Genomic DNA, 56,918 nt, shown 5'->3' on the forward strand with positions numbered 1-56,918 from the left:
ATCCTCGACCAGTACGAGCGGCACATGCAGTTCCTGCATCTGGTCCGCTAATACCTGTACCGGCCTCTTCGCGGGCTTGCCCGCTCCCACAAGTCCTGCACAGCTTTCAGAAACTGTGCTGAACCTGTGGGAGCGGGCAAGCCCGCGAAGAGGCCGGTACAGGTATTAGCGGACCAGATGCAGGAACTGCATGTGCCGCTCGTACTGGTCGAGGATGTCGTTGATGATCTGCTCCTTGCTGTAGCCCACCAGGTCATAGTTCTGGCTGCCTTCGCTCAGGTGCACCTCGGCCCGGTAGTAGCGGCGGTTCTTCAACTCCTGCGTGCCCAGCCCGCCCAGCCCGCCCAGCGCGAACGACGGCGTGAAGTAGCCACGCATCTGCACCTGGTAGATGAACGGCTGCTCCTCGCCATGGCCAACCTTGAGGCTGACGTTGTCATGGCTCGGGTCGTCCTGGGTCACCAGCACCAGGCCCTTCTGCTCGAACACCTCACGCACTTCGGCAATTGCCGGGCGCACCACGTCGTCCATGAAGCGGTACACCTCGTCCCGCGACGGGAAGTGCACGGCCTGGCTCAGACGTTGACGCCAGCCACCACGGCCACGGCGTGACTGGGCGAACGGTGCCAGCGAGTGCATCTGCGCGATCTGCCGCTGGCTCTCCAGGTAGAAGGCCTTGTGCAGCCCCCACATCATGCACAGCAGGATCAGCGAGAACGGAAGCGAGGTCAGCACCACCGCCGACTTCAACGAGTCGATGCTGCCCGCGAACAGCAAGCCGCTGGTAATCAACGCCGTCATCGCACCCCAGAAGATCCGCAACCAGTTCGGCCCGTCTTCGTCGGCACCACCGCCCTTGGCGGACAGGGTCGACAGCACCACGGTGCCAGAGTCGGCCGAGGTGACGAAGAACACGAAACTGATGAACACCGTCACGGCGATCACCGTCTTGCTCCACGGGTAGGTTTCCAGCAGCAGGTACAGGCTCATCGACGGGTTGTCCAATGCGGACTGGCCGAGCGCGGTCATGCCGTGGTTGATCACCTGGTCCAGCGCGCTGTTGCCGAAGATCGACATCCACGCCAGGGTGAAGCCCAGCGGAATCAGCAGCACGCCGAAGACGAACTCACGGATGGTGCGGCCACGCGAGATGCGCGCGATGAACAGGCCCACGAACGGCGCCCAGGCAATCCACCAGGCCCAGTAGAACACCGTCCAGCCACCCAGCCAGTCACGTTGCTCGCCATAGGCGTACACGTCGAAGCTCTTGCGCGGCAAGGCGCCGAGGTAATCGCCGAGGTTCTGGATCAGGGTATTGAACAGGTGCTGGGTGGGCCCGGCGAACAGCACGAACAGCAGCAACGCGCAGGCCAGGAACAGGTTGATGTCGCTCATCACCCGTACGCCCTTTTCCACCCCCGCCACGGCTACCGCCACCGCCGCGCCCATCATCAGCGCGATGAGGATCACCTGCACCCACTGGCTGTGGCTGATGCCGAACAGGTAGTCGAGGCCGGCGTTCAGGTGCAGCACACCAAAGCCCATGTCGGCGCCCAGGCCGAACACCGTGGCGATGATGCCGAAGCCGTCCACGGCATAGCCGATAGGGCCATTGATGCGCTTGCCGATCAGCGGATACAACGCCGAACGCAAGGCCAGCGGCAGGTTGTGCCGGTAGGCGAAGTAGGCCAGCGCCATGCCGACGAAGGCGAACACGCCCCAGCCATGCAGGCCCCAGTGCAGGAACAGGATCTCCATCGCCTGGCGCCCGGCCTCGGCCGTGCCTCCTTCGCCCTGGGGCGGGGTGAGCATGTGGGTCAGCGGCTCGGAGACACAGAAGAAGAACAGCGTGATGCTGATACCGGCGGCGAACAGCATGCCGGCCCAGGACAAGTAGCTGAACTCGGGCTCGTCGTGGTCGGCACCGAGCTTGATCTTGCCGTAGCCGGACAAGGCGGTGACCACCACGAACACCAGGTACAGCGTCATGGCCAGCATGTAGTACCAGCCGACCGTGTTGGCCGCCCAGTTCTGCGCCGCCAGCAGCCACTCACCGGCAGCTTGCGGGAAGGCGATGACCACCAGGCCGAAAAGAAGAATGAAACTTGCCGCGAAGTAGAACACTGGCGGGTTCATGCGGATCTTGCCATTGGCAAGGGAGGGGGACGGTGCACTCATGAAACAGGCACCTCGTCGATCGACGTGAGGTTCGGAATGAACGGGTTCAGCAAAGGAATCCTCCTGTTGAACACCGGCAGCGGACCAGCGTTTTTCATTGAACAAGCGTTCAAGTTAAACATGGATCGGCTTTCAATGCGAACCGGGGCGCCGATTGGCGCCCTCCTGTCATGGCCCTTTCGCGGCTAAAGCCGCTCCCACAGCGACCCCACAGCATTCTGAAAATGTGCAATCCCTGTGGGAGCGGCTTTAGCCGCGAAAGGGCCGGTACAGCCATGAATCTCCCGGATCAGTTCTTGTCCTGGCAATCCAGCTGCAGGTTGGCCTGGGTGATGTTGCTTTCGGCCGGCACGCTGCGGGTCAGCCAGACATTGCCGCCAATGGTCGAGCCCTTGCCGATGGTAATCCGCCCCAGGATCGTCGCCCCGGCATAGATCACCACATCGTCCTCGACGATCGGGTGGCGTGGCAGCCCCTTGTGCAGCGTTCCCGACTCATCGCTGGGGAAGCGCTTGGCGCCCAGGGTAACCGCCTGGTAGATGCGCACCCGCTCACCGATGATCGCGGTCTCGCCAATTACCACGCCGGTACCGTGGTCGATGAAGAAGCTCTGGCCGATCTGCGCGCCAGGGTGAATGTCGATACCGGTGGCCGAATGCGCCAGCTCCGAACTGATCCGCGCCAGCAGCGGCAGGCCTGCCTTATAAAGGTGGTGAGCCAGACGGTGGTGGATGATCGCCAGGATCCCCGGATAACACAGCAATACCTCGTCGACGCTGCGCGCCGCCGGGTCGCCGTGATAGGCCGCGAGCACATCGGTATCGAGCAGCACGCGCAGGCCCGGCAAGGCCGCCGCGAAGTCCTGGATCAGGCGCAGGGCCTGGGCGTCGATGCCCTGCAGTTCCGTCTTGCTCTGGCGGGCGGCGTAGCGCAGTTCCAGCCGCGCCTGCGCCAGCAGGGCCGTCAGCGCCGCGTCGAGGGTATGGCCGACGTAGAAGTCCTCGCTCTCCTCACGCAGGTCGACCGGGCCCAGGCGCATCGGGAACAGCGCCCCGCAGAGCTGCTCGAGAATCTGGCGCATGGCCTCGCGCGAAGGCAGCTCGCGCCCGCCTTGCTCGCCACTGCTACGACCATTGCGGCTGCGCCATTGCTCGCGGGCACCGCGCAGGCCACTGACGATGCTGTGCAGTTGCCAGTGCCCAGTTGAAGGTTGTTCGCTCACGGTGTTCTCCTGCCGAAGGTGGCCAATCTGTCGTTATGCGATCCACTCTACGGCAAATCCGCCCCTTGGAAAAAACAACGCTTTATTCCATCCTGCGCTAAGTCGGGCATAAGCCGCGATGACGGCGGCACTATCCTGGCCTACCCTCAAAGCAGCCAAAACCTGGCACAGATCAAAACGGGAATAAGAAAATAAGTTTTTATTATTTCCTGGCCTATCAAGCCAACTCTATAGTCGCCACCCACTACTTCAACAACAAGCGCGGGGTCTGACATGTCGAAATTCGCCAAACCGCTTCTCAACGCCAGCCTGGCCATCCTGCTGGGTGCCGGCCTGCTCGGCCAGGCCTTCGCCGGCGAGCAACTGAAGACCATCGAGGAAAAAGGCGTGATCAACGTCGGCCTCGAGGGGACTTACCCGCCATTCAGCTTCCAGGATGAAAACGGCAAACTGACCGGCTTCGAAGTCGAGCTGTCCGAATTGCTGGCCAAGGAACTGGGGGTCAAAGCCAAGATCCAGCCGACCAAATGGGACGGCATCCTCGCCGCGCTGGAATCCAAGCGCCTGGACGTGGTGGTCAACCAGGTGACCATCTCCGAGGAGCGCAAGAAGAAGTACGACTTCTCCGAGCCCTACACCATCTCCGGCATCCAGGCGCTGGTCCTGAAGAAGAAGGCCGAGCAGCTGAACATCAAGAGCGCGCAGGACCTGGCCGGCAAGAAGGTTGGCGTGGGCCTGGGCACCAACTACGAGCAATGGGTGAAGCAGGACGTGCCGAAGGCTGACGTGCGCACCTATGAAGACGACCCGAGCAAATTCGCCGACCTGCGCAACGGCCGCATCGACGCCATCCTGATCGACCGCCTGGCTGCGCTGGAATACGCCCAGAAGGCCAAGGACACCGAACTGGCTGGCGACGCCTTCTCGCGCCTGGAAAGCGGCGTGGCCCTGCGCAAGGGTGAGCCTGAGCTGCTGGCCGCGATCAACAAGGCCATCGACAAGCTCAAGGCTGACGGCACGCTGGCCAAGCTGTCGGAGAAATACTTCGGTGCCGATGTCACCAAATGATCGCTGAAAGCCTGCAACTCGTTGCCGACTCCACGCCCTTCCTGCTGAAGGGCGCGGGTTATACGGTGCTGCTCAGCGTTGGCGGCATGTTCTTCGGCCTGGTGCTGGGCTTTGCCCTGGCACTGATGCGGCTGTCGAAGATCCTGCCGCTGAACTGGCTGGCCCGGGTCTATGTGTCGTTCTTCCGTGGCACGCCGCTGCTGGTGCAGCTGTTCGTGATCTACTTCGGCATGCCGCAGATCGGTATCGAGCTCGACCCGATTCCGGCTTCGCTGATCGGTCTGTCACTGAACATGGCGGCCTACATCTGCGAAATCCTGCGTGCGGCGATCTCCTCGATCGACCGCGGCCAGTGGGAAGCCGCGGCCAGCATCGGCATGACCCGCACCCAGGCCATGCGCCGGGCGATCCTGCCCCAGGCCCTGCGCACCGCGCTGCCTCCACTGGGCAACAGCTTCATCTCGCTGGTCAAGGACACCGCCCTGGCGGCGACCATCCAGGTGCCCGAGCTGTTCCGACAGGCCCAGCTGATTACCGCGCGCACCTTCGAAGTGTTCACCATGTACCTGGCCGTTGCCGTGATCTACTGGATCCTCTGCAGCATCCTCGCGCACTTCCAGAACCGCATGGAAGCGCGGGTCAACCAGCACGACCAGGAGCAATGAGATGATCGTCGCCAAAGGCCTGACCAAGCAGTTCAAGGGCCAGACCGTGCTCAACGGTATCGACCTGACCGTGCAACCCGGTGAAGTGGTGGCCATCATCGGCCCCAGCGGCTCGGGCAAGACCACTTTCCTGCGTTGCCTCAACCTGCTGGAAACCCCGGATGCCGGGCAGATCCAGATCGGCGACATCAGCATTGATGCCAACCGCCCGCTCGGCGGCCAGCAGAGTGCGATCCGCCGCCTGCGCCAGCAGGCTGGCTTCGTGTTCCAGAACTTCAACCTGTTCCCCCACCGCACCGCGCTGGAAAACGTCATCGAAGGCCCGGTGATCGTCAAGAAGACGCCTCGCGAACAGGCCATCGACCTGGGTCGGCGGCTGCTGGCCAAGGTCGGCCTGGCGGGCAAGGAAGACGCCTACCCGCGGCGCCTTTCCGGCGGCCAGCAGCAGCGCGTGGCCATTGCCCGCGCGCTGGCCATGGAACCTGAAGTGATCCTGTTCGACGAACCCACCTCGGCCCTCGACCCGGAGCTGGTCGGCGAGGTGCTGGCGACCATCCGCGGCCTGGCCGAGGAGAAGCGCACCATGATCATCGTGACCCATGAGATGAGTTTTGCCCGGGATGTCGCGAACCGGGTGATCTTCTTCGACAAGGGTGTGATCGTGGAACAGGGCGAGGCCAAGGCGCTGTTCGCCAATCCGAAGGAAGAGCGTACCCGGCAGTTCCTGCGCAAGTTCCTCGGTACCGCCGCTGCGCAAGACTGAAAATCTCGGCTGGATTCTTCGCGGGCACGCCCGCTCCCACATTGATCGGTGTGGGAGCGGGCGTGCCCGCGAAGAGGCCGGCACATCCAATGCAAATCCATCTTCTATAAATATTCCAAAAAGTTAGTTCATAAACTTTTAATAAGCCATTATGGTATATGAACCGGACCACCGGACCAGCAAATGTCTGTCGCCATCAGCTGAAGCGACGCATCCACTTTGTGAGGTTCGGTTCTGATGACCACCCAGCCAAATACCGTATTCCATAGCGACCTCGACAGCTCGCCCCTGCTGCTGCCGGCCAAGGTCCTGCGCAACGACGCCGAAGCCCTGCAAGCCGCCCGCGAACTGGCCGAGAGCGCCCGCGAGCAAGCCGCCCGCCGTGACCAGCAACGCAAGCTGCCCTGGGCAGAAATCGAACAGTTCACCCGCAGTGGCCTGGGCAGCATCAGCGTGCCCAAGGCCTACGGCGGCCCGGACGTCTCGTTCGCAACCGTCGCCGAGGTGTTCCGCCTGATCAGCGCCGCCGACCCGGCCCTGGGGCAGATCCCACAGAACCAGTTCGGCATGCTGCAGCTGCTGCGCCTGACCGCTACCGAAGCTCAACAGGCGCTGATCTTTCGCAGCGTGCTGGACGGCTGGCGTATCGGCAACGCCGGCCCCGAGCGCGGCACCAAGGACACCCTGACGCTCAAGGCCAGGATCACCCGCAGCGCTGACGGCTATCGCATCAGCGGTGAGAAGTTCTATTCCACTGGCGCGCTGTTCGCCCACTGGGTGGCGGTCAAGGCGCTGGACGATGAAGGCCGCCAGCGTCTGGCCTTCGTCCGCCGCGGCAGCCCGGGGCTGCGCATCGTCGACGACTGGTCCGGCTTCGGCCAGCGCACCACCGCCAGCGGTACCGTGCTGCTCGACCAGGTACCGGTCGATGCGGAGCTGGTCATCGACAACTGGCGCCAGCGCGATACCCCCAATATCCAGGGCGCGGCCTCGCAGCTGATTCAGGCGGCCATCGATGCCGGCATCGCCGAGGCCGCCATCGACGACGCCATCACCTTCGTCCGCGAAAAATCCCGGCCATGGATCGAGGCCAAGGTCGAGCGCGCCAGCGATGACCCTTACGTGGTTGCCGACATCGGCCGCCTGAAGCTTGACCTGCATGCCGCCGAGGCGCTGCTGCGCAAGGCCGCGCGCGTGCTCGACGAGGTCAATGCCGGGCCGATCGATGCCGCCGCCGCAGCGCGGGCGTCAATTGCCGTGGCCGAGGCCAAGGTGCTGACCACCGAGATCTCGCTGCAGGCCAGCGAAAAGCTGTTCGAACTGGCGGGCAGCCGCGCAAGCCTGGCCGAGTTCAACCTCGACCGGCACTGGCGCAATGCCCGGGTGCACACCCTGCACGACCCGGTGCGCTGGAAGTACCACGCGATTGGTGCCTATCACCTCAACGGCACCCTGCCCGCCCGGCATTCCTGGATCTGAATTTGTGGCCATTGGGGCCGCACAGCGGCCCCCGGAGATCACCATGACAACATCAGTAATCACCAGCGACAGCCAAGCCCTGGCTGCCGCCGAACATATCGCCCAGCAACTCAAACGCGACAGCGCCCTGCGCGACCGCGAACGCCGCCTGCCCCACGCCGAACTGGAGCTGTTCACCCGCTCCGGCCTGTGGGCCATCAGCGTCCCCAAAACCTTTGGCGGCGCGGGCGTGTCCAACGTCACCCTGGCCCAGGTCATCGCCCGTATCGCCCAGGCCGATGGCTCCCTTGGCCAGATTCCGCAGAACCACTTCTACGCCCTCGAAGTGCTGCGGGTTAACGGCAGCCCCGAACAGCAGCGGCGCCTCTACGGCGAAGTGTTGGCCGGCCGCCGCTTCGGTAACGCCCTGGCCGAACTGGGCACGAAAACCGCACACGACCGCACCACCCGCCTGACTCGCGATGGCGCCGGCTACCGCATCAACGGGCGCAAGTTCTACGCCACCGGCGCGCTGTACGCCCAGCGCATCCCGACCTCGGTGATCGACGACCAGGGCCGCCAGCAGTTGGCCTTCGTCCCCGCCGACAGCCAGGGCCTGCAGGTAATCGACGACTGGAGCGGCTTCGGCCAGCGCACCACCGGCAGCGGCTCGGTGACCTTCGACAACGTCTGGGTCGATGCCGACGACGTGGTGCCGTTCCAGACGGCCTTCGAACGCCCGACACCGGTCGGCCCGCTGGCGCAGATTCTCCATGCGGCCATCGACACCGGTATCGCTCGCGCAGCGCTGGATGATGCCCTGCACTTCGTGCGCACGCGCAGCCGGCCATGGGTCGACTCCGGCCTGGACAAAGCCAGCGACGATCCGCTGACCCTGAAAAGCTTCGGCCAGCTGGTGAGCCGCCTGCATGCTGCTGAAGCGTTGCTCGAACGCGCCGGCGAGTTCCTGGACCGCGCCCAGGCCAACAGCAATGCCGACACCGTTGCCGCTGCCTCCATCGCCGTTGCCGAAGCACGGGCCATCAGCACGGAAATCTCCCTCGCCGCCGGCACCACGCTGTTCGAACTCGCCGGCAGCCAGGCCACCCTCGCCGAGCACAACCTCGACCGCCATTGGCGCAACGCCCGCGTGCACACCCTGCATGACCCGGTGCGCTGGAAGTACCACGCCATCGGCAACTACTACCTGAACCACGAAAACCCACCACGCCGGGGGACCATCTGATGGCCAGGCAGATCCTGCTCAATGCCTTCAACATGAACTGCATCGGGCACATCAACCATGGCCTGTGGGCCCACCCACGGGACACCTCGACCCAGTACAAGACCCTGGAATACTGGACCGACCTGGCACGCCTGCTCGAGCGCGGGCTGTTCGACGGCCTGTTCATCGCCGACATCGTCGGCACCTATGACATCTACGGCAACTCCGTCGACGTGACCCTCAAGGAGTCGATCCAGTTGCCGGTCAACGACCCGCTGCTGCTGGTTTCGGCCATGGCCGCCGTTACCCGCCACCTGGGTTTCGGCCTCACCGCCAACCTCACCTACGAAGCGCCTTATCTGTTCGCCCGGCGCCTCTCCACCCTCGACCACCTGAGCAACGGCCGGGTCGGCTGGAACATCGTCACCGGCTACCTCGACAGCGCCGCCCGCGCCATGGGCCTGGAGCAGCAGCCCGAGCACGACCGCCGCTACGACCAGGCCGACGAATACCTGCAGGTGCTGTACAAGCTGCTGGAGGGCAGTTGGGCCGATGACGCCGTGGTCAACGACCGCCAACGCCGGGTGTACGCCGAGCCAGGCAAGGTGCGCAAGATCCGCCACCAGGGCGAGTTCTACAAGGTCGAGGGCTACCACCTGTGCGAACCCTCGCCACAGCGCACGCCGGTCCTGTTCCAGGCGGGCAGCTCGCCGCGCGGCCTGGCGTTCGCCGGCAACCATGCCGAGTGCGTGTTCATCAGCGGCCAGGACAAGGCCGCCACCCGCACCCAGGTCGCCAAGGTCCGCGCGGCTGCCCAGGCCGCTGGCCGCGATCCGCAGGCGGTGAAGGTGTTCATGGGCATCACCGTGATCGTCGCCCCCACCGAGCAACAGGCCCAGGCCAAGCATGCCGAGTACCTGCAGCATGCCAGCGCGGAAGCCGGCGTGGCGCACTTCGCCGCCTCTACCGGTATCGACTTCGCCGCCTACGGGCTGGACGAGCCGATCGGCGCCAGCAAGGGCAACGCCATCCAGTCGGCCACCCGCCAGCTGCAGGAGAACGCCTGGACTCGCCGCCGCCTGCTGGAGCAGCACGCCCTCGGGGGGCGCTATGTAACCCTGGTCGGCGCGCCCGATCAGGTAGCCGAACAGCTGATCGCCTGGGTCGACGAAACCGGCCTGGACGGCTTCAACCTGACCCGCACCGTCACCCCGGAAAGCTATGAGGACTTCATCGAGCTGGTGATCCCGCAACTGCAGCAACGTGGCCGCTACAAGACCGCCTACGCCGACGGCACCCTGCGCGAAAAGCTGTTCGCCAGCGACCACCCGTACCTGCCTGCCGGCCACCCAGGTTCCACCTACCGCAACACCCCGACCCCTGCCCCGACTGGAGCCCTGCACCATGCTTGAGAAACTGTTCCGGCCCGTCGCGGCCATTGCCCTCACCTTCGGCCTGTCCGCCAGCACCTTCGCTGCCGAGCCGCTGAAGATCGGCACTACCGCGGCCTTCGCCATCCCCCTGGAAGCGGCGGTTGAAGAAGCCCACAAGCAAGGCCTGGAGGTGAAGCTGATCGAGTTCAGCGACTGGATCGCGCCGAATGTCAGCCTCAACAGCGGCGACATCGACGTGAACTACTTCCAGCACATTCCCTTCCTGGAGAACGCCAAGGCTGCGGCCGGTTTCAACCTGGTGCCCTATGCCCCGGGCATCATCAACAACGTCGGCCTGTACTCGAAAAAGTACAAAAGTTTCGCCGACCTGCCCGAAGGCGCCAGCGTGGCCATCGCCAATGACCCGATCAACAGCGGCCGCGGCCTGCAGTTGCTGGCCAAGGCTGGCTTGATCACCCTCAAGCCCGGGGTCGGCTACAAGGCCACCGAAGACGACATCGTCGCCAACCCGAAGCGACTGAAGATCCTGCAGGTCGAAGCCGTGCAACTGGTGCGCGCCTATGACGACGCCGACCTGGTCCAGGGCTACCCGGCCTACATCCGCCTGGCCAACAGCTTCGATGCCACGTCGGCGTTGCTGTTCGATGGCCTGGAAAACAAGGAGTACGTGATCCAGTTCGTCATCCGCCCGCAAAGCAAGGACGACCCTCGCCTGGCCAGGTTCGTCGATATCTACCAACACTCGCCTGCCGTGCGTTCGGCCTTGAACAAGGCCCATGGCAGCCTGTACCAGGCCGGTTGGGAGGGCTGACATGAGCCAGGCCAGCGCGCTCCGAGCGCCCACCGCACAACCATCGCCGTCTACGGCCAGGGAGCAGGCCCTGCGCCCGGAGGTCAACGAAGCCCACGTGCGCTTCATCGGCCTTGGCAAGACTTACCCTGGCCAGCAACAGCCGGCGCTGCACGGCATTGACCTGAATATCCGCCGTGGCGAGATCTTCGGCATCATCGGCCGCAGTGGTGCCGGCAAGTCGTCGCTGCTGCGCACCATCAACCGCCTCGAGCAGCCGAGCCAGGGCCGTGTACTGATCGACCAGGTGGACATCGCGCCCTTCGACGAGGACCGCCTGGTAGCCCTGCGCCGACGCATCGGCATGATCTTCCAGCATTTCAACCTGATGTCGGCCAAGACCGTGTGGCAGAACGTCGAGCTGCCGCTGAAGGTGGCCGGCGTGGCCAAGGCCGAGCGCCAGCGCAAGGTCCGCGAGCTGCTGGAACTGGTGGGTTTGCAGGAGAAGCATCACGTCTACCCGGCGCAGCTGTCCGGCGGGCAGAAGCAGCGGGTCGGCATCGCCCGGGCGCTGGTGCATGACCCGGAAATCCTGCTGTGCGACGAGGCCACCTCGGCACTGGACCCCGAGACCACGGCGTCGATCCTCGAACTGCTGCGCAACATCAACCAACGCCTGGGGCTGACCGTGGTGCTGATCACCCACGAGATGGCGGTGATCCGCGACATCTGTCACCGCGTGGTGGTGCTGGAGCGTGGCGCGATCGTCGAGCAGGGCGAAGTCTGGCGCGTGTTCGGCAGCCCATGCCATGAGGTTACCCGCACCCTGCTGGCACCGTTGCAGGCCAAGCTGCCTGCGGCTTTGCAGGCAAACCTGCGCGCCAGCCCGGTGGGCCGTGACAGCGCAGTGGTGCTCAAACTCACCCTCCTCGGCGAGCCGGCGCTGTCCGACCTGTTCGCCGAACTGGGCGGGCGTGTGCGCCTGCTTCAGGGTGGCGTGGAAACCATCGGCGAGCATGCGCTCGGGCAGTTGATCCTGTCGATCCAGGGCTCACCGCACGACACGCATCAATTGCTCGAACGCGCCCGCCGCTGGGCCGAAGACGTGGAGGTACTGGGCCATGTGGTTTGATCGCTTGCTCGATGGCCTGCTCGACACCCTGCTGATGGTGGGCGTGTCCTCGCTGGTCGCGTTGCTGGTGGGGGTGCCGATGGCGGTGCTGCTGGTCACCAGCGACAAGGGCGGCATCTTCGAGGCACCGTTGCTGAACCGGGTGCTGGGCGCTTTCGTCAACCTGTTCCGTTCGATCCCGTTCCTGATCCTGATGGTCGCGCTGATCCCCTTCACCCGGCTGGTGGTGGGTACCACCTACGGTGTGTGGGCTGCGGTAGTGCCACTGACCATCGCCGCGACGCCGTTCTTTGCGCGGATTGCCGAGGTGAGCCTGCGCGAGATCGACCATGGCCTGGTAGAGGCGGCGCAGGCCATGGGCTGCCGGCGTTGGCACATCGTCTGGCATGTGCTGTTGCCAGAAGCGCTGCCGGGGATCGTGGGCGGGTTCACCATTACCCTGGTGACGCTGATCAACTCTTCGGCGATGGCCGGGGCAATTGGAGCGGGTGGGCTGGGGGATATTGCCTATCGGTACGGGTATCAGCGCTTCGACAGCCAGATCATGTTGACCGTGATTGCCATGCTGGTGGCCTTGGTGGCGCTGATCCAGCTGGGTGGCGACCGGTTGGCGAAAGGCTTGAACAAGCGTTGAATTCTTCGCGGGCACGCCCGCTCCCACAGGATTATCACGGCTCTCAGGAGCGGTGCGGTACCTGTGGGAGCGGGCGAGCCCGCGAAGAGGCCATCAGCCCCAATGCAGATCCGCAGCCGGCACCGGCCGCCCGAACCAGTAGCCCTGCCCCAGCTGACACTGCTGCTCCAGCAGGAAGCGCGCCTGCTCCGCCTGTTCGATGCCCTCAGCATGCACCTGCATGCCCATGCTCCGCGCCAGCGCGACGATCACCCGGACGATGGCAATGTCATCGTCATCCAGCGGCAGGCCGGCCACGAAGCCTTGGTCGATCTTCAGTTTCTGCACCGGCAAGCGCTTGAGCCGCAGCAGCGACGAGTACCCCGTGCCAAAGTCATCGATGGCCAGGCTCAGCCCCAGCTCGCGCAGGCGGTGCAGCTGCTCCAGCGCAACCTCCGGGTCTTCCATGACCGCACTCTCGGTCACTTCCAGTTCCAGCAATGTCGGGGCCAACCCTGTCTGATGCAGCACATCGGCCACCTGCCGGTACAAATCGCGCTGGCCGAACAAGCGGCTGGAAATATTCACGGCAACGAACGCCAGCGTGCGCCCATCCTCCCGCCAGCGAACCATCTGCCGGCAGGCTTCACGCAACACCCAGGCATCGATCTCGGCAATCAGACCGGTGCGCTCGGCGATGGGGATGAAATCGCTCGGCGGCACCAACCCTCGCTGCGGGTGCTGCCAGCGGACCAATGCCTCGACCCCGACCATCTTCGCCGTGGACAGGTCATGCACCGGCTGGAAGAACACCCGCAGCTCATCCTTGGCCAGCGCCCGGCGCAGCTCGCTCGCGGTTTCCACCCGGTGCTGGGCGTGGGCGGTCAGCTCCTCGGTGTACAGCGCATAGCAGGCACGGCCATTACCCTTGGCCTTGAACAGCGCCGAATCGGCATTGCGCAACAGTTGCCCGGCGCTCAGGGCGTCATTGGGGAACAGGCTGATACCCACGCTGGCACTGATGAACAGCCGGTGGCCATCGAACTCGAAGGGCTCGCGCATGCGCTCGATGATGCCCTGCGCCAGCTTGCCGGCCTGGCCAACCTGCTGGCAATTCTCGGCCAGCACGCCGAACTCGTCCCCGCCCAGGCGCGCCAGGGTCACGTTGCTGCCCACGGTCTCACGCAGGCGTTCGCCAACCAGCTTGAGCAACTGGTCGCCGATGGTATGGCCAAGGCCGTCGTTGATGCTCTGAAAGTGATCCAGGTCGAGCAACAACAAAGCGCAGCCGCGCTTGTTGGCCTGCGCCGACGCCAGCGCCTGCTCGGCGCGGTCGTTGAACAGCAGGCGGTTGGGCAGGCCGGTGAGCGGGTCATGGTGAGCCAGGTAGGCAAGTTCCTGCTCGGAATGCTTGATCGCACTGATATCGCTGAACACCGCCACGTAATGGCTCAGCTCGCCGCTGTCGTCGCGGATGGCACAGATCGTCTGCCATTGTGGATAGATTTCACCGCTTTTACGGCGGTTCCAGATCTCGCCGCTCCACTCGCCCTTTTCGGCCAAGGCCGCAAAGATCTGCTGGTAGAACGGCACACCGTGGTGGCCCGACTTGAACTTGCTGGGGCGATGGCCCAGCACTTCTTCCTGCTGGTAGCCGGTGATGCGCATGAAGGCGCGATTGACATGCACGATCAGGCCCTGGCGGTCTGTGACCAACACACCCTCCAGGGTGCTGTCGAACACCGCCGCGGCCATGCGCAGGCGCTCGCGGTCCTCGCTGCGCAAGCGCGCGCCGATACCGATGAAGTTGAGCAGGCGGGCGCGGGACACGAAGATCAGCAAGGCACTGACCAGTACCCACACCACCACGTTGATCTGCCGGCCCACGGTCAATGCCAGGGGGTCGTCAGACATACTGCGCAGGACCACCTCGGCCAGCACCAGCCAGAGGAACGAGAGCACCACATACAGCGCGGCCATGCGCAAGGCGTCGCGAACGGAAACAGACATGTCGGGGGGGAAAGCCCATGAAAAAGAATGGGGCATTATAAAGGCTGAAACATGCCGTGACTTCCTATCTGAAAGGGTGACTGGTTTTATTTCCCCGCCAAGGGATAATCACCCTTTTCTCCCTGCATTCCCGAGGGCTTCTACACCTATGTGGTACAACGGTCTGCTCGACTTGTCGGCCTGGCAACTGGTTGGCGTCACCCTGCTGATGACCCACGTGACCATCGTCAGCGTCACCATCTACCTGCATCGCTACTCCGCCCATCGCGCCCTGGAACTCAATGGTGCGCTTAAGCACTTCTTCCGTTTCTGGCTGTGGCTGACCACGGCACAGAACACCCGCGAATGGACGGCCGTGCACCGCAAGCACCACGCCAAGTGCGAAACCCCGGACGACCCGCACAGCCCGGTGTACAAGGGCCTGGGCACGGTGCTGCGCAAAGGCGCGGAGCTCTACCGCGAAGAGGCACGCAACCCCGAAACCCTGCGCATCTACGGCAAGAACTGCCCGGAAGACTGGATCGAGCGCAACCTCTACTCACGCTACAAGCTCGGCGGCATCGTGCTGATGGCGGTCATCGACCTGCTGCTGTTCGGCACCATTGGCATCACCATCTGGGCGGTGCAGATGATGTGGATTCCATTCTGGGCCGCTGGCGTGGTCAACGGCCTGGGCCATGCGGTTGGCTACCGCAATTTCGAATGCCGCGACGCCGCCACCAACCTGGTGCCGTGGGGGATCGTCATCGGTGGTGAAGAGCTGCACAACAACCACCACACCTACCCCAATTCGGCCAAGCTGTCGGTCAAGCGCTGGGAGTTCGACATGGGCTGGGCGTGGATCCGCCTGTTCTGCCTGCTGCGCCTGGCCAAGGTGCAGCGTGTGGCGCCCATCGCCCACCGCGTCGAGGGCAAGGCCAGCCTGGACATGGACACGGCCATGGCCATCCTCAACAACCGCTTCCAGATCATGGCCCAGTACCGCAAGCTGGTGATCGGCCCCTTGGTCAAGCAGGAGCTGGCCAAGGTCGATGCGTCGGTACGCCACCGCTTCCGCCGTGCCAAGCGCCTGCTGTCGCGTGAAACCAGCCTGCTGGAAGACCGCCACCACGTGCGTATCGAGAGCATGCTTGCCCACAGCCAGGCACTGAAGACCATCTACGAGAAGCGCCTGGCCCTGCAACAGATCTGGGCCCGCACCAGCGCCAACGGCCACGATATGCTGGCGGCCATGAAGGACTGGGTTCACGAGGCCGAGGCCAGCGGCATCCATGCCCTGCACGACTTTGCAGCACAGCTGAAAACCTACTCCCTGCGCCCCACCGCCTGATAGCCGCTGATCGGCACGCCCTGCAACGGGGCGTGCCTGCCGGAACTTCCCCCCTGAAAATCCACTCAAACCCGGCACATCGCCCGCGTGGCGGGCCGGTTCGTGGCCGCGCGCCTCATCAGTGAGAACTGCTCCCGTGCTCATGGCCAAGAACCTTCCTCCGTTGTTGTCAGGTACGCCGCCCCCCGAAGCTGCACAAACCTTGCTGGCCTTGCTCCACGCCCAGGGCGAAGTCGCCCGCCTGAGTGAACGCGAGCAGCTCTACAGCTCGCTGCTCGACAGCGTCAACGCCGTGCTCTGGGCCTTCGACTGGGAAACCCGCCAGGTGCTCTACGTCAGCCCCGCCTACGAGCGCATCTTCGGTCGGCCGGCCAGCCTGGTGCTGGCCGACTACAACGAATGGCGCGACAGCATCTACCCCGACGACCTGGAATTCGCCGAACGCAGCCTGGCCCAGGTGCTGCTCAAGGGCGCAGTGGAAGACCGCGAATACCGCATTCTCAACGCCAGCGGCCAGGTGCGCTGGCTCAGCGACAAGTGCTACATCAACCAGCAGAGCGACGGCGACCGAGTGATCATCGTCGGCATCGCCGAAGACATCACCGAAAAGAAGCAGCTCGAAGGCGAACTGCAGCGCCTGGCCACCACCGACGTGCTGACCCAGAGCAGCAACCGCCGGCACTTCTTCGAGTGCGCCCAGCAGGCCTTCGAAAGTGCCCGTGAAGACGGCACGCCATTGGCTTTCCTGCTGCTGGACATCGACGACTTCAAACGCATCAACGACAGCTACGGGCACCAGGAAGGCGACCAGGTGCTGCAGCGCATCGCCGACAGCGGCAAGGCCGTGCTACGCCGCGGCGACCTGTTCGGGCGTATCGGCGGGGAGGAATTCGCGGCGGTATTCCCGGGTTGCAATGCACAGGTGGCCGAGCAGATTGCCGAGCGGTTGCAGCGGGAAATTCAGCGGCAGGGCTTCAGCCATGGCGATGAGGTGTACAGCGTTACGGTGAGCCAGGGGCTGACCGGGCTGACGGACGAAGACGAGTCGCTGGACAGCTTGTTCGCCCGTGCCGATGCTGCGATGTACCGGGCCAAGCGGCAGGGCAAGAACCAGATAGTCCGAGGCTGACTGGGGCCGCTGCGCAGCCCTTCGCGGGCATGCCCGCTCCCACAAGTACGGCGCTGCCCTTCAAGGCTCTACGATTCCTGTGGGAGCGGGCATGCCCGCGAAGGGCTGCGAAGCGGCCCCAATATCTCAAGTCGGCGCTCGTTCTTCAGGAATAGGTGGTTCCTCACCCTTAGCTTCCACCACAGGCTCCTTCATTTCCTCCTGCGGCTTCACCTCAGGATTCTCCAACTTGCGCAACCGGCTCAGCTCCGGCAGCCCCACCTTCAGCAAACGTGCCGTCTTGCTATTGGCGATCTTCTCCAGCCCCTGATCCGCCGGCAGGCGCGCCACTTGCCCGGCCAGGTTCAAGGCCAGGATCTCCCGCGAATACACCCCGCCACCCAGCTGGTAGATCGCCGCGATCAGCTCGCGCAGGCTCAGCGGCAAGCGCCAACGTGTACGCAACGCCGAGCCGAACGCCGCGCCAAACTCATTGAGCGACAGCTGCACCCGGTCCTCGTCCAGTTCGCCACCGGCCAGGCGCCATTCCTGCAGGCAGCGCAGCACCGCCAGGTCACCCAGGCAATGCAGCAGGCCGGCGCAATAGCAGCGCTCCTGATCCAGTTCGAGCATGCGCGCCAGCGTGCGGGCGTATTCGGCCGTGTGCAACGACAGGTTCCAGTAATGCGTGGCATGTTGCGTCAGCAACGGGTCGCTCAGCCGTGCACTGCGCTTGAGGGTGAGGCCGAGAATCAGATTCATGCTCTGGGTGCTGCCGAGCTTGTTCAGCGCCTGCATCAGCGTTTGCACAGGCGCGTCACGGTGCAGGCTGGCACTGTTGGCAGCGGCGATGAGCACCGCCGTGATCTGTGGGTCGTCACGCACTTCCTCTTCGAGCACCTTGAGGTTCAGGCCCTGCGGGTTGAGCGCGCGCTTGATCGCCACCTGCACATCGGCGAACAGCGGCCCGCCATCGGCGGTGGCGCGCCGTTGTTCGAGGTAGGCCGGCAGGTTGGCGCCAGGCTGCAGCGGCGGCACCGGGCAGGCAATCTGTTCGCCCACGGCCAGCAGCAGTTCTTCCAGGCTCTTGCGCAGCTTGTCCAGGTTCAGCGGTTTGCTCAGGTAAGCCGTGGGGTGCAGCGGCAATGCTTCGCGCACGCTGGCGCTATCGCTGCGGTTGCTCATGAGAATGAACGGTAGTGCCGGGCCCTTGGCGCGCACCTTGCGCAGCAGGTCGAGGCCATCGAAGCCTGCCAGCTCACGAGCGGCGATGATCAGGTCGGGCTTGCTGGCCAGCGCCGTGAGCGCTTGCGAGCCGTCGGCGCAGACTTGCAAGCGGGCATCGCAACGCACGCTGAGCAGCATTTCGCTCAGCATTTCGCGTACCCAAGGGTCGCCTTCGGCGATCAATACGCAAGGTGGGGTGGGGTCTGCAGCACTCATGGCCAACTCCTGAATATCCCTGACACACAGTCCTTCGCAGCTTCCAAGGCGAATCCTTTCACCACCATAGCCGCACACAGCTTTTCTGGGCACAAAAAAAACCCGCCGAAGCGGGTTTTTTTTAGAAGCGCGTCACATCAGGCGAGTTCAGCGAAGCACTCTTCGATGATGGCCAGGCCCTTGTCCAGCAGCGCGTCTTCGGCGGTCAGCGGAACCAGGATACGCAGGACGTTGCCGTAGGTGCCGCAGGACAGCAGGATCAGACCCTTGTCGCGTGCCTTGGCCACAACCTGGGCAACGGCAGCAGCGTTCGGGGTGTGGGTGCCTTTTTCGAAGACTTCCACAGCGATCATCGAGCCCAGACCACGGACGTCGCCGATGATCGGGTGCTTTTCCTGGATCTTGCGCAGGCCAGTGGTCAGGTGCTCACCGACAGCCTTGCTGCGGTCCAGCAGTTTCTCTTCCTCGAACACCTGGATAACGGCCAGGGCCGCGGCGCAGGCGATCGGCGAACCAGCGTAGGTGCCGCCCAGGCCGCCCGGAGCGATGGCGTCCATGATCTCGGCCTTGCCGCACACACCGGCCAGCGGGAAGCCGCCAGCGATGGATTTGGCGAAGGTGGTCAGGTCAGGCGCGACGCCCATCTGTTCCATGGCGAAGAAGGTGCCGGTACGGCCAGCGCCGGTCTGCACTTCGTCGGCGATCAGCAAGATGCCGTGCTTGTCGCACAGCTCGCGCAGACGCTTCATCAGCTCTTTCGGCGCTGGCAGGAAGCCGCCTTCGCCTTGTACTGGCTCGAGGATGATCGCGGCGATGTCGCGCGGCTCGGCGTCGTTCTTGAAGATGCGCTCGACCGAAGCGATGGCGTCGTCAACGCTGACACCGTGCAGCTCGCTCGGGAACAGGGCGCGGAAGATGCCGCCTGGCATCAGGCCCATGCCAGCGGAGTACGGCACGACCTTGCCGGTCAGGCCCAGGGTCATCATGGTACGGCCGTGGTAGCCGCCGGTGAAGGCGATCACGCCAGCGCGGCCAGTGGCGGCACGAGCGATCTTGACGGCGTTCTCAACGGCTTCGGAGCCGGTGGAGACCAGCAGGGTCTTCTTGTCGAAGTCACCTGGGACCAGCTTGTTGATTTTTTCGCACAGCTCGACGTAAGGCTCGTAGGCCAGCACCTGGAAGCAGGTGTGGCTGACCTTGGTCAGCTGCTCTTGCACAGCTGCTACCACTTTCGGGTGCAGGTGGCCGGTGTTCAGTACTGCGATGCCGCCGGCGAAGTCGATCAGTTCGCGGCCTTCAACGTCGATCACCGTCGAGTTCTTCGCGGATTCGACGAAGATCGGGTGGATCTGGCCAACGCCACGTGGGACGGCGGCGACACGACGTTGCATCAAGGATTCGTTGGTCTTGCTCATAATGCCCTCATTTGCGCCGATCAGCGGCGCTTTTATTCGGGGGTGGCTGGGTGTGCTCGCGAACAGTATTCGTTGATCGACTGCCGTAAACGCCCTGGCCACCAGGTACTGCGATGTCAAAAAGGCCAGCGAGACGTCGCTCTCGCGCCCCGCTGGCAGAGGTAAAACCGTTTACCCGGCGATCAGACGCTGATGCACAGGTATTTGATTTCGAGGTAGTCCTCGATACCGTATTTGGAACCTTCGCGGCCCAGGCCCGAAGCCTTGATGCCACCGAACGGCGCGACTTCGTTGGAGATCAGGCCGGTGTTGATACCCACCATGCCGTATTCCAGGGCCTCGGCGACACGGAACACACGGCTCATGTCACGGGCGTAGAAGTACGAGGCCAGGCCGAACTCGGTGTCGTTGGACATGGCGATGACTTCGGCTTCGTCTTTGAAGCGGAACAGCGGCGCCAGTGGGCCGAAGGTCTCTTCCTTGGCGACAGCAGCGGTGTTCGGCACGTCGACCAGGATGGTCGGCTCGAAGAAGTTGCCTTCGATCAGCTTGCCACCGGACAGCACCTTGGCGCCTTTGCCAACGGCGTCGTCGATGTGTTCCTGGACCTTGGCGACAGCCTTGCCGTCGATCAGCGGGCCAGTGGTGGTGCCTTCTTCCAGGCCGTTACCGATCTTCAGCTTGGCGACAGCAGCGGCCAGCTTCTGGGCGAACGCGTCGTAGACGCCGTCCTGCACGTAGATACGGTTGGCGCAGACGCAGGTCTGGCCGTTGTTGCGGTACTTGGAGATGATCGCGCCCTCGACCGCCTTGTCCAGGTCGGCGTCGTCGAACACGATGAACGGAGCGTTGCCGCCCAGCTCCAGGGAAACCTTCTTGATGTCCTTGGCGCATTCTTCCATCAGCTGGCGACCGATTTCGGTCGAGCCGGTGAAGGACAGCTTGCGTACCAGGGAGTTGCCGGTCAGCTCGCCGCCGACTTCGCCAGCGCTGCCGGTAACGACGCTCAGCACGCCAGCCGGGATGCCGGCACGGTTGGCCAGCTCGACCAGGGCCAGGGCGGAGTACGGAGTCTGCGATGCAGGCTTGAGCACCATGGTGCAGCCAGCGGCCAGGGCCGGGCCGGCTTTACGGGTGATCATGGCGGCCGGGAAGTTCCACGGGGTGATGGCCGCAGTAACGCCGATCGGCTGCTTGATGACGATCAGGCGCTTGTCTGGCTGGTGGCCCGGGATGGTGTCGCCGTAGACGCGCTTGGCTTCTTCGGCGAACCACTCGATGAACGAGGCGGCGTAGGCGATTTCGCCCTTGGCTTCAGCCAGTGGCTTGCCTTGTTCGGTGGTCATCAGGCGAGCCAGGTCGTCCTGGTTCTCGATCATCAGTTCGAACCAGCGACGCAGCTTGGCCGAACGCTCCTTGGCGGTCAGTGCACGCCAGGCCGGCAGGGCCTTGTCGGCGGCTTCGATGGCGCGGCGGGTTTCCGCGGTGCCCATCTTCGGCACGGTACCGATGACTTCACCAGTGGCCGGGTTGGTCACTTTGATGGTCTGGCCGCTGTCCGCATCCAGCCACTCACCGTTGATGAAGGCTTGCTGGCGGAACAACTGAGCGTCTTTGAGCTGCATGTCGGCTTCCCGAATTGTTGATTGTTTGAAAAGCGCCCAAGGCAGGGCATCGAGCGTTTGAAATCTCAAACGAATGCTAAGCGGCTGCTGGGGTGTTGGACAATAGGCTGTTCGAAAAAAAGAACGAATGGTTGAACACCCTGGCGGAAATTTCACAATTTTGTGCTGTGGCAGCCGGCCCTTTCGTGGGCACGCCCGCTCCCACAGGTACCCCACCGGTCTCAAGTTCGGTGCAATACCTGTGGGAGCGGGCGTGCCCGCGAAAGGGCCAGTACAGGTTAGACGAACGAGCTGAAGGAAATGTGATGGGAGGACCGACGGCCCTCCCGGAAGGGATGAATCAGAACGCCTTGGCCAGGTCGATCACCAGCGCACGATAGCCAACGGAACCTGGCTGGCGGCTATGCACCTTGAGCTCCACCAGTACCTCCTGGGTCCCTCGACGTACCTCATTGAGCACCGTGGTGGTCAGCTTCTCGGGCGTGAGGAAATTCACCGAAGCCGAATAGATGAACTGGGTATCGGTCTCTGGCCGGTAGGCCACCACCGAGGTCACCGGGCTGTACCATTCGTCGCCCCGCTCTTTGCCGTATTCCCACACCTGCTCGACCGTGCCCTTGGCTTCGTCGATCTTGTATTCCACCGCCCGGCTGTAGTTGCCACTGAGCTTGGTCGGTGCAAAGTCGCGCCCCCAGCCGTTGTCGAACACGGTCAGTGTGCCTTTGCCGGTCAGCCAGGCGGTGTGCTGGGTCCAGGACCAGTCGAAGCCTTCGCTTGCGACCGGTGTCAGCACCTTCTCACGCAAGTGCTGCGGCCAGCCTTGCGGTGAAGCGAGAATCCACTTCACCTGCTTGTCACGACCGATCTTCGCCACCCCCTGATGGCGAGCTGAAACGATAATGCTGTCATCATCGGCATCGTAGTCGATGGCATTGACGTGCGCCCAGTTGCGCCCGGTGCCCACGCCAGGGGTATCGCCGAACGGCAGGTCGCCTTCGGCCAGTTCGTTGGCCAGGCGGTCATCCTGCTTGTGCACACCCTCTGGCAGCTGGATCGCTGCCTTGCCCAGGGTTTCCAGCAGGTCGCCGCGATAGGGATCGAGAATCTGGTTCAGGTCCCAGAAGTCCAGCACATCCCCCGCCTCGCTGACCTCGATGATGTGGTCGCGGATCGAGCGCACCCGCTTGCCATCCGGACGACGATAATCGCTGGTGCCGACGCGCAGCAGGTAGGTGCCGTTGGCGGTTTCGCGGATCTCGTGGGAGAAGTCGGCGAACTTGTCCGGCAGGTTGCGCTGCCAGATGCGCCGGCCGAGCAGGTCGAACTTGGAGTAGGTCTGGCCCTGCCCCCAGATCAGCTTGCCGTCGCGGGTCTGCTGGAAGCCCATGGTCCCGCCCAGGCCGTCGCGGCGGTTGGAATCGTGGATCTGCTCGATGTCCAGGTACCAGCGCACGTCGCCGTTGCTGTCGGCGATCCAGTTGTTGCCCACCTGGTCCCACTCGGCGGCACCGCCCAGGCCGTTCCACTTGAAGGCGCGGCCACCGGGGATGTCCCCTTGCAAGTGGTTGAACAGGTACAGGCGCTGCTCGAAGCCTGGCGCCACCTTGACCGGCTCCACCTCAGGCAGCGCGGCAGTCTGTTTCGCCACCACCGGCAGGCGCACGGCCGGGGCATAGATCTGATACTCCTCGCGGATGCGCTCGCCGTCGAGCTTGTAGGTCACTTCCACCTGGTTGACGTGATCCGGGTACAGGCCGAATACCGGGATGCCGCCGTAGGTCCACAGTGAACGCTCCGATACCTCGTAGGCGATGTCGACACCGCGCTCGCCGCGACCGCGCACCCGCACATGGGCGGCGCTCAGGCGGCGCCCACCGTCGCGGATGATCGCGGTCAGTGGCGCCAGGCGGTACGGGTTGACCACCACATCGCCGAGCAGCGCCTCGGTGCGTTCGGGGACCTTGGCCGTGAGGCAGGCACCTTCGGGCAGTACTGGGGTTTCAGTCTTGGCATTCATGGCAAAGCTCCTTTTTACTCAGAAGTCGTAACGGGCGGTGGCGCCGAAGGTGCGCGGAGTGCCGAGCACGCCGGCATAACCACCGTTGGCGGAGTTCCACAGGCTGGTGAAATAGGTCTTGTCGCCGGCGTTCTTCACCCACAGCGACAGGTCGACCACGCCGTCGCCCTGGTCCAGGCGCACACCGGCGGAGAGGTTGACCAGCGCGTAGCTGGGGATCTGGCCGAAGTCGGAATCGTCGATGGTGCCCACCGCCCGTGAGCGGAACGCGTAGCTGGCGGTGACGTAGGGCTCGACGTGCTGGCTGGCCTGCCACTTGTATTCGCCGTTGAGGTTGGCGATGTACTTGGAGGCGCCGACCACCTGGTGGCCGGACAGGTCGCAGGTGGCCGTGGCATTGGCCAGGCTCACCTCTGGCGGGCACGGAGCGTCGTCGTACTTCAGGTAGCGGACGTCGTTCCATGAGCCGTTGAAGTTCACCGTCAGGCCTTTGACCGGCAGCGCCGTGGCTTCGAATTCCAGGCCGCGCGAGCGCACGCTGCCGGCGTTGGCCAGGTACTGCACACGGTTGATCTGGTCGTAGACGTTGGCCTGGTAGCCATGCACCTCGGTCCAGAACAGGTTGGTGTTGAGTTGCAGGCGGTTGTCGAACAGCGTGCTCTTGAGGCCCAACTCGGCGTTGTTGGCCCGCTCGGTGCCGACCAGCAGTGAGTCGGTACCCAGGCGTGGCGCGGCACCGACGGTGAGGTTCACGCCACCCGATTTCTCACCGTGAGTCAGGGTCGCGTAGCCAAGCAGTTGCTCGTTGAAGCGGTAACTCAGGCCGAGCAGCCCGGAGGGGCTGAAGCTGTACTGGTTGAGGTCGCCCGAGTCGTACGCCCCTACCCTGCCCTGGCGTGCCGCCGCAGCGGCACCGGTCACGGCAGCACCGCCGGTTGGCGCATCACGGGTCACCCAGGCGCTTTTTTCCTCGTAGGTACCGCGGATGCCGGCGGTGAAGTCCAGGCGATCGGTGACGTGCCAGGTGCCCTGGGCGAACAGCGCGTAGCTGTCGGTATCGATATGGCCATTGCCGATGGTATTGACGTTGTTCAGGGCGCCAGCCGGCGTCAGGTTCCAGATATCGGCCTGGGGCCCGTAATAAGTGAACGACTTGTTGTCCAGGTCCTGCTTGAAGTAGTACGCGCCAAGCACATAGTCGAAGAGGCCACCAGTAGGCGAAGCCAGGCGGATTTCCTGCGAATACTGCTTGTCGCGCACCGAAACCCCGGCGCTGTAGAACACCGGCACATTGAGGCCGTCGTCGTTGCGCGGGGTGAAGTCCCACCAGCGGTAGGCGCTGATCGAGGTCAGGGTGAAGTCGTTGGGCAGGGTCCAGTTGGCCTCCACCGAGGTACCGCCCTGGAACACCGTCACCTGCTGGTCGGCATCGAAGTTGACCTTGCGGTCCTTGCCCGACACCAGCGTCGCGCCGGCCTGGGCGGCCAGGCTTTCGTAGCGGTTGACGCCATTGATGGTCGGCCCGGTGCTGTACAGGCTGAGGATGCCGTTGTTGGAGTCTTCTTCGTTGTACTCGCCGATCCAGCGCAGGTTGAAGGTTTCGCTCGGCTGGAACAGCAACTGGGTACGAAAGCCCTGACGTTTGCCGCCGTTGAGCTCGTCGCCGTTGTAGATGTTCTTCACATAGCCGTCGTCTTCAGTGCGATAGGCGCTGATGCGCCCGGCCAATGTCTCGGTGATCGGCCCGGAGTAGCTGCCCTGGGTCTGCAGGTAGCCGTCCTCGCCAACCGATTGCTGGATGCTCCCTTCCGGGTGGAAGGTCGGCTTGCGCGTGGTGATGTTCAGCACCCCCGCCGTGGTGTTCTTGCCGAACAGCGTGCCCTGCGGGCCACGCAGCACTTCCAGCTGCTCGACATCGAGCAGGTCGAACACCGCCATGCCCGGGCGGCCGAGGTAGACGTTGTCCAGGTAGATCCCGACGCTGCCTTCCAGGCCATCGCTGGCCGGGTTATTGCCCAGGCCACGAATCGAGATGCTCGACTGCCGCGCATGCACATAGGCGACGTTGGTGCTGGGCACCAGCTGTTGCAGATCCTGCACACGGTAGATGCGCTGGGTTTCCAGGGTTTCGCTGCTGAGCACGCTGATCGGCGTGGGCACGCTCTGCGCGGTTTCTTCGCGGCGGCGGGCATTGACTGTGACCGTGCCGAGCTTGGCTTCCTGCTCCACGGCCGGAGTGGTGCTGACGGGTTCTTCGGCGAAGCTGCCGTTGGATGCCGCCAGCAACACGCCGGCGGCCAAGGGTTGCAAGGTGAAACGCGACGCGCGCGCAGGCCAGCGGGAAAGTCCGGACATGCAAATGCTCCTTGAGGCATGGGCCCTGGGCGAGCATTTCCGTTGGCGGAACCGAATCGCGGTCAGTCGGGCTTATATTCTTTTAAGAAATATAAATATTTGTAATTCATATTTTGTGGAATAAGTGACTCCCTTTATAAGGGGACTCGCCCTTGTCAGCAATTGCATTTGACCGAAGGTTTTAATGTAGAAAATGCATATCGATCTGCGTCAGTTGCGCCACTACATTGCCCTTGTCGAGCACCGCAGTTTTGTCGCCGCAGCTGCGGCGGTAAACCTGTCGCAATCGGCCTTCAGCCGCAGCATCCAGACCCTGGAGCACAACATCGGCTGCCGCCTGGTCGACCGCGCCAGCAAGGAACTTTCACCCACCCGCCAGGGCCTGCTGGTGCTGGAGCACTCGCGGCGCCTGGTGCATGGCGCGCATAACCTGGTCAACGAGATCCACCAGTTCAATGGCGCCACCACAGGCGTGGTGCGCTTCGGCTCCGGCCCGGCACCCGCAGGTGGCCTGGTGCCACGGGCGGTGGCGCGCTTCGTGGCCGAGTACCCGGCGGCGCGCACCTGCTTCCAGGTGGATAACTGGCAGGTGCTGAACCGCAAGCTGATTGCCGAAGAGATCGAGTTCTTCGTGGCCGACACACGCCAGTTCGAGTCCGACCCGGATTACCGCGTACACAAGCTGGTGCCGCAGCGCTGGCACTTCTGCTGCCGGGCCGGGCACCCGCTGACCGAAAAGGCCGAGGTACGCGCCAGGGATGTATTCGACTACCCGCTGGCAACCACCTTCCGCCCGCCGAACATCCGCAAGATCCTCAGCGATCTCAGTGGCCGGCAGGACTTTCTGCCGACGGTGGAGTGCGAGCATGGTTATGCGCTGCTGAACGTGGTGATGCATTCGGACACCATTGGTATCGCCTGCAATGCCAACTTGCGGCCTTACCAGATGGAGCGGGGACTGGTGGCGTTGAAACTGGTGGACCTGGCGCCGGAGCAGGAAGAGGCGTTCTATACCCGCTATGGGGTGGTGAGCCGGGTGGGGTATGGCTTGTCGCCGTTGGCGCAGGGGTTGGTCAGGCAGCTGATTGCCTGTGATACCGAGATCTGAACGCCCCTGCCGAATCTGTGGGAGCGGGCGAGCCCGCGAACACCGGCGGAGCCGGTGCCATCAATCGCGGCGCCTGCTTCGCGGCGGTTCGACGCCTCGACATGCCCGCTCCCACAGGGTTTCTCTACAGGCCTACCCCTTACGGGTAGTCCGGCTCAACTGACCATCAACCCCCACCGGCACTTCACCGGCCAAGGTCACCCGCCGCACCACCCGCGGCTGGGTACCGTAATCATCCACCGCATAATGCTGCGTGGCGCGGTTATCCCAGATCGCCACATCCCCCGCCTCCCAACGCCAGCGCACGGTGTTCTCCAACCGCGTCACATGCCCCTGCAGCACCGCGAACAGGTGCTGCGAGTCGGCCAGCGAATAGCCCTTGATGCGCTTGACGAAATGCCCAAGCTGCAATGCACGTTCACCACTGACCGGGTGCACCCGCACCACCGGGTGCTCGGTCTCGTACACGGTCGAGGTGAACACCTTGCGATAACGCTCGAGCTTGGCCGGGTCAACATCGGGCTTGATGCTCGCGTAGTCATATTCGTTGCTGTGCACCGCCCACAGCTTGTCGGCCAGCTCGCGCAGCGGCTCGGGCAGTTCCTGGTAGGCCGCGGCCGTGTTGGCCCAGACGGTGTCGCCGCCGGAAGCCGGCGCCACCACGCTGCGCAGGATCGAGGCCTTGGGGTAGGCATCGACGAAGGTCACGTCGGTGTGCCAGGAGTTGGCCCGCTGGCCTTCGGCACCGTCCAGTTGCAGCAGGTAGCTGGTGCCGTCCACCACCGGCACGGTGGGGTGGGCGACCGGCTCGCCGAGCAGCTTGGCGAAGCCTTCCTGGCTAAGGTCGTCCAGGTGGGTCTGGCCACGGAAGAAGATCACCTTGTGCTTCACCAGGGCTGCCTGGATGGCGTCGATGGTGGCGGCATCGAGGTCGGCGGACAGCTTCAACCCACGGATTTCGGCGCCGATGCGGCCGGCAACCGGGTGGATGTCGAGTTCGAGGGCGTGTGGCGCGGAGGCCAGTGCGGCATTGCTCATGGTCGTGGTCCTTGCGGTCATGGTCGGGTTTTGGGTTCAGCGGGCGGCCTGCACGGCCTGTTGGTGTTGCAGTGCGGCATCGAGGAAACGCGGCTCGATCCACTCGGAAACCTGGAAGCCACGGCGGATCAGGCGCTCGCGGGCGGCCAGGTCGACGCCCTGCTGCAGCTGGGCAACGAAATCGGCGTCCAGCCGCGGGTCGAAGTAATGGGCGAGGTCTTCCTTGGCCAGGTCATCGCTGAGGATGCTGCGCGGCCAGTTGGCGTTGCTCGCCACCAGGTCGACATAGGCCTCGCGGTTATGCTCGTCGCGCAGCCAGCTGGCGGCCTGCTCCTGGGCATTGACCAGGCGCTGCACCAGCTCGGGGTATTTGCGGATGAAGTCGCCGGTGCCGAGCAAAACCGCCTGGGTGCTGCCGGCGCCGGCCAGGTCGCGGGAATTGACGGGCAGCTCGACCAGCCCGCGCTCACGCAGCGACAGCAGGCTGGAGAGGCCCCAGGTGGCGTCGATCTGCTTGGCGGCCAATGCGGCGTTGGCGGCGTTGAAGTCGAGGTTGATCACTTTCAGGTCACGCTCGGACAGCCCCTGGCTGGCCAGGGCACTGGCGAACGACAGCTGGTTGGCGGTGCCGCGAAACACCGCAACGCGCTTGCCCTTGAGGTCGTGCAGGGTCTTGATGCCGGAACCCGGCACCACCCCCAGATAGCTCTTCACCCCACGCACCCCGGCCGTCAGCACGCGGGTGTCGAGGCCGTTGGCCTTGCCGACGATCGCCGCCAGGTCGCCCAGGTAGGCGAAGTCGGCCTGGCCATTGGCCAAGGCTTCGTTGACCACAGGGCCTGCGCCCTTGAAGAAATGCCAGTCGATGCGGATGCCGTCTTTGGCGAATGCCTTCTCCAGCAGTTGCTGGTCACGCAGTACATCGACTACGCCGCCGGCACTGTGCTTGCTGCCGGCGCTCAGGTCGGGCACGGCGATGCGGATGCTTTCCGGCTTGTCCGGCTCGGCGGCGTGGGCGCTCAGGGTAAAGGCCAGACCGAGGGCGGTGATCAGGTGGCGCAGAGGGGTTTTCATGGCAAGGCTCCTTGGCAGGCTGCCACCGGCGATGGCCGGCGCTTTGGCCAGAAGCTAGGCAGGTCTGGTTAGAACCTACAAAGATCAAAACTTCATTTTTTAGTAACTGGAAGACATAAACGAGGATTGATGCGGGGCGCGGGGCGGCTTGCGGGAAACGCATCGAAAATATGAGGAAAACGCAATGGCGAGAGGGTTCCGCCTGCAGGGACTGCATGCTCTTATCTCTTGAAGGTCTCTTGTGTGAATTTTTAATTCCATAAGCGAATAACATTGGAACGCTTCGAGAGATGGCCGATGAATGGAGTTCTGAGCAGAGGGCGGGGTTGGCTTCGGGGGCCGCTGCGCGACCCAATCGCGACGCAAGGCCGCTCCCACAAAGGCCGCGTCTTGCCATGGGTAGTGCCGGTCCTGATTGCGCTGCTGTGGGTCGTGGCGAGCCGGCAGCACTGGATGAGCGAGCAGATCCTGCCGGCACCTTCGCTGGTGTGGCAGAGCGCACTGGAGTTTGGCTCCGGTGAGCTTTGGGGGCACTTGTGGATAAGTCTGCAGCGGCTGTTCTGGGGGCTGCTGGCGGGCGTCGGCAGCGGCTTGCTGCTCGGCACCTGGCTGGGCACCTCACGCCAGGCGCAGACCTTGGTGCTGCCGACCTTCGTGGCCCTGGCGCAGATCCCTACCCTGGCCTGGATTCCGCTGTTCATGCTGTTCTTCGGTATCGGCGAACTGCTCAAGCTGGTGGTGCTGGTGAAGGCCGTGGTGGTACCGGTCACCTTGCACACCCTGGTCGGCGTGCGCGATGCCCAGCCCAAGCTGCGCGAAGCCGCCGCCGCGCTGCGCCTGCCACGCCACCTGTTGTTCCGGCGCCTGCTGCTGCCAGCTGCCCTGCCTGCCTTCCTCACTGGGGTGCGCCTGGCCCTGGCGACAGGCTGGACCTCGTTGCTCGCCGTTGAGCTGCTGGCCTCCAGCGAAGGCATCGGTTACCTGATGGTATGGGGCAGGCAGCTGTTCATGCTCGATCTGGTGCTGTTGTGCATCCTGGTGATTGGCCTGGTCGGTGCACTGCTGGAACGTGGCTTCTCGACCCTGGAAAAGCGCTTGCTGTACTGGCCGCAACCGGCCACTGGCGAACAACAGCGCGGGCCTGTGCCACGGGGCTGGCAGAGCCTGCTGCTGCCGGCAGCGCTGCTTGCGCTATGGCAGGCGAGCAACAGCTTCGGCTGGATCGACCCGAACATTCTCACGTCCCCGCTGGAGGTGTTGCGCACCCTGTTCAGTGGCCTGGCCGATGGCTCGCTGCCTGAAGCCATGCTGCTGAGCCTGCAGCGCACCCTGACCGGCCTGCTCCTGGGTGGCGGCGCCGGCTTGCTGAGCGGGCTGTTGCTGGGGCTGTCACACAATGCGGAACGTCTCTTCGGGCCAAGCCTTTCGGCCCTGCGGCAAGTGGCGCTGTTTGCCTGGGTACCCTTGCTCACGGCCTGGTTCGGCCTCGGCGAAGGGGCCAAGAATGTGTTTGTCGGCCTGGCGGCGTTTTTTCCGCTGCTGATCGCCACCCAACGCGGCATCGCCAGCCTCTCACCGCAACTGGGCGAAGCGGCGCGCACACTGCGCCTGAACCTGTGGCAACGCCTGCGCCTGCTGGTGCTGCCCGGCGCCGCACCGGCGATATTCGCCGGCCTGCGCCTGTCATTGATCTACGCGTGGCTGGGCACCATCGGTGCCGAGTACTTCATGCCCTCGGACGGCGGCATCGCCAGCCTGATGATCGGCGCCCAGCAACTGTTCCGCATGGACCAGGTCATGGCCGCGATGGTCCTGATCGGCCTGGTCGGCGCCCTGCTCGGCACCCTCGGCCAACGCCTCGAATCGCGCGCCACGCGCTGGAGAACCGCATGAATGCTTTCAATGCTTCACACCTGCTCGCGGCCAATCAGGCCGACACCACGCCGCCGCTGGTCAGCTTCGAAGGCGTCGGCAAAGTCTTCAGTGTCGATGGCCAGCCCCTCGAGGCCATCCGCAACTTCAACCTGGCCATCAACGAAGGCGAGTTCATCGCCATCGTTGGCGCCTCGGGTTGCGGCAAGTCGACCCTGCTGCGCCTGCTGGTCGGGCTGGACACCGACTACAGCGGCACTATCCGCGTCGATGGCCAGGCGGTCAGCGGCATCGGCGGCGAGCGCGGCATCGTATTCCAGGAGCATCGCCTGTTCCCCTGGCTGACGGTTGAGCAGAACATCGCCCTGGGCCTGGTCAACGAACACCTGACCCAGGGTGAACGCGCCCGGCGTGTGCATGAGTTCGTGCAACTGGTGGGCCTGGTCGGTTTCGAGTCGGCCTACCCACACCAGCTGTCCGGCGGCATGGCCCAGCGCGTGGCAATCGCCCGTGGCCTGGTGGCCAGCCCACGCATCCTGTTGCTGGACGAGCCGTTCGGCGCGCTCGATGCACTGACCCGCCAGCAGCTGCAGGACGAACTGCTGGCCATCCGCGAACGCGCCGGCATCACCACCCTACTGGTGACCCACGATGCCGAGGAAGCCACCTACCTCGCCGACCGGGTGGTGGTGCTGGAGCCGCGCCCGGGGCGGATCAAGTCGGTGGTGGAAATCGACCTGCCCCACCCGCGCCTGCGCACCGGGGTGGCCTTGCATGCACTGCGTGAGAAGGTCCTGCACCAGATCACTGGCGACGGCGGCTACCTGCCATCGCCAGCGCGCCGGGTGGAAGGCCTGAGACCCGAATTGATTGCTTTGTGATACGCGATCCCTGTAGGAGCGGGCTTGCCCCGCGAACACCGGCAACGCCGGTGCCATGCTCTGCGGTGTTTGGCACCAGCTCTGCCGGTGTTCGCGGGACAAGCCCGCTCCTACAGAGACCGTGCCAGCAATGCCATTGACGTTGTCCGTTCAGCCGAGATCGCGCAGGTAGGCCCAGGGATAGATACCTCGTTCATGCCCATCGCTGAACACCAACTGCACGCCATACCCCTGCGCCACAACCCGCTCGACGCGCACGTCGGCACTTGCCACCGACACCCGCCCCTGCAAGCGCGCCGCCCGGCATTGCGAACAGGGGCAGGCGCCGCGAAGCCGGGCATGGCTGATGACTGCTTCGGTCTCGGCCCACTGCAAAGTCAGCAAGCCGGGCTCGCGCTGATTGCGTATTGCGCTCGGGCTGTTCATCAAGCAGCTCCGCGCAGCTGCGCCAAGGCAATGCGCACGGCCTTGCGTACTTCCGGATCGCTATCCGCTTCAGCCACCTGCAACGCCGGCAAGGCGCGGGCCAGGCCCAGCTCGCCGAGCGCCAGCGCAGCTTCCTTGCGCAGGTTGGCGATGTCATGACCAAGCAGATCGGCCAGGGCATCCAGCGCTTCGGCGTGGCGCAGGCGGCCCAGCGAACGGGCTGCGCGCAAGCGCACTTGCCAGAAGCCATCGTCCAATGCCTCCACCAGTGCCGGCCCCGCCTGGGCATGGCCAACTTTGCCCAGCGTCGTCGCGGCTTCTTCGCGTACCTGCCAGGCGGGGTCGCGCAAGGCGCCAACCAGCGCCGGCAAGACGGCGAGGTCACGGGCAAGCCCCAAGGCACCAATCGCGGCACGACGCACTTCGGTGTCGGGCTCGTGCTCGGCCAGTTTTGCCAGGGCAGGCAGCGCGGGCTCGTGCTTGAGCCACCCCAGAATACCCACGGCTTCGCGCCGCACCGCCGCGTCCTGGTCCTCCAGTGCCTTCAACGCAGGCCGGGCGGCATCTTCCAGACGCAGCTCGCGCAGGGCGCGCAAGGCACTGGCGCGGACAAAGGCATCGGCATGAATCGTCCACGGCAGAATCAGCTGGCCAGCTTCCGGGCTCTTCAACTCGCTGAGGCTCTGTGCGGCGGCCAGGCGTACCGCTTCGGCACCATCCGCCAGTGCGGCGCACAAGGCCTGTACCACTTCTGGTTCCTCCCAGGCTTCCAGCAGGCGCGCGGCCTCGGCGCGCACTTCGTCGGCGCCATCGACCAACAGGGCATCGGTCAGCCATGGCAAGGCACCAGGGTCTTCCAGGTCGGCCAGTTCGATCAAGGCAATGCGTCGCACGCCCGCATCGTCGGCTTCGAGGCGTGGCAGCAGTTCGAGAATCTCGGGGTTGTCGGTGCTTCGTTCGCTCATGGCGCGATCCTTGGCGGCGGATGACGGGGATGAATCAGCGCAGCAGGTACGGGATGTCGACCTTGACGGCGCCGGTGGGGCAGTCTTTCTCGCAGGGCATGCAGTACCAGCACTCGTCGAAGGCCATGTAAGCCTTTTGCGTGGCCGGGTTGATCGCCAGCAGGTCCATGGGGCAGACCTCGACGCAGACGGTGCAGCCTTTTTCGGCGATGCACTTTTCTTCGTCGATGGTCACCGGGGCGCTGCTGCGAAAGAAGATTTCCTGGGGCTGGTAGGCCATTTCACGGGGTCCTTGGGGCCTTCGGCCCTCTGTTTTGTTCAGGCTGCGTCGGCTCGCACCCGCAGCCGGTCATAGGCAGTCTGCTCTTCGGCATCCAGAGCGATCAGGTATGGCTCGACTGCCTTCTTGAAGCTGGTCATCTCACCGTTTTCGCCCTTTTTCAGATGGCAGTGACAGAACCACTCGCCATCGTTGCGCTCGGGGAAGTCCACCCGATGGTGATAAAGGCCCCAGCGGCTTTCCTCGCGGAACAACGAGGCGCGCGCCGCCATCTCGGCACAGTCGCGGATCACCGAAACCTCCATTGCACGCATCAGTTCGTGAGGGTTGCTGGCCTTCATCTGCGCAAGGTCACGCTCGATCTCGGCAAAGCGCGCCAGGCCGATTTCCATCTTTCTGGTTACCTTGGGCGGCTGCAGGTAGTCGTTGACCATGCGCCGCAACTTGTACTCGACCTGCGCCGGTGGCAGGCCATGCTCACGTTGCAGCGGGGCGAACACCCGTGCGCGCTCGCGCTCGACCTGCTCGACATCGACTTCGGCAAGTTCGCGCCCGGCCACGTACCGCGCGGCGTTGATACCGGCAAACCAACCGTAGGTGAACGCGCCGAGCATGTAGTTGTGCGGCACCGCAGCCATGTCACCGGCGGCATACAAGCCCTTGACGCTGGTCTCGGCCTTCTCGTTGACCCACACCCCCGAGGCCGAATGCCCCGAGCAGAAGCCGATCTCGGAGATATGCATTTCGACCATGTGCTGGCGGTAATCGGTGCCACGCCCGGCATGGAACTGGCCGCGGCTGGGGCGCTCGTTGCTGTGCAGGATCTCTTCGATGTTCTGGATGGTTTCCTCGGCCAGGTGGTCGAGCTTGAGGAACACCGGGCCGTTGCCACCTTCGAGCTCCTGGTGGAACTCCCACATCATCTGCCCGCTCCAGTAGTCGCACTCGATGAAGCGCTCACCCTGGCTGTTGGCGGTGTAGCCACCCAGTGGGCCGGTGACGTAGGCGCAGGCCGGGCCGTTGTAGTCCTTGATCAGCGGGTTGATCTGGAAGCACTCGAGGTTGGCCAGCTCGGCGCCGGCATGGTAGGCCATGGCATAACCGTCGCCGGCATTGGTCGGGTTCTCGTAGGTGCCCATCAGGTAACCCGACGATGGCAGGCCCAGGCGCCCGGCGGCGCCGCAGGCGAGGATCACCGCCTTGGCCCGCACCACGCGAAACTCGCCGCTACGGCAATCGAAGCCCAGTACACCGGCAGCGGCACCTTCGGCATCGAGCAGCACGCGGGTGCAGACCATGCGGTTGCTGATCTCGACCCGGGCACGCTTGAGCTGGCGGTACAGTACCTTCTTGATGTCGTGGCCTTCGGGCATGGGCAGCACGTACGCCCCCATGTGGTGGACCTTCTTCACCGCGTAGTCGCCGGTTTCATCCTTTTCGAACTTCACCCCCCAGCGGTCAAGCTGCTCGATCGTCTCGAAACTGTGGGTGGCATAGGCATGCACGGCGGCCTGGTTGACAATGCCGTCGTTGGCCACGGTAATTTCCTTGGTGTACTGCTCGGGTGTGGCATGGCCAGGGATGATGGCGTTGTTCAGGCCGTCCATGCCCATGCTGATGGCACCGCTGCGCTTGACGTTGGCCTTGTCCAGCAACAGTACGCGCAGGTGCTTGTCGTGCTCCTTGGCCTTGATCGCCGCCATCGGCCCGGCGGTGCCACCGCCGATGACGATGATGTCGTAGTCCTGGGTTTCGATGCTCATGCCTTGCTCCCCCTCTGGCGGTCGATACGCAGGCGGTACTGGAAGGCATCGCCGCGGTAGTACAGGTGTTCGAAGTCCAGCGGCGTGCCGTCGGCGGCGTGGGTCAGGCGCTCGATGCGCATGATCGGTGCACCCTCCTCCACCTCCAGCGCCTGGGTCAGGTCGCTGTCGGCCAGCACTGCGTCAATGGCCAGGTCGGCATGCCCCAGGGCGATGCCGCAGTCGTTTTCCAGCAGCAGGAAGATGTCGCGGGTGACCAGGTCGGCCTTTTCCAGCTTTTCGCCGACGGCCTTGGGCAACCAGGTCAGCTCCAGCGACACCGGCTCGCGGTTGATCAGCCGTACCCGGCGGATCTCGGTGACCAGGCTGCCCTCTTCGACCTGCAGCCGCGCGGCGACCAGCGCATTGGCCGGCACATGACGGAAGCTGCGCAGGCGGTTGATCACCTCGTAGCCCATCTGCGTCATCGACTCGCCCAGGCCCTGCAGGGTGCTGACGTTCTGGAACGCCTTGGGCTTGGCGACAAAGGTGCCTTTGCCGTGGATCTTGAAGATCAGCCCTTCTTTCTGCAGATCACCCAGCGCCTGGCGCACGGTGATGCGGCTGACCTCGAACGCCTTGCCCAGCTCGCTTTCCGAGGGCATGCGGCTATGCAGTGGATACGTACCGTCGAGGATGCGCTCGCGCAGCAATTCCTTGAGCTGGGTGTAGAGCGGTACCGGGGACAGAGGGAGCAGTTCGGCCATGGGATCTCTTCGCTGATCGATGACTTGTTATAACAAGTTGTGACCAGAGCATAGAGGGCATAAGAACTCGTAAGGAAATACTGATATCGCATATGGATAGATGGATTTTCGCTGGCCTGAACCGGCCACGGTGGAAAAACAGCCATAGATCAAGGCGATGGACGCCGCCGAATCAGATGGGTATCATGCGTGCGCGTTGCACTCGTAGCTCAGCTGGATAGAGTACTGCCCTCCGAAGGCAGGGGTCGTGGGTTCGAATCCCGCCGAGTGCGCCATATCAGAAAGCCCTGGGATCACTCCCGGGGCTTTTTCATTTGTGCGACATGTCGCGTTCCAGGCTCTCCCGTGCCATGGGTCATTGATGTTAGCGTGGGTCCCTTCCCGTTTCCGACGGGTACCCAACAACAATGATTCGCGAAGGAATGCGCGCTCATGCACCTGAAAAAGCTCACCTCCACCGCCCTGCTGCTGGCCAGCATCGGCCTGTTCACCCAACCGGCCCAGGCCAACCTGACCCAGCAACAGTCTGCCGCCATCGTCAAAGCTTTCGACGGCAGCAACCCGGCCGACTTCAAGCAATTCCTCGGCAAACTCAAAGGTAGCGACCTGGCCAAGGCCGACAACCTCGCTGCCACCCTCGACGCCTACCTGGCCGGCAAGCCGCTCGCCGCCGAGCAGCAGAACGAGATCAACCGCCTGCTTGGCCTGTACACCCGCATCAAGTACGCCAAGGCCGCCACGGAAAACCTGCGTGAACTGGTGGCCATTCCCACTTTCAGTGTCGACGGTGTACCGCAGCACGAAAACCCTGAATTCCTGAAGATTGCCGACAAGATCAAGGCCCTGGCCGAGAGCTTCGGCCTGGCCTTCCGCAACGTCGACAACCGCGTCTACGAGATTACGCTGGGCGAAGGCAAGGAAGTGGTCGGCATCCACGCCCACGCTGACGTGGTGCCGGTCAACCCGGACAACTGGAAGCTGGCCGACGGCACCCGCCTCGACCCGTTCAAGGTCACCCTGGTCGGCGACCGCATGTACGGCCGTGGTACCGAGGATGACAAGAACGGCATCATCGTCGCGCTGTATGCGCTGAAAGTGGCCAAGGACGAAAACCTGCCCCTGGCCCGGCAGTTCAAGCTGCTGATCGACACCACCGAAGAAACCAGCGGCGACGCCATCCCCTATTACTTCGAGCGCAACCCTACCCCCGACTACAACCTGGCACTCGATGGCGGCTACCCGGTGGTGATTGCCGAGAAAGGCTACGGCACGGTCATGGCCAGCTTCAGCAAACGCCCGGCCACGGGCAAGGGCGCGGAAATCGTCAACCTGACCGGCGGCCTGGCGACCAACCAGATTCCGACCACGTCGGTGGCGACCCTGGTGGCGGATAACCCGGCGGAACTGGCCAAGCGCCTGGAGATGGCCGGCGCCGACTACGTAAAGCGCAATGGCAATGATTTCAGCATCGACGCCAAGGTCGACGGCAAGAACGTGCTACTCACCGTGACCGGCGTTTCTGCCCACTCCTCGGAGCCAGAGTCCGGCGTCAACCCGGTGGCCCGCATGCTCGACTTCCTCAATGGCCTGGGGCAGCAAGTGCCGCTCAAGCACAACCACTTCACCGATGCCGCCCGCTACGCCGCCGACAACTGGGGCCTGGACTACCTGGGCAAGAAGCTCGGCATCGGCTTCGAGGACACGTTCATGGGCCCGCTGACCACCTCGCTGACCTTCGTCGGCGTGGATGCCAAGGGCCTGAAGCTGGCCGTGAACCTGCGCATCCCCAAAGGCAAGCCGCTGGCCACGCTCAAGGACCAACTGGCCGACAAGCTGGGCAAATGGACCCGTCAGAGCCACACCTCGGTCGCCTTCGACTACAGCCTCGACGAGCCGATGTTCCGCAACCCCGAAGGCGAATGGGTCAAGGCGCTGCTCGATGTGGCCAGCGAGAACCTGGGCATGAAGCACGCGTTCGGCACCTCGGCCGGCGCGACGTCAGTGCACGACCTGCCTAACGGCGTGCAGTTCGGCCTGGCCATGCCGGATGTGAAGTACACCGGGCACAACGACAACGAGTTCAAGACCGTGGAGCAATTCATGCTCGACCTGCAGGTGGTGAGCGAGATGGTGGCGCGGATCGGGCAGATGCCTAAGCTTTGAGCAATGCTTGCAGCGGCGTAGCCATCCAACTACCATTGGCCCTGACTACGACGACAGCAGAAAATTTGTCGGCGGTGCTGCGAAGGCCCCGGAATACTGGGGTCATATGAAGGGAGATTGCAGGCAACATGAGTCGTTCCACTTGAGTGTGGGAGATTCGCCTCCAAAGCCGTCCTTCCGCGTAGTCAGCTGATATTCCTGATCTTGGCCTCGGTTGCATGATATGCAGTAACCGGGGCCAAGTACTTTCTACCTCCCTGAACTCGTATCCTGACCACGGCGACTGCATAAAAGCGCGCTTTGCCAATGCGAACTTTCTGTCGCGTATTGAAGACGATCGCTTGTGCATGCTTGGGCTTGTTCAAGCCAACCTGGCTTAGCGGCGAATAGGCCGCAAGCAGAATTTCCAAGACCTCCTCAACCGTACATCGATCTTTGGTCATCCGCGCATCCAAAGGATGAGCGACCGCTTCCAGATCAATGAGAACGCCTCTTTGATTGGGCACATCCCAGCCCTTCTCCTTGCAGATCTTCCTGACACGATCAAACTGCTTAGGCGTGAGCAAATACGAGAACGCAGGCACACCTTCATCATTTACCCTGTGGTCAGCGGAGCGACGGCGGGCCAGTGCAATTTCAACCAAGGCAATGAAGGCATCTTGCAACGCGCTACGCCTGGGTAATTGTGAGTTCTCCATGACTTCTTGTTTTCCATCGCGAGCATTCTCCACCCCAGAAAGATCAACGCCCGTGTGCGCGGCACCACGGGCGTGAGGATCTCAGTTAGTAGTGGAAATTAAGCCTTTGATTGCGATGGGTAAATTCGAATTCCGATGCCGTGGGAGGGCAGCTTTCGTAGGCAAATTCTGAAAAATTTGAAGTCCGCCCATCCCTTTTCCTTCTCCAACGTGTGTACCCGCTCTCTCGCCAGCAGCGCGTTCTGATGACGCTTTTCAATCCGCCAACACCACTCTCGGACGTGTCTCACACGCCAGAGCGGTGTTGGCAACCTGCATGGCCAGGCGTGGGGCTGGAAAGATGTACGTCCATCTCCGCGCCTACGAGGGCACGCCATGTATCGCCTTTTCACCTGCCTGATGTTGCTGTTTCTGACTTCCCTGGCCAACGCCAGCGAGCCGATTGCTGCCTGGCCGCACAAGACCTACTACCGCAGCATCGAGATAGACGGACAGCACACCTTCTATCGCGAGGCAGGTGACGCCAGCAGGCCCACCTTGCTGTTGCTGCACGGTTTTCCCTCGTCATCACATACTTACCGCGAGCTGATTCCACTACTCTCAGGGCACTATCACATCATTGCGCCCGATTACCTTGGCTCGGGTTACAGTGCCCCTCTCGCCCCCCAGCAAGCGCCCTATACCTTTGACCGGCTGGCTGAGCATATCGCCGCATTCACCGAGCGACTCGGACTACGCCAATACAGCCTCTACATCCAGGATTTCGGTGCGCCGGTGGGCTTTCGCCTGATGCAGCTGCAACCGGAGCGTCTGCAAGCACTGGTGGTGCAGAATGCCAATGCCTACCTGCAAGGCCTGACACCCACACGCCTGACGTTCTTCGAACAAGCTCATCGCGACCGCTCGGCCGCCAACCTGCTGCGCCTGTACGGCCTGACAACTGCCGAAGGCGTGATCAACCAGCAATATCTGCGTGATGTGGCCATGCACCCAGAACGCATCAGTCCCGATGCCTGGACCCACGACCTGCTGACATTGGCCGAGCCCTCGCGGCAGCAGGCTCAAGTGCAGTTGTTTCAGGACTACTGGAAAAGTATCGAGGCCTATCCCCAGTGGCAGGCGTTTTTGCGCAAACGGCAGCCACCGACCTTGGTGGTCTGGGGGCAGAATGACCCAGCATTCGTTAGCGATGGCGCACTGGCCTATAGGCAAGACCTGCCCGCAGCCCAGATTCACCTGATAGATGCCGGACATTTCGCGGTAGAGGAACAACCGGTGGTCATCGCCCAACATGTCGTCGGCTTCATGCAGGGGCTGGAGCAGCAAGGGCACCTGGCCACAACGTCGAACACACCTGATGCAATCACTGGTGTGCCTTGACCATGACGTTTTTCAATCGACTCCATGCCGTTTCCTGCATTGCCGTGCAGGCTGGCGTGCCGGATGCTTTATTTACTCCAAGCGCTCGTCTTTTTCACCCGCAGAGGCCCGTATGAAGACCGTCGAACAAATCCTCAAGACCAAGTCCCAGCACCAGACCGTGTACACCATCGGCCCGGATGACTCGGTGCTCGACGCCCTGAAACTGCTGGCGGAGAAAAACGTCGGTGCCCTGCCGGTCGTCGAAAACGACCAGGTGGTGGGGATCGTCAGTGAGCGCGACTATGCGCGCAAGCTGGTGCTCAAGGGCCGCTCCTCGGCCGCCACGCCGGTGCGCGAGATCATGAGCGCACCCGTGATCACGGTGGAGCCGAAGAAGAATCTGGATTACTGCATGCAGCAGATGACCGACCGCCACCTGCGCCACTTGCCAGTCGTCGAAAACGGCAAGCTGCTCGGGCTGCTGTCGATCGGTGACCTGGTGAAGGAAACCATCGCCGAACAGGCCAGCCTGATCAAGCAGCTGGAGCAGTACATCCGCGGCGAATAGCCGGGCCTCAGTGGTAGGCGCGCTCCAGTTCGTCCAGCTGATGGTCGAAACTGCGCAGGCGCGCCGACCAGGTGTACACCAGTACCTCCAGGTCACGATTGAGCACGGCGGTGTTGCCATGGCCGTTGCTCGACGGCTCGCACAGGTCCAGCTGATAACGCTCGCGGGCCATGGCCGTGGCCACACTGGACAAGTCGCGGGCATTGGCCAGCCAGTGATGGTGATGGTCGTGGATTTCCCGGTCGAGCGCCCGGCACTGGCGTTTCAGCGCATCCAGGCTCTGCTCCAGCGGGGTGCCCTTGAGCTCGCCCATCACCTCCTCGAAGGTGCGCCCGGAATGCCAGTAGCTGCCCCAGAAGTAGCGGTCGAACACCGTCTCGACGCGGCGTAGCGCAACTTTGGTGTTCCAGATGGTCAGCAATGTTCGCCCCTGGATCACTTCGCGCTTGTTCAGGCGCAACTGCTGCCAGGCAATCCAGGTCAGCGCCACCAGCGCGACCGCACCCGTGACGGCGGCGGCAGCGTAGAGGAACTGTATCGCCTGGTTCATCTGCTGGGTGTGGCGGATGCCGTAGAAGTAACCGGCCGTCAGGGTGCCCAGGATCGTCACGGAGCACCAGAAACCTGGTGCGTAGGGATCTTTCATCACGCAAACCCCTCTTGTTTTCCCTGAGCATAGCAACGGCCAATCACTCGTCAGGTGCCGCTCGGCACTTTATTTTCGGGGGCGGCGCAGCGCTTCGTTGAGTTGATCGAAAGGCTCCGCCCAATCGGCATCTTCAATGATGCATTCATTCAGGAAGGCACGCTGGGAGTCGGTCCAGAACGGTGCATCCACCAGCTTGGTCTCGTTCTTCAACGGTGAATGGCTGGTGATGAACTGGTCAATGCTCTGCGCATCGTCGGGCAGGCCCAGCTGCTTGAATAGCTCGGCGAATGGATGGATCGGTGCGTCCATGGTTCCTCCTGTGTGCCGGGCTGGCCGTCCACGACGCCGGCCCGGCATTGGCTTGAGAACATCAGCACAGCTCGCGTACTTCGGCTTGCGGTACCAGTAGCAGGTACTGCTCCATGCTCATGTGGATCAGGTGATCGTGGTCACCCGCCTCCAGGTAGACATCGCCCTGACGGGTAAGGCTCGAATCGAGCAGCATCTTGATCTGATAGGCGTCACCCATTGCCGGGATGGCGCCCCTTTCGCAATCACCGAACAGCATCGGCAAGGCGCTTTCGCGGGTCAGTTGCCAGGCACCGGACATGCGCACCTTGCTCATGTCCATATGCCGGTTGGCCGGTAGCACGGCCATGATGTAGTTGCCATGACGGTCGTCGAGCATGACCGACTTGGCCACCCGCTCGGCAGGTACGCCAGCCGTGCGCGCCGACTCCAGGCTGGTGGCCGAGTGTGGGTGGGGAATGATGTCGTAATCGCAGTTGGCCTGGTCCAGGCGCTGCTGCAGGGTCTTGGCCATACGCATGATGCACCTCCGGTTTCGCCCCCCAAGTTCCAATTTTAGGCCTTGGGCCGGCAGGCATGGCTAAACTTCAAGCAGAGAGGTCAACGAGGTGACGACAGGTGATCACTCGATGTTGCCGCTGCCTGCTGCTGTTGCTGCTGCTTGGCCTGGCCCAGGCCAGCCTGGCAGCGCCCGGTAGCGTCTGGGTACTGGGCATCGATGACGCCATCGGCCCGGCCAGTGCCGACTACCTGGTGCGCAACCTCGAACAGGCCAAGGCCCAGGGTGCCCAGTTGGTGGTGCTGCGCCTGGACACCCCCGGCGGGCTGGACAGTGCCATGCGCCAGATGATCAAGGCGATTCTCGCAAGCCCGGTTCCGGTCGTCAGTTTCGTCGCCCCCAGCGGCGCCCGTGCCGCCAGCGCCGGCACCTACATCCTCTATGCCAGCCACGTCGCCGCCATGGCCCCGGGGACCAACCTCGGCGCCGCCACGCCCGTGCAGATCGGTGGGCCACCCGGGTTGCCGAAGGATGACAAGGCCAAGCCCGGCGACGACGAACAGACCCTGGCCCGCAAACAGGTCAATGATGCCGCTGCCTACATCCGTGGCCTGGCCCAACTGCGCGGGCGCAATGCCGACTGGGCGGAACAGGCGGTGCGCGAAGCGGTCAGCCTGTCGGCCAGTGAGGCGCTGCGCCTGAAGGTGATCGACCAGGTGGCCAACGACCTGCCCGACCTGATGCGTCAGCTCGACGGCAAGACGCTGGTCGCCGCCGGCCAGCCGCAGCTCCTGCAAACTCGCGATGCCGCCCTGGTCGAGCATCTGCCGGACTGGCGCACGCGCCTGCTGGCTGTCATCACCAACCCCAGTGTGGCGCTGATCCTGATCATGATCGGGGTGTACGGCCTGCTGTTCGAGTTCATGAACCCCGGCTCGGCACTGGGCGGCGTGGTCGGTGGCATCTGCCTGCTGCTGGCACTGTATGCCCTGCAGCTGCTCCCGGTGAGCTTCGCCGGCGTGGCGCTGATCCTGCTCGGTATCGCCTTCATGATCGCCGAGGCGTTCCTGCCCAGCTTCGGCGTGGTCGGTTTTGGCGGCATCGTCGCCTTCGTGGTCGGTGCGGTCATCCTGATCGACACCGACGCTCCAGGTTTCGGTATCCCGCTGGCGCTGATCGCCACCCTCGCCGTGCTCTCGGCGCTGCTGATAGGCGGTGTGCTGGGCATGGCCATCAAGGCGCGACGACGGGCGCTGGTCAGCGGTGACGCCGGCCTGGTCGGTAGCCTGGTGACGGTCACCCAGGTGATGGCGGACAACCCGTTCTGTGGTTCAGTACAGGCCCAGGGCGAACAATGGCAAGTCCAGTGCACCACGCCGCTACAGGCCGGGCAGAACGTCCGGGTCATGGCACGCCATGGCGTGATGCTGGAAGTGAGCGCTGCCGCGCCCGCGGCGCAAGGAGACTGACGATGTTCATGCAAGTGGGTTTCGGTGCCGTGCTGATCGTGCTGGCCATGCTGTTGCTGTCGGCATTCCGCATCCTGCGCGAGTACGAGCGTGGCGTGGTATTCCAGTTGGGGCGCTTCTGGCAGGTCAAGGGGCCGGGGCTGATCCTGCTGATTCCGGTCATCCAGCAGATGGTCCGGGTCGACCTGCGTACCGTGGTGCTGGATGTGCCGCCACAGGATGTGATCACCCGCGACAACGTGTCGGTAAAGGTCAATGCGGTGCTGTATTTCCGTGTGCTCGACCCGCAGAAGGCGATCATCCAGGTCGAGGACTTCCTCGTCGCCACCAGCCAGCTGGCGCAGACAACCTTGCGTGCGGTGCTGGGCAAGCACGAGCTGGACGAACTGCTGGCCGAGCGCGAGCAGCTGAATTCGGACATTCGCCAGGTACTGGACGCACAGACCGATGCCTGGGGCATCAAGGTCGCCAACGTCGAGATCAAGCATGTCGACCTCAACGAATCGATGGTCCGCGCCATCGCCCGTCAGGCGGAGGCCGAACGGGAACGGCGGGCCAAGGTGATCCATGCCGAAGGCGAGCTGCAGGCGTCGGAGAAGTTGATGCAGGCGGCGCAGATGCTCAGCAAGGAGCCGGGGGCCATGCAGTTGCGTTACATGCAGACGCTGGGGGCGATTGCCGGGGACAAGAGCTCGACCATCGTCTTTCCGTTGCCGGTCGATTTGCTCAGAGGGTTGGTGGACAAGCAGAAATGACCGGGGCTGCAGGGCAGCCCCGGGATTCGATCAGATCGGCGCCCGGCGCAGGGTGGCGAGGAAGGTCGCCGCGCCGATGAACAACCCGGCAAAGGTACGGTTCAGGCGCTTTTGTTGCTTGGGCGTGCGCAGCAGGCGCAACACCCGCGAAGCCAGCCCGGTGTAACCCGCCATCACCAGCATGTCGACGGAGATCATGGTCACGGTGATCGCGATGTACTGTGGCAGCAGCGGCGCGTGCGGGTTGATGAACTGCGGCAGCACCGCCAGCATGAACACCAGCGCCTTGGGGTTGCTGACGTTGACCAGGAAGCCACGGAACACCAGGCTCAGCGGCTTGCCGATCGGGCGCACGCCCGATTCATCGGTCATGTCCATGGGCAGTGCACGCCATTGCTTGTAGGCCAGGTAGACCAGATAACCCACACCGAACCACTTGATGATCTGGAAGGCGGTGGAGGAAGCCGCGAGGATGGCGCCGACGCCGGCGGCAATGATGGCGATCTGCACGATCAGGCCCAGTTGCAGGCCCAGGGCATTCCAGTATCCACGCCAGAAGCCGTACTGTAGCCCGCTGGACATCGAGGCAATCGCCCCGGCACCCGGCGACAGGCTGATCACCCAGCACGCGGCAAAGAAGCCCAACCACACTTCCATCGACATCACACACCTCGCTCAACAATTGTTGCAAAACGTTAAGCTAAGGCGTTGGCGAAAAAATAACCAGCAAATTCTGCTAGGTTTCCGTCTCCTGTACCGGCCTCTTCGCGGCGGTTCGACGCCTCGAAGAGGCCAGCACTTGCAACATCAAGGGATCAGGAAAGCGCTTCCAGTTCAGCCTGCATGCTTTCAAGGGTTTCCAAGGCCTCCATCCAGGCCTCCTCCAATTCACCCTCACGCTGCTTCAACTTGGTCTGCCGAGCCAGCAGGTCGCGCAACTCATCCTTGCGCGCCGCCTCGTACACGCCACCGTCACCCAGCGCAGTCTCGATCTCGGCCAGCTGCGCATGCACCTGGTTGAGTTCGGTCTCCAGCTTGTCGGCCGCCTTCTTGTGCGGTGCCAACTGCTGGCGCAAGGCCGCCGCCGCCTGACGCTGGGCCTTCTTGTCGGTCTTGTCCGGATTGACCGGCGCATTGCTGGCCGGCGCACTGCGCTGGCGGTACTCGACCAGCCAGCGGCTGTAGTCGTCGAGGTCGCCATCGAAGGTCTCGACCTTGCCATCAGCCACCAGCAGGAAGTCGTCAGTGGTGCTCTTGAGCAGGTGACGATCGTGGGAAACCACCACCACGGCACCGGCAAACTCCTGCAGGGCCATGGTCAGCGCCAGGCGCATTTCCAGGTCGAGGTGGTTGGTCGGTTCGTCGAGCAGCAGCAGGTTCGGCCGCTCCCAGGCAATCAGCGCCAGGGCCAGACGAGCCTTCTCGCCACCGGAGAAGTTCACCACCGGCTCGTCGACGCGGTCGCCATGGAAGTCGAAGCCGCCAAGGAAGTCGCGCAGGGTCTGCTCGCGCTCGGTCGGTGCGATGCGCTGCAGGTGCAACAGCGGGCTGGCCTTGTCGTCCAGCGAGTCGAGCTGATGCTGAGCGAAGTAGCCAACGGCGAGGTTCTCGCCACGCACCAGGCGGCCAGACAGCGGTTCGAGCTCACCGGCGAGGTTCTTGATCAGCGTCGACTTGCCGGCGCCGTTGGGGCCGAGCAGGCCGATGCGTGCACCCGGGACCAGCTGCAGCTTGACCTTGTCGAGGATCGCCTTGTCGCCATAGCCCAGGCGGCCTTCGGACAGGCTCAGCAGCGGGCTGGAGATTTTCTGCGATTCGCGGAAGACGAAGTCGAACGGCGAATCCACATGCGCCGCCGACAGCTCTTCCATGCGCTCCAGGGCCTTGATCCGGCTTTGCGCCTGGCGGGCCTTGGTGGCCTGGGCCTTGAAGCGGGCGATGTACTTTTCCATGTGCGCGCGCTGCGCCTGCTGCTTCTCGTAGGCCTGTTGCTGCTGCGCCAGGCGCTCGGCACGGGTGCGCTCGAAGGCGGTGTAGCCGCCCTTGTACAGGTTGAGCTTGCGCTGCTCCACATGCAGCACATGGTCGACCACGGCATCGAGGAAATCGCGGTCGTGGGAGATCAGCAACAGCGTGCCCGGGTAACCCTTGAGCCAGTCTTCCAGCCACAGGATCGCATCGAGGTCGAGGTGGTTGGTCGGCTCGTCGAGCAGCAGCAGGTCGGACGGGCACATCAGTGCCTGGGCCAGGTTCAGGCGCATCCGCCAGCCACCGGAGAAGTCACCGACGCGGCGGTCCATCTGCTCGTTGGTGAAGCCCAGGCCTGCCAGCAATTTACGGGCGCGGGCATCGGCGGTGTAGCCGTCGGCGACTTCCAGCTCACTGTGCAGGCGCGCCAGGGCGGTGCCGTCGTGGGCCTGCTCGGCCACGGCCAGCTCGGCCTGGACCTTGCGCAGACGGGCGTCACCGTCGAGCACATAGTCCACGGCCAGGCGGTCGAGGGTATCGACTTCCTGGCGCATGTGGGCAATGCGCCAGTCGCCGGGCAGCTGGCAATCGCCGGCATCGGGCGACAGCTCGCCGCGCAGCAGGGCGAACAGGCTGGATTTTCCGGCGCCGTTGGCGCCGATCAGGCCGGCCTTGTGACCGGCGTGCAGGGTCATCTCGGCGCCTTCTAGCAAGCGCTGCGGACCACGCTGTAAAGTGAGGTTGGATAGTCTGATCATAGTGGTCGCGGAGTCTACCAGCTTCCTCGGCCCGCAGCGTGAGTGGAATCATGTACACCGACCTGTGGAATCACGCCCTGGCGCTGTATGCCCGCCCGGGAGTCGAAACGGCCTGCCTGGATGTACAGGCGATGGGGGGCGACGTCTGCCTGCTGCTGTGCGCGACCTGGTTGCAGGCGCGTGCCGTCACCTTCAGCGAAGAGCGCGCCCAGGCACTGCGTGCGATTGCCGGGCCGTGGCAACACGATGTGGTTGCACCATTGCGCAGCCTGCGCCAGCAATGGCGCACACCCGCGCAGCACGATCCACACCTGGCGGCGTTGCGTGAGCACGTGAAGGGTCTGGAGTTACAGGCGGAGAAGCAGTTGCTGCAACGGCTGGAAACCTGTGCACAACAATGGCCCACGGGCTCGCATGAGCCCACGGGCGATTGGCTGGACCGGTTGGCACCGGACCAGGCCCATGGCCACGACGCGCTGGTTGGCTTGCGCGCCGCGGCCGCAACGCTTCAGGAGGCCGAAGACGGCGTCTGAGCTGGGGTGCTGGCGGGTGCCGAAGGGGTGGCGGGAGCGGCCGAGTTGGTCGCTGGCGCGCTGGCGGCTGGTGTTGCCGGCTTGGCAGCGACGGGTTTCGCAGGGGCCTTCGCTGCAGGTCTTGCTGCTGGCTTGGCGGCTGCAGGTTTGGCCGGTGCTTTGGCAGCAGCAGGTTTGGCTGCTGGTTTAGCGGCTGCTGGCTTGGCTGGAGCCTTGGCGGCCGCAGGTTTGGCAGCGACAGGTTTGGCAGCTGGCTTGGCGGCAGCGGTTCTGGCCGGGGCCTTGGTTGCGGCAGGCTTGGCCGGAGCCTTGGCAGCGGCAGGCTTGGCGGCGGCAGTTCTGGCCGGGGCTTTGGCTGCTGCAGGCTTGGCGGCCGCTGGTTTGGCAGCAGCAGTTTTCGCGGCTGGCTTGGCGGCAGGTTTGGCAGCGGTGGCGCGGGCTGGGGCCTTGGTTGCAGCCGGCTTGGCCGGGGCCTTGGCGGCAGGTTTGGCGGCACTTCGGGCCGGTGCTTTGGCAGCAGCCGGTTTTACCGTCTTGGCAGCAACCGCACGTTGATCGAGTGCTTTGCCAGCGGCCTCACGAACTTTGCCGACACCTTGAGCCAGCTTCAGGCTTTCCTGGGCATCACGCTTGAGCTGTTGAATGTAAGTACGGGTCTGGGTCTGGCGTTCCTTGAGCGAATCGAGCAGTTCTTCAAGTTCACCGATTAGCTTTTGTGCCTTGTTCTGCGCCTTGGCTTTGCCTGCCTTGGCCGAGTCCTGCAACTTCAGGCGACCGTTGTGCAGTTTTTCCTGGGCTTTGCCGCGCTGCTTTTCCAACTTGGCCAGCAATTTCTCCGCATCAGCCAGCGCTTGCGAGCAGGCCTCTTCCAAGTGTTCGAGCAGGCTGCCCGAAAGTTGCTGGAGCAGGTGTAACGGCGTATTTACTGGCTTCTTTTTAGCCGACATGGTTTACCTCCTGGCTGACGAGATTGCGGCTCATACTATGCTTCTGCTGCTACCGCCGCTAGGGCATGTTGACAGTATTGATGGCGCCGCGTTGCATGCCTGGGCAAAGTTGTTATCTTGCAGCTCCGAGCAAGTGTAGTTGCTTAACAAAACGTTGCTGATATTTACACATGTCGAGGCAACAACGCTGGCATACTTTCCAGCTCATCGAGCTGGAGTTACCCATGCCGCGTTATCTTGTTTTCGGCCTGTGCCTGATGGCGCCATTTGCCCTGGCAGCCACCGATACCGCTCCTGCCAATGATCACGACCTGGCCTACAGCCTCGGCGCCAGCCTGGGTGAGCGCCTGCGTCAGGAGGTGCCTGGCCTGCAACTGGATGCACTGGTCGAAGGCCTGCGCCAGTCCTATCAGGGCCAGCCATTGCAGCTCGACAAGGCGCGGATGGAGGTCATTCTCCAGCAGCACGAGGAGCAGGCCGGCGCCGCCGCCGAACAAGCCGAAGTGACCAAGCTGCAAGCCGTGGAAACCCGCTTCATGGCCAACGAGCGGGCCCGTGCCGGCGTGCACGAGCTGCCGGAAGGCGTGCTGTACAGTGAGTTGAAAGCGGGTAATGGCGCGCAACCCAAAGCCGGCGGCAAGGTGCAGGTGCGCTATATCGGCAGGCTGCCAGATGGTTCGGTGTTCGACCAGAACCAGCAAGCGCAGTGGTTCAGCCTGGACTCGGTGATCGAGGGTTGGCAGGTGGCGCTGCCACACATGAAAGCAGGTTCGACCTGGCGCCTGGTGATCCCCTCGGCACAGGCCTACGGTGCCGAGGGCGCGGGTGACCTGATCGCGCCCTACACGCCGCTGGTATTCGAGATCGAGCTGCTCGCTGTCGGCGACTGACGCCCGGCGTCAGACTTCGAGCGCGCCCTCTTCCTTGTGCGCGGTGTGCAGCACCTCGATCAGGCAATCTTCGAGCTCGAAGCGCTCGCGCAATAGGCCACCGAGTTTGCCCAGCTTATCGGCGAAGCGCTCGATGTCCTTGCAGTCGCCCTTCTCGCAATGGTCATTGAAGGCCAGTGCGATCTGCGTGCTTTCGTCGATGCGCGGATTGATTTGCGTGGCCAGTTCAAGGCCTCGCGCATCGCCAAATGCCTTGGCTTCCTCGATCAGCTGCCCGCTGACTTCAAAATGCCAAGCTGACACGTAGTCGACCAGGATGGCGCAGAAATCCCGGTTCTTGTCCTTGTCGGCAAAAGCCGGCCTGGCGTCGCGCAAGGTGCGGAAAGCCTGAACCAGCTCCTCGCGTTCCTCGAGCCAACGGTCGATCAGCTTGTGAACCCCACCCCAGCGTTCCTGGGCGTTCTGACAACTATCGAGCATGGCGATCTCTTCCCTTCTGGGTAGATGCCGCTGCACCTCGCACCACGACCGTGCAGCACAAAGGTGACATCAGCAGGACGGCATCGAGCAGTTGTGTTTTCGGTATGCGTGCTGGGAGATTATTCCCGCGCGTGCTTAGCATCAAGGTACGCAGCGGACAAAGTTCATACAAGTGTTTAATACCCCGATGCACCACCATTGGTCGCGCTATCGACCGCCAGCATGCGCCAGGTCAAGGATTGCCAAGTGAGCGGAAACGATACGCCAGCAGGCCGTTCAAGGGCAGCGCCGCCAGCAGCAGATACGCCAGCAGGCTCCACTCCGGCAAAGTCAGGTCGAGAAAGCTCCAGGTCAGCGAGCTGCAATCGGGGCCGCCCAGCAACAGTTGCCGCGCAGCTTCACGCCAGGACTGTTCGAACATGTGCCCGATGGGTAACGGGCACCGATGGCTCGTGTCACTCGCGCCCTGCAACCACACATGCCGTGCCGCCAGCAAAGCACCACTGGCCGCGCACAGCAGCGCCGTTCGCGCATAACGCCGTGCCCCGGTAGTTCCAGGCGCATGCAGCGCTGCACAAAGGCACACCAGTGCATACACCGCTAGCAGTAGCCGCTGACTGAAACACAGCGGGCAAGGCACAAGCCCAACGGCACTTTCGAGATAGAAGGACGCGCCCAGCACTGCCAGCGAAGCAAGGCATGCCGGAATGAAAAGCGTGCGCAGACTGGCCATCGGCATGGGAAGAACGGTCCCGGGAAAGTTGAAGTGGCTTGGAACGGTAGAGGAAAGGCCAGGCTTGTTTCAAGGCACTACCGGAGTGACAAGTCGCTGTATTGCAAGGAAAGTCTCCATCCAAGCCGTAGGAAACTTCCGAAGAAGGGACTGCAGATATAACTTTTAACGCAGAACAAGTTACCAAACCCATGAGCCCGCGCCCCTGCGCGGGCTCATGGAACGCTCAGGCGCGTACACCCTCTGGCAGCGGCAGCGCCAGAAGACGCTCATCGAGCAGGCCCAGGCCTTCCTCGAACAGCTGATTGCTGCGTTCGGTTTCACCCAGGCTGGCCAGCAAGCGCGCAAGCTCGGCGCAGGCTTCCGGATTACGCTCCATGCGCAGGCTGCTTTCGAGATAGTCGCGCGCCTTGCCCCACAGGCGATTCTGCAGGCTCAAGCGACCGAGTGTAAGCAACAGGCTCGGGTCTTCTGGATGGGCCTTCAGCCAGCCTTCGGCGGTCTGCAGCTGACGCGCCGGGTCATCACCGCGCACGAGGCCGTACAGGCGAGCCAGGTGGCTTTCGTACTCACGTTTGAGCGCGCTGCGCAGCACCTGCTCGGCTTCGCCCTGAGCGCCCACCTGGCGCAGCTGTTCGGCGTAGGCCAGTACCAGTTGCGGCTCCTGGCGCTGGGCCGCGGTCAGTTGCTGCCAGGCACGCTCCAGCGCCTGCCGGGCACTTTGCATATCCTCGCCACGAGTGGTCGCCAGGCCAAGGTTCTGGCCCCAGGCGCGCTTCTCCAGCGCGGCCAGCTCATCGGCCGGCAACACCTTGCCCTTGCGCAGGTCCGGCAGCAGGCGAATCAGCGCCGACCAGTCGCCACGCTCCTGGTGCAGACGCTGCAGCAAGCGCAGGACCTGGGTGTTATGGGGATGCCGTTCCTGCATGGCCAGCAGCGTCTCCAGCGCACCATCACGCTCGCCGCGGTCCATCTGCAATTGCGCATGGGTCAGGGCAATGGCCAGCTCGGCCTGCGGCTGACGCTCCAGCGCACGCTCCAGCAGGTTGTCGCTGTCTTCCTTACGCCCCTGTTCATTGGCGGCGCGGGCAGCGCCGAGGTAATACAACAGCGGCTGGCGCTCGGCTTCGGCAGCACGATGCAGGTGGCGCTGGGCACTGGCCCAACGGCCTTCGGCCAGGTCCAGCTGGCCTTGTTCGATGGCGATCCGCACGCGCCGGCTGCGGTTGCGCCGCGACCATGGGTTGACCACGCCGCTGGAGGTCAGCACCAGGCCAACCAGGTAACGCAGCAGCAACAGCAACACGACCACGGAAGCCAGCGCTGCGAGCGCCGCCCACAGCCCGGACTGGTAACGGAAACCACCGTAGGCGATCAGCACGTAACCACTGTGCTTGGCGACCGCGATACCCAGCGCTGCGGCAACCACGATCGCCAGTACGGCCAGCAGGTAGACACGCTTCATGGCTTGCTCCCCTCAGCCTCGGCTGGCAGGTGGCGGCGCTGGATGTACGCCTGCACCGCCGCCAGGCTTTCGCTCAAGTCCGGCGTCACTACCGAGACGGGCTGTTCAGCCAGCGCGTTGAGGCTGTCGAGCATCGCCTTGCTTTGCGGGTTGTCGGCATTGAAGTTGGCCAGCAGCACGCTGCGGGCATCATCCAGGGCCTGGCTGTAGACCTTGGCCTCACCATTGAGCGCAGCCCACTGCGCCTGTTCGATGGTCAGGCTCAGGGCCAGGCGCAGCTGGTTCAGCTGCTGGCCGGCCAGCAACGGCCGCACATTGTCATCGGCGTTGAAGTCGATCTGGAAGTACTTGGAAATTTCAGCCCACCACTGCGACAGACGACTGGCCCCATCACCCTCGGCCGTCAGCGCACCGAGCGCATCGGCGTTGCTGGCGAACTCGGGCGACTGGGCGCTGAGTTCCTGAACCAGTTCACGCTGGGCAGCAAGCTTGAGGAACAGGCCAGTGCGGTCCGGCTGCTGGGTGCTGTTGAGCGTGGCCAGGCTGCGCGCCAGTTGCTCGCGGGCAGCAAAGGCGCCCGGGTCGCTCTGTTCGCGGAGGATTTCGTCGGCGCCTTCGACCAGGGCCTTGGCGCTGGTGATGTCCTGCAGCGCCGACAAGCGCAAGGTAGCCAGGCGCAGGAGGTGTTCGGCCTCGGCCAGGCGCCACTCCTTGCGGCTCTCGCCGAGTGCGGTTTCCAGACGCTGGCTGAGACGCTGCTGGTCGCCTTGCAGTTGCGCCACCAGGCGGCGGCGGTCTTCCAGCTCGCTGGCGGCCGGCAGGCTGGCCAGTTGTGCACTGATCTGCTGTTCACGCTGCTGCAGTGCCGCAGCGCGCTGGTTGAGAGCCTCGAGGTGCTGGCCCTGGTTCACTTCACTGCCTTGCAGCTGCCGCACCTGCCAGACACCCCAACCCCCTACTGCGACCCCGGCCGCACCCAGCAACAGCGCCAGCACGGCCAGACCACTGCCAGAGCGCTTTACAGGCTTGTCGGTGACGGGTTGCGCCGGCGCTTGCGCCGACGGCTGATCATTGTTGGACAAGACAGTTTCGCTCACGTATCCATCCTTTGCATGGGGGCGCCTCGCGCTAGTGCGAAGCGCCTTGAGAGGCAGGTGCAGCACTGCGCTGCACGGCTGCCAGCAAGGCCGTGGCACTCGCGCCACGGCAATCCACAACCTGTTGGGCCCCGGCGGCCCGGGCCTGTTCTGCGACCCGCGGGCTGGGTACGAACAACGGCAGGCTGGCCACTCGCGGCCAGTCGGCGGCGGCCATCTGCTGCAAATGTTCAAGACCCTGCCCACTGCTGACCACCAGGCCATTGAGGCGTTCCGCTTCTATGCGGCGCATCAGCGTGCCCGCCGGGTACTCCGGCAGACAGCGACGATACAGTTCCAGATATTCGACACTAGCACCTTGCTCTGCAAGACGCTCGGCCAGCAGTTCGCGACCTCCGACGCCACGAACGATCAATACACGCGCTTCAGGCGCCGCCATAGCCTGGCGCAGGGCCGGGAGCGCGAGCAAGGCCTCGCTGTCGTCACCCTGCATGGGAAATGTCACCTGAAGGCCCGCGCCCTGCAGCACTGCCGCCGTTGCCTCGCCCACGGTAAACCAGCCTGTGGGCGGTGCTTGCAGGCCAGCGTGCTGCAACTGCTCAAGCAGCAGTCGGGCCGCCGGCTTGCTGACCACGATGATCGCCTGGCACTGCGCCAGCCCGGCCAGCTGATGACACTGCCTGTCAGCCAGAGCGACGGGCTCGATGGCCAGCAACGGCAGGCAACTGCTGGCCACACCGGCAGCGGCCAGGCTCTGCGCCAGTGCCGCGCAGTCCTCTTCGGGCCGGGTCAGCAACAGGCGCCAGGGGCTCACGGGTGCCCGGCCTCGCCGTAGACTTCCTTGAGAATGGCTTCGGCGCCCTGGTTCAGCAGGTCTTCGGCAACCTGCACGCCCAAGGTTTCAGCAGCCGCACGCGGCGCGCGCGCATCCGCCACCAGCAGGATACCGCCACTCGGCTGGCCAACCAGGCCGCGCAGCCACAGCTGATCGCCTTCGAGCACCGCATAGCAGGCGATCGGCACCTGGCAGCCACCGTTGAGGCGCTTGTTCAAGGCACGCTCGGCGATGACACGGTCGGCGGTATCGGCATGATGAAGCGGCGCCAGCAGCGCATGGATTTCAGTGTCGGCGCTGCGGCACTCGATGCCCACTGCGCCCTGGCCACCGGCTGGCAAGCTGTCGTCGACGCTGATGGTATCGGTGATGCGATCTTGGAAGCCCAGGCGAATCAGGCCCGCGGCGGCGAGGATGATGGCGTCGTATTCGCCGGCATCGAGCTTGGCCAGGCGCGTGTTGACGTTGCCGCGCAGGAAGTGGATTTTCAGGTCCGGCCGGCGTGCCAGCAGTTGGGCCTGGCGGCGCAGGCTGGAGGTGCCGACGATGCTGCCGGCCGGCAGGGCGTCGAGGCTGGCAAACGTATTGGAGACGAAAGCATCGCGCGGGTCTTCGCGCTCGCAGATGCAGTACAGGCCCAGGCCTTCGGGGAAGTCCATGGGCACGTCCTTCATCGAATGCACGGCGATGTCGGCTTCGTTGTCCAGCAACGCGGTTTCCAGCTCTTTGACGAACAGCCCCTTGCCGCCGATCTTCGCCAGCGGCGCATCGAGCAGCTTGTCGCCACGGCTGACCATGGGTACCAGGGTCACCAGCAGACCGGGGTGGGCCTGCTCGAGGCGGGCTTTGACGTATTCGGCCTGCCACAGGGCCAAGGCACTTTTACGGGTGGCAATGCGGATTTCGCGAGTGGACATGGAACGCCCCGATCCAGAGAAATGCCGCTGATGATAACAGCATCACCGGCATCGCTAGCAGATGTGGGTCAGGATCCTGGTGTGGCCTGTACCGGCGAGGGCGCCGGTACAGCGTCAAAGCGTCTGCATCATCTTGCGCACTCCTGCCACATGCCGGCGGCTGACAGTCAAGGCATCGCCGTCAAGGCCCTTGAGGAACAACTGGAAATGCCCCAATGGCGTGCGTTGCAGGCGTTCGATGCGTTCGCGGGCAACCAGCGCATTGCGGTGGATGCGCACGAAGCGCTCGCCGAACTCATCTTCCAATGCCTTGAGGGGCTCGTCGAGCAGCACCTCACCCGCTTCGTGGCGCAAGGTCACGTACTTGTGGTCGGCGATGAAATAGATCACCTGGGGCAAAGGAATGAGCTCGATCCCTTTGCGCGTGCGCGCACTGATATGGCTGCGCGGGCCACCGCCTTCGCTGCCAGGCCGGGTCAACGCAGCCAGCTGGGCACGATTGGGCTTCTCGGCCTTGCGCAAGGCATCGCGCAGCGCTTGAGGTTGAATCGGCTTGGTCACGTGGCTGAGGGTACTTTCCTTGAATGCCTCGGCACCGTATTCATCGTCGCCGGTACAGAACACCACCGACGGTGGTGCCTCGCGCTCGCAAAGTCGAGCGGCGACCTGCAGGCCATCCAGGCCTGGCATGCCGATGTCCAGCAGGACCACATCGGGCTTGAGGCTTTCGATCAATGCCAGGGCCTCTTCGCCGTTGGTGGCGCTGGGCTCCAGCACGGAGTACCCCTCCAGTTCAGCGAACAGCCGTGTGAGGCGTTCACGGGCTTGGGGTTCGTCATCAACGATCAGGACATTCATAATTGCTCTGGATTCCTGAGTGAGTCTCGCACAGGTATAGCGTAGACAAGAGCAGGTCGAGCGACACTGCGGTCACGCTCTAGACCGATACGAAGGCCAAAGATTCACTGAGTCGGCAGAATCGCTGCCAGTCCTCTGTCCAACTGTAGACGGTCCGTGGAACACTGCCGTTCAATCGTTGAATATCGTCCTGGCCTGCCTTTATCGATGTTTTCCGCCGGTTTCTGTCGACCGACGCCCTGCGGCAGTCGGCCCAACCCTGCTATTATCGGCGCCACTTTTTTCGTTCACGCCTGCATAGAGTGAATCCATGAGCACCGACAAGACCAATCAGTCCTGGGGCGGCCGCTTCAGTGAGCCCGTCGACGCCTTCGTCGCCCGCTTCACCGCCTCGGTCGACTTCGACAAGCGCCTGTACCGCCATGACATCATGGGTTCGATCGCCCACGCCACCATGCTGGCGCAGGTCGGCGTGCTCAGCGATGCCGAGCGCGACACCATCATCGATGGCCTGAAAACCATCCAGGGCGAAATCGAGGCTGGCAGCTTCGACTGGCGCGTCGACCTGGAAGACGTGCACATGAACATCGAAGCACGCCTGACCGACCGCATCGGCATCACCGGCAAGAAGCTGCACACCGGCCGTAGCCGCAACGACCAGGTGGCCACCGACATCCGCCTGTGGCTGCGTGACGAGATCGACCTGATCCTGGCCGAAATCACTCGCCTGCAACAGGGCCTGCTGGAGCAGGCCGAGCGTGAAGCCGAAACCATCATGCCCGGCTTCACCCACCTGCAGACCGCCCAGCCGGTCACCTTCGGCCACCACCTGCTGGCCTGGTTCGAAATGCTCAGCCGCGACTACGAGCGCCTGGTCGACTGCCGCAAGCGCGCCAATCGCATGCCTCTGGGCAGCGCCGCGCTGGCCGGCACCACCTACCCGATCGACCGTGAACTGACCTGCAAGCTGCTGGGCTTCGAGGCCGTGGCCGGCAACTCGC

At 63.8% G+C, this 56,918-nt stretch carries 51 protein-coding genes and 1 tRNA gene (1 of these 52 running past the window's edge); 23 read left to right on the plus strand and 29 right to left on the minus strand.

The window, feature by feature from the left end; translation table 11 throughout:
• Positions 1 to 165: 165 nt before the first annotated feature.
• The gene (gene betT, locus J7573_RS20290; RefSeq protein ID WP_294339802.1) at positions 166 to 2,136 is read right to left on the minus strand and encodes a choline transporter BetT; all 1,971 of its coding nucleotides are present in this window, start codon (positions 2,134 to 2,136) and stop codon (positions 166 to 168) included.
• 331 nt (positions 2,137 to 2,467) lie between these two features.
• Positions 2,468 to 3,400 carry a serine O-acetyltransferase EpsC gene (epsC, locus tag J7573_RS20295; RefSeq protein ID WP_294339581.1) on the minus strand — a complete coding sequence of 311 codons (933 nt, stop codon included), beginning with the start codon at positions 3,398 to 3,400 and terminating at the stop codon, positions 2,468 to 2,470.
• Positions 3,401 to 3,673: 273 nt separating this feature from the next.
• Here epsC and tcyJ point away from each other — a divergent pair, with 273 nt between their 5' ends.
• From tcyJ to J7573_RS20340, 9 genes are all read left to right on the plus strand, one after another.
• Positions 3,674 to 4,468 carry a cystine ABC transporter substrate-binding protein gene (gene tcyJ, locus J7573_RS20300; protein ID WP_103448575.1) on the plus strand — a complete coding sequence of 265 codons (795 nt, stop codon included), beginning with the start codon at positions 3,674 to 3,676 and terminating at the stop codon, positions 4,466 to 4,468.
• A complete protein-coding gene (tcyL, locus tag J7573_RS20305) occupies positions 4,465 to 5,133 on the plus strand; it encodes a cystine ABC transporter permease (RefSeq protein ID WP_027917633.1) in 669 nt (222 codons plus the stop codon). The genes tcyJ and tcyL overlap by 4 nt, the downstream gene beginning before the upstream one ends.
• 1 nt (position 5,134) lies before the next feature.
• Complete coding sequence (gene tcyN, locus J7573_RS20310) at positions 5,135 to 5,896, plus strand: L-cystine ABC transporter ATP-binding protein TcyN (protein WP_294339590.1); 762 nt, start codon at positions 5,135 to 5,137, stop codon at positions 5,894 to 5,896.
• A gap of 237 nt (positions 5,897 to 6,133) precedes the next feature.
• A complete protein-coding gene (locus J7573_RS20315) occupies positions 6,134 to 7,375 on the plus strand; it encodes an SfnB family sulfur acquisition oxidoreductase (RefSeq protein ID WP_294339593.1) in 1,242 nt (413 codons plus the stop codon).
• A 43-nt stretch (positions 7,376 to 7,418) separates the two neighbouring features.
• The gene (locus J7573_RS20320; protein WP_294339595.1) at positions 7,419 to 8,600 is read left to right on the plus strand and encodes an SfnB family sulfur acquisition oxidoreductase; all 1,182 of its coding nucleotides are present in this window, start codon (positions 7,419 to 7,421) and stop codon (positions 8,598 to 8,600) included.
• Complete coding sequence (locus tag J7573_RS20325; protein ID WP_294339597.1) at positions 8,600 to 9,991, plus strand: LLM class flavin-dependent oxidoreductase; 1,392 nt, start codon at positions 8,600 to 8,602, stop codon at positions 9,989 to 9,991. Before J7573_RS20320 ends, J7573_RS20325 begins: the two co-directional genes overlap by 1 nt.
• On the plus strand, positions 9,984 to 10,784 hold the full coding sequence (locus J7573_RS20330) for a MetQ/NlpA family ABC transporter substrate-binding protein (protein WP_294339599.1): 801 nt from the start codon (positions 9,984 to 9,986) through the stop codon (positions 10,782 to 10,784). Before J7573_RS20325 ends, J7573_RS20330 begins: the two co-directional genes overlap by 8 nt.
• Position 10,785: 1 nt before the next feature.
• Positions 10,786 to 11,895, plus strand: a complete 1,110-nt coding sequence (locus J7573_RS20335; RefSeq protein WP_294339603.1) for an ATP-binding cassette domain-containing protein — start codon at positions 10,786 to 10,788, stop codon at positions 11,893 to 11,895.
• Positions 11,885 to 12,529: a methionine ABC transporter permease gene (locus tag J7573_RS20340; protein ID WP_294339605.1), complete on the plus strand. Its 645-nt coding sequence runs from the start codon at positions 11,885 to 11,887 to the stop codon at positions 12,527 to 12,529. The genes J7573_RS20335 and J7573_RS20340 overlap by 11 nt, the downstream gene beginning before the upstream one ends.
• A gap of 93 nt (positions 12,530 to 12,622) precedes the next feature.
• Here J7573_RS20340 and dibA read toward each other — a convergent pair whose 3' ends face one another.
• Positions 12,623 to 14,518 (minus strand): phosphodiesterase DibA, encoded by a 1,896-nt coding sequence (gene dibA, locus J7573_RS20345; protein ID WP_294339607.1) that lies wholly within the window; start codon positions 14,516 to 14,518, stop codon positions 12,623 to 12,625.
• Between the two features lie 148 nt (positions 14,519 to 14,666).
• On the opposite strand from dibA, the gene desA reads away from it, so the two are divergent.
• Positions 14,667 to 15,848: a delta-9 fatty acid desaturase DesA gene (gene desA / locus J7573_RS20350; RefSeq protein ID WP_294339609.1), complete on the plus strand. Its 1,182-nt coding sequence runs from the start codon at positions 14,667 to 14,669 to the stop codon at positions 15,846 to 15,848.
• Between the two features lie 142 nt (positions 15,849 to 15,990).
• Positions 15,991 to 16,977, plus strand: a complete 987-nt coding sequence (locus tag J7573_RS20355) for a sensor domain-containing diguanylate cyclase (RefSeq protein ID WP_294339611.1) — start codon at positions 15,991 to 15,993, stop codon at positions 16,975 to 16,977.
• Positions 16,978 to 17,103: 126 nt separating this feature from the next.
• Here J7573_RS20355 and J7573_RS20360 read toward each other — a convergent pair whose 3' ends face one another.
• The 5 genes from J7573_RS20360 to J7573_RS20380 all read right to left on the minus strand — a co-directional run bounded on the left by J7573_RS20360 (position 17,104) and on the right by J7573_RS20380 (position 25,811).
• On the minus strand, positions 17,104 to 18,399 hold the full coding sequence (locus J7573_RS20360; protein WP_294339614.1) for a response regulator: 1,296 nt from the start codon (positions 18,397 to 18,399) through the stop codon (positions 17,104 to 17,106).
• A gap of 137 nt (positions 18,400 to 18,536) precedes the next feature.
• A complete protein-coding gene (gabT, locus tag J7573_RS20365) occupies positions 18,537 to 19,814 on the minus strand; it encodes a 4-aminobutyrate--2-oxoglutarate transaminase (protein WP_054887246.1) in 1,278 nt (425 codons plus the stop codon).
• Between the two features lie 182 nt (positions 19,815 to 19,996).
• A complete protein-coding gene (gene gabD, locus J7573_RS20370) occupies positions 19,997 to 21,439 on the minus strand; it encodes an NADP-dependent succinate-semialdehyde dehydrogenase (RefSeq protein WP_294339617.1) in 1,443 nt (480 codons plus the stop codon).
• A gap of 340 nt (positions 21,440 to 21,779) precedes the next feature.
• Complete coding sequence (locus J7573_RS20375) at positions 21,780 to 23,456, minus strand: aryl-sulfate sulfotransferase (RefSeq protein WP_294339621.1); 1,677 nt, start codon at positions 23,454 to 23,456, stop codon at positions 21,780 to 21,782.
• Positions 23,457 to 23,474: 18 nt separating this feature from the next.
• On the minus strand, positions 23,475 to 25,811 hold the full coding sequence (locus J7573_RS20380; protein WP_294339623.1) for a TonB-dependent receptor: 2,337 nt from the start codon (positions 25,809 to 25,811) through the stop codon (positions 23,475 to 23,477).
• A gap of 193 nt (positions 25,812 to 26,004) precedes the next feature.
• Between J7573_RS20380 and J7573_RS20385 the strand changes: the two genes are divergently transcribed.
• Positions 26,005 to 26,919, plus strand: coding sequence for a LysR family transcriptional regulator (locus tag J7573_RS20385; RefSeq protein WP_294339625.1), 915 nt, complete (start codon positions 26,005 to 26,007; stop codon positions 26,917 to 26,919).
• Positions 26,920 to 27,051: 132 nt separating this feature from the next.
• Here the strand turns inward: J7573_RS20385 and J7573_RS20390 are convergent, their stop codons facing one another.
• Together J7573_RS20390 and J7573_RS20395 are read right to left on the minus strand one after the other, a co-directional pair.
• Positions 27,052 to 27,957: a TauD/TfdA family dioxygenase gene (locus J7573_RS20390; RefSeq protein WP_294339627.1), complete on the minus strand. Its 906-nt coding sequence runs from the start codon at positions 27,955 to 27,957 to the stop codon at positions 27,052 to 27,054.
• Positions 27,958 to 27,993: 36 nt separating this feature from the next.
• On the minus strand, positions 27,994 to 29,031 hold the full coding sequence (locus tag J7573_RS20395; RefSeq protein WP_294339629.1) for an ABC transporter substrate-binding protein: 1,038 nt from the start codon (positions 29,029 to 29,031) through the stop codon (positions 27,994 to 27,996).
• A 297-nt stretch (positions 29,032 to 29,328) separates the two neighbouring features.
• Between J7573_RS20395 and J7573_RS20400 the strand changes: the two genes are divergently transcribed.
• Positions 29,329 to 30,924: an ABC transporter permease gene (locus J7573_RS20400; protein WP_294339632.1), complete on the plus strand. Its 1,596-nt coding sequence runs from the start codon at positions 29,329 to 29,331 to the stop codon at positions 30,922 to 30,924.
• Complete coding sequence (locus J7573_RS20405; RefSeq protein WP_294339633.1) at positions 30,921 to 31,784, plus strand: ABC transporter ATP-binding protein; 864 nt, start codon at positions 30,921 to 30,923, stop codon at positions 31,782 to 31,784. The genes J7573_RS20400 and J7573_RS20405 overlap by 4 nt, the downstream gene beginning before the upstream one ends.
• A gap of 150 nt (positions 31,785 to 31,934) precedes the next feature.
• Here J7573_RS20405 and J7573_RS20410 read toward each other — a convergent pair whose 3' ends face one another.
• From J7573_RS20410 to J7573_RS20430, 5 genes are read right to left on the minus strand one after another with little or no spacing between them, the layout of a single operon-like run.
• Positions 31,935 to 32,210 carry a gamma-butyrobetaine hydroxylase-like domain-containing protein gene (locus tag J7573_RS20410; RefSeq protein ID WP_294339636.1) on the minus strand — a complete coding sequence of 92 codons (276 nt, stop codon included), beginning with the start codon at positions 32,208 to 32,210 and terminating at the stop codon, positions 31,935 to 31,937.
• Positions 32,210 to 33,175: a HEAT repeat domain-containing protein gene (locus J7573_RS20415; protein WP_294339637.1), complete on the minus strand. Its 966-nt coding sequence runs from the start codon at positions 33,173 to 33,175 to the stop codon at positions 32,210 to 32,212. Before J7573_RS20415 ends, J7573_RS20410 begins: the two co-directional genes overlap by 1 nt.
• Before the next feature lie 34 nt (positions 33,176 to 33,209).
• The gene (locus J7573_RS20420) at positions 33,210 to 33,455 is read right to left on the minus strand and encodes a ferredoxin family protein (RefSeq protein WP_294339640.1); all 246 of its coding nucleotides are present in this window, start codon (positions 33,453 to 33,455) and stop codon (positions 33,210 to 33,212) included.
• 38 nt (positions 33,456 to 33,493) lie between these two features.
• Positions 33,494 to 35,218, minus strand: a complete 1,725-nt coding sequence (locus J7573_RS20425) for a fumarate reductase/succinate dehydrogenase flavoprotein subunit (RefSeq protein ID WP_294339642.1) — start codon at positions 35,216 to 35,218, stop codon at positions 33,494 to 33,496.
• Complete coding sequence (locus J7573_RS20430; RefSeq protein WP_294339644.1) at positions 35,215 to 35,964, minus strand: GntR family transcriptional regulator; 750 nt, start codon at positions 35,962 to 35,964, stop codon at positions 35,215 to 35,217. The genes J7573_RS20425 and J7573_RS20430 overlap by 4 nt, the downstream gene beginning before the upstream one ends.
• Positions 35,965 to 36,162: 198 nt before the next feature.
• Here J7573_RS20430 and J7573_RS20435 point away from each other — a divergent pair.
• Positions 36,163 to 36,239 (plus strand) — tRNA-Arg (locus J7573_RS20435).
• 157 nt (positions 36,240 to 36,396) lie between these two features.
• A complete protein-coding gene (locus J7573_RS20440; protein WP_294339647.1) occupies positions 36,397 to 38,127 on the plus strand; it encodes a dipeptidase in 1,731 nt (576 codons plus the stop codon).
• Between the two features lie 185 nt (positions 38,128 to 38,312).
• Here the strand turns inward: J7573_RS20440 and J7573_RS20445 are convergent, their stop codons facing one another.
• On the minus strand, positions 38,313 to 38,825 hold the full coding sequence (locus J7573_RS20445) for a hypothetical protein (protein ID WP_294339648.1): 513 nt from the start codon (positions 38,823 to 38,825) through the stop codon (positions 38,313 to 38,315).
• Between the two features lie 375 nt (positions 38,826 to 39,200).
• Here J7573_RS20445 and J7573_RS20450 point away from each other — a divergent pair, with 375 nt between their 5' ends.
• A complete protein-coding gene (locus J7573_RS20450; protein WP_294339651.1) occupies positions 39,201 to 40,205 on the plus strand; it encodes an alpha/beta hydrolase in 1,005 nt (334 codons plus the stop codon).
• 112 nt (positions 40,206 to 40,317) lie between these two features.
• The gene (locus tag J7573_RS20455) at positions 40,318 to 40,755 is read left to right on the plus strand and encodes a CBS domain-containing protein (RefSeq protein WP_110637902.1); all 438 of its coding nucleotides are present in this window, start codon (positions 40,318 to 40,320) and stop codon (positions 40,753 to 40,755) included.
• A 7-nt stretch (positions 40,756 to 40,762) separates the two neighbouring features.
• Here J7573_RS20455 and J7573_RS20460 read toward each other — a convergent pair whose 3' ends face one another.
• From J7573_RS20460 to J7573_RS20470, 3 genes are all read right to left on the minus strand, one after another.
• Positions 40,763 to 41,401, minus strand: a complete 639-nt coding sequence (locus tag J7573_RS20460; RefSeq protein ID WP_085678504.1) for an NADH:ubiquinone oxidoreductase subunit N — start codon at positions 41,399 to 41,401, stop codon at positions 40,763 to 40,765.
• Between the two features lie 69 nt (positions 41,402 to 41,470).
• Positions 41,471 to 41,713 carry a DUF2789 domain-containing protein gene (locus J7573_RS20465; RefSeq protein WP_294339663.1) on the minus strand — a complete coding sequence of 81 codons (243 nt, stop codon included), beginning with the start codon at positions 41,711 to 41,713 and terminating at the stop codon, positions 41,471 to 41,473.
• A 61-nt stretch (positions 41,714 to 41,774) separates the two neighbouring features.
• On the minus strand, positions 41,775 to 42,233 hold the full coding sequence (locus J7573_RS20470) for a YbaK/EbsC family protein (RefSeq protein WP_294339666.1): 459 nt from the start codon (positions 42,231 to 42,233) through the stop codon (positions 41,775 to 41,777).
• 98 nt (positions 42,234 to 42,331) lie between these two features.
• Between J7573_RS20470 and J7573_RS20475 the strand changes: the two genes are divergently transcribed.
• Together J7573_RS20475 and J7573_RS20480 are read left to right on the plus strand one after the other, a co-directional pair.
• A complete protein-coding gene (locus J7573_RS20475) occupies positions 42,332 to 43,681 on the plus strand; it encodes a nodulation protein NfeD (RefSeq protein ID WP_294339668.1) in 1,350 nt (449 codons plus the stop codon).
• A gap of 2 nt (positions 43,682 to 43,683) precedes the next feature.
• Positions 43,684 to 44,436, plus strand: coding sequence for a slipin family protein (locus J7573_RS20480; protein ID WP_294339671.1), 753 nt, complete (start codon positions 43,684 to 43,686; stop codon positions 44,434 to 44,436).
• Between the two features lie 30 nt (positions 44,437 to 44,466).
• Here J7573_RS20480 and J7573_RS20485 read toward each other — a convergent pair whose 3' ends face one another.
• A complete protein-coding gene (locus tag J7573_RS20485) occupies positions 44,467 to 45,099 on the minus strand; it encodes a LysE family transporter (protein WP_294339673.1) in 633 nt (210 codons plus the stop codon).
• Between the two features lie 152 nt (positions 45,100 to 45,251).
• Entirely contained in the window at positions 45,252 to 47,162 is a 1,911-nt protein-coding gene (locus J7573_RS20490) for an ATP-binding cassette domain-containing protein (RefSeq protein ID WP_294339676.1), read from the minus strand.
• Between the two features lie 50 nt (positions 47,163 to 47,212).
• On the opposite strand from J7573_RS20490, the gene J7573_RS20495 reads away from it, so the two are divergent.
• A complete protein-coding gene (locus tag J7573_RS20495; RefSeq protein ID WP_294339679.1) occupies positions 47,213 to 47,695 on the plus strand; it encodes a TIGR02444 family protein in 483 nt (160 codons plus the stop codon).
• On the opposite strand, the gene J7573_RS20500 is transcribed toward J7573_RS20495, so the two are convergent.
• Positions 47,671 to 48,642 (minus strand): AlgP family protein, encoded by a 972-nt coding sequence (locus J7573_RS20500; protein WP_294339683.1) that lies wholly within the window; start codon positions 48,640 to 48,642, stop codon positions 47,671 to 47,673. The two genes, J7573_RS20495 and J7573_RS20500, sit on opposite strands and share 25 nt — an antisense overlap.
• Positions 48,643 to 48,866: 224 nt before the next feature.
• Here J7573_RS20500 and J7573_RS20505 point away from each other — a divergent pair, with 224 nt between their 5' ends.
• On the plus strand, positions 48,867 to 49,532 hold the full coding sequence (locus tag J7573_RS20505) for an FKBP-type peptidyl-prolyl cis-trans isomerase (protein WP_294339686.1): 666 nt from the start codon (positions 48,867 to 48,869) through the stop codon (positions 49,530 to 49,532).
• Between the two features lie 9 nt (positions 49,533 to 49,541).
• On the opposite strand, the gene rsd is transcribed toward J7573_RS20505, so the two are convergent.
• The 7 genes from rsd to J7573_RS20540 form a co-directional block, all read right to left on the minus strand.
• Complete coding sequence (gene rsd / locus J7573_RS20510; protein WP_294339688.1) at positions 49,542 to 50,012, minus strand: sigma D regulator; 471 nt, start codon at positions 50,010 to 50,012, stop codon at positions 49,542 to 49,544.
• Between the two features lie 232 nt (positions 50,013 to 50,244).
• Entirely contained in the window at positions 50,245 to 50,751 is a 507-nt protein-coding gene (locus J7573_RS20515) for a disulfide bond formation protein B (RefSeq protein WP_294339690.1), read from the minus strand.
• Positions 50,752 to 50,971: 220 nt separating this feature from the next.
• Positions 50,972 to 52,210 carry a heme biosynthesis HemY N-terminal domain-containing protein gene (locus J7573_RS20520; RefSeq protein WP_294339693.1) on the minus strand — a complete coding sequence of 413 codons (1,239 nt, stop codon included), beginning with the start codon at positions 52,208 to 52,210 and terminating at the stop codon, positions 50,972 to 50,974.
• Positions 52,207 to 53,307, minus strand: coding sequence for a uroporphyrinogen-III C-methyltransferase (locus J7573_RS20525; protein WP_294339694.1), 1,101 nt, complete (start codon positions 53,305 to 53,307; stop codon positions 52,207 to 52,209). Before J7573_RS20525 ends, J7573_RS20520 begins: the two co-directional genes overlap by 4 nt.
• Positions 53,308 to 53,338: 31 nt before the next feature.
• On the minus strand, positions 53,339 to 54,121 hold the full coding sequence (locus J7573_RS20530) for a uroporphyrinogen-III synthase (protein WP_294339696.1): 783 nt from the start codon (positions 54,119 to 54,121) through the stop codon (positions 53,339 to 53,341).
• A complete protein-coding gene (hemC, locus tag J7573_RS20535; protein ID WP_294339698.1) occupies positions 54,118 to 55,059 on the minus strand; it encodes a hydroxymethylbilane synthase in 942 nt (313 codons plus the stop codon). The genes J7573_RS20530 and hemC overlap by 4 nt, the downstream gene beginning before the upstream one ends.
• A gap of 114 nt (positions 55,060 to 55,173) precedes the next feature.
• Positions 55,174 to 55,917 (minus strand): LytTR family DNA-binding domain-containing protein, encoded by a 744-nt coding sequence (locus J7573_RS20540; protein ID WP_103448536.1) that lies wholly within the window; start codon positions 55,915 to 55,917, stop codon positions 55,174 to 55,176.
• A 310-nt stretch (positions 55,918 to 56,227) separates the two neighbouring features.
• On the opposite strand from J7573_RS20540, the gene argH reads away from it, so the two are divergent.
• Positions 56,228 to 56,918: the 5' end (the start) of an argininosuccinate lyase gene (gene argH / locus J7573_RS20545; RefSeq protein ID WP_294339700.1), read on the plus strand. The gene runs 704 nt beyond the window's last position; the window shows 691 of its 1,395 coding nt (coding positions 1-691); the start codon lies at positions 56,228 to 56,230; its stop codon lies off the right edge, out of view.

Source organism: Pseudomonas sp., from assembly GCF_017744435.1.
In the GTDB taxonomy this organism is placed as follows: domain Bacteria; phylum Pseudomonadota; class Gammaproteobacteria; order Pseudomonadales; family Pseudomonadaceae; genus Aquipseudomonas.

Coding starts and splice junctions, on each gene's coding strand:
- J7573_RS20325 (WP_294339597.1), top strand. CDS start 8,600: ATGGCCAGGCAGATCCTGCTCAATGCCTTCAACATGAACTGCATCGGG.
- J7573_RS20405 (WP_294339633.1), top strand. CDS start 30,921: ATGAATGCTTTCAATGCTTCACACCTGCTCGCGGCCAATCAGGCCGAC.
- tcyL (WP_027917633.1), top strand. CDS start 4,465: ATGATCGCTGAAAGCCTGCAACTCGTTGCCGACTCCACGCCCTTCCTG.
- J7573_RS20330 (WP_294339599.1), top strand. CDS start 9,984: ATGCTTGAGAAACTGTTCCGGCCCGTCGCGGCCATTGCCCTCACCTTC.
- dibA (WP_294339607.1), bottom strand. CDS start 14,518: ATGTCTGTTTCCGTTCGCGACGCCTTGCGCATGGCCGCGCTGTATGTG.
- J7573_RS20515 (WP_294339690.1), bottom strand. CDS start 50,751: ATGCCGATGGCCAGTCTGCGCACGCTTTTCATTCCGGCATGCCTTGCT.
- J7573_RS20415 (WP_294339637.1), bottom strand. CDS start 33,175: ATGAGCGAACGAAGCACCGACAACCCCGAGATTCTCGAACTGCTGCCA.
- J7573_RS20385 (WP_294339625.1), top strand. CDS start 26,005: ATGCATATCGATCTGCGTCAGTTGCGCCACTACATTGCCCTTGTCGAG.
- J7573_RS20400 (WP_294339632.1), top strand. CDS start 29,329: ATGAATGGAGTTCTGAGCAGAGGGCGGGGTTGGCTTCGGGGGCCGCTG.
- rsd (WP_294339688.1), bottom strand. CDS start 50,012: ATGCTCGATAGTTGTCAGAACGCCCAGGAACGCTGGGGTGGGGTTCAC.
- tcyN (WP_294339590.1), top strand. CDS start 5,135: ATGATCGTCGCCAAAGGCCTGACCAAGCAGTTCAAGGGCCAGACCGTG.
- J7573_RS20480 (WP_294339671.1), top strand. CDS start 43,684: ATGTTCATGCAAGTGGGTTTCGGTGCCGTGCTGATCGTGCTGGCCATG.
- betT (WP_294339802.1), bottom strand. CDS start 2,136: ATGAACCCGCCAGTGTTCTACTTCGCGGCAAGTTTCATTCTTCTTTTC.
- J7573_RS20490 (WP_294339676.1), bottom strand. CDS start 47,162: ATGATCAGACTATCCAACCTCACTTTACAGCGTGGTCCGCAGCGCTTG.
- tcyJ (WP_103448575.1), top strand. CDS start 3,674: ATGTCGAAATTCGCCAAACCGCTTCTCAACGCCAGCCTGGCCATCCTG.
- J7573_RS20375 (WP_294339621.1), bottom strand. CDS start 23,456: ATGAATGCCAAGACTGAAACCCCAGTACTGCCCGAAGGTGCCTGCCTC.
- J7573_RS20485 (WP_294339673.1), bottom strand. CDS start 45,099: ATGTCGATGGAAGTGTGGTTGGGCTTCTTTGCCGCGTGCTGGGTGATC.
- J7573_RS20495 (WP_294339679.1), top strand. CDS start 47,213: ATGTACACCGACCTGTGGAATCACGCCCTGGCGCTGTATGCCCGCCCG.
- J7573_RS20425 (WP_294339642.1), bottom strand. CDS start 35,218: ATGAGCATCGAAACCCAGGACTACGACATCATCGTCATCGGCGGTGGC.
- gabT (WP_054887246.1), bottom strand. CDS start 19,814: ATGAGCAAGACCAACGAATCCTTGATGCAACGTCGTGTCGCCGCCGTC.
- J7573_RS20460 (WP_085678504.1), bottom strand. CDS start 41,401: ATGAAAGATCCCTACGCACCAGGTTTCTGGTGCTCCGTGACGATCCTG.
- J7573_RS20520 (WP_294339693.1), bottom strand. CDS start 52,210: ATGAAGCGTGTCTACCTGCTGGCCGTACTGGCGATCGTGGTTGCCGCA.
- J7573_RS20420 (WP_294339640.1), bottom strand. CDS start 33,455: ATGGCCTACCAGCCCCAGGAAATCTTCTTTCGCAGCAGCGCCCCGGTG.
- J7573_RS20500 (WP_294339683.1), bottom strand. CDS start 48,642: ATGTCGGCTAAAAAGAAGCCAGTAAATACGCCGTTACACCTGCTCCAG.
- J7573_RS20455 (WP_110637902.1), top strand. CDS start 40,318: ATGAAGACCGTCGAACAAATCCTCAAGACCAAGTCCCAGCACCAGACC.
- J7573_RS20335 (WP_294339603.1), top strand. CDS start 10,786: ATGAGCCAGGCCAGCGCGCTCCGAGCGCCCACCGCACAACCATCGCCG.
- J7573_RS20390 (WP_294339627.1), bottom strand. CDS start 27,957: ATGAGCAATGCCGCACTGGCCTCCGCGCCACACGCCCTCGAACTCGAC.
- J7573_RS20410 (WP_294339636.1), bottom strand. CDS start 32,210: ATGAACAGCCCGAGCGCAATACGCAATCAGCGCGAGCCCGGCTTGCTG.
- J7573_RS20395 (WP_294339629.1), bottom strand. CDS start 29,031: ATGAAAACCCCTCTGCGCCACCTGATCACCGCCCTCGGTCTGGCCTTT.
- desA (WP_294339609.1), top strand. CDS start 14,667: ATGTGGTACAACGGTCTGCTCGACTTGTCGGCCTGGCAACTGGTTGGC.
- J7573_RS20445 (WP_294339648.1), bottom strand. CDS start 38,825: ATGGAGAACTCACAATTACCCAGGCGTAGCGCGTTGCAAGATGCCTTC.
- J7573_RS20450 (WP_294339651.1), top strand. CDS start 39,201: ATGTATCGCCTTTTCACCTGCCTGATGTTGCTGTTTCTGACTTCCCTG.
- J7573_RS20355 (WP_294339611.1), top strand. CDS start 15,991: ATGGCCAAGAACCTTCCTCCGTTGTTGTCAGGTACGCCGCCCCCCGAA.
- J7573_RS20380 (WP_294339623.1), bottom strand. CDS start 25,811: ATGTCCGGACTTTCCCGCTGGCCTGCGCGCGCGTCGCGTTTCACCTTG.
- J7573_RS20315 (WP_294339593.1), top strand. CDS start 6,134: ATGACCACCCAGCCAAATACCGTATTCCATAGCGACCTCGACAGCTCG.
- J7573_RS20430 (WP_294339644.1), bottom strand. CDS start 35,964: ATGGCCGAACTGCTCCCTCTGTCCCCGGTACCGCTCTACACCCAGCTC.
- hemC (WP_294339698.1), bottom strand. CDS start 55,059: ATGTCCACTCGCGAAATCCGCATTGCCACCCGTAAAAGTGCCTTGGCC.
- J7573_RS20340 (WP_294339605.1), top strand. CDS start 11,885: ATGTGGTTTGATCGCTTGCTCGATGGCCTGCTCGACACCCTGCTGATG.
- J7573_RS20360 (WP_294339614.1), bottom strand. CDS start 18,399: ATGAGTGCTGCAGACCCCACCCCACCTTGCGTATTGATCGCCGAAGGC.
- J7573_RS20440 (WP_294339647.1), top strand. CDS start 36,397: ATGCACCTGAAAAAGCTCACCTCCACCGCCCTGCTGCTGGCCAGCATC.
- J7573_RS20540 (WP_103448536.1), bottom strand. CDS start 55,917: ATGAATGTCCTGATCGTTGATGACGAACCCCAAGCCCGTGAACGCCTC.
- J7573_RS20505 (WP_294339686.1), top strand. CDS start 48,867: ATGCCGCGTTATCTTGTTTTCGGCCTGTGCCTGATGGCGCCATTTGCC.
- J7573_RS20465 (WP_294339663.1), bottom strand. CDS start 41,713: ATGGACGCACCGATCCATCCATTCGCCGAGCTATTCAAGCAGCTGGGC.
- J7573_RS20470 (WP_294339666.1), bottom strand. CDS start 42,233: ATGCGTATGGCCAAGACCCTGCAGCAGCGCCTGGACCAGGCCAACTGC.
- gabD (WP_294339617.1), bottom strand. CDS start 21,439: ATGCAGCTCAAAGACGCTCAGTTGTTCCGCCAGCAAGCCTTCATCAAC.
- J7573_RS20320 (WP_294339595.1), top strand. CDS start 7,419: ATGACAACATCAGTAATCACCAGCGACAGCCAAGCCCTGGCTGCCGCC.